The sequence below is a fragment of the Sphingobium sp. AP49 genome (assembly GCF_000281715.2).
Lineage (GTDB): Bacteria > Pseudomonadota > Alphaproteobacteria > Sphingomonadales > Sphingomonadaceae > Sphingobium.
On the sequence record NZ_CP124576.1, the window covers coordinates 7,501 to 64,420 of the forward strand.

Here is a 56,920-nt window from a genome sequence, read left to right on the forward strand (position 1 = left end):
CAGATCGCCGATCGAGACGAGGCCGATCAACGCACCATCCGCCACCACAGGTAGATGACGGATGCGCCGCTTGGTCATCAACGACAGGGCATGAATCACCGGCATTTGGTCGTCGATGGTGATCGCCGGCTGGGTCATCACATCGGCGACCGTGTGGTTCAAGGCCTCCGCCCCTTGCTGGGCCAGACGATAGACGACATCGCGTTCGGAGAAGATGCCGACCACCCGGCCGCCATCGACCACCGGCACACAACCGATTCGCCGATCCGCCAGCAGGGTCACCACCGACAACACGCTGTCGGTCGACTGCACCTGGACGACGTCGCGCCCCTTGCCCTGCAAGATTGCCGCGATGGTCATGGCCGCTCTCCTTTTATGGACTTACTGTCTCTGCCCTTGATGATCCCACTTTCGCGGCGCAAAGAAAAGGGCGGAGAGCATGAGAATGACAGAGAAAAAGGGCCTGGACGATCCCCGGATCGCGGCTATCGCCTGGTCGCGATTCCGCCGGATCATGCTCTGGATGGCCCTGGTCGGTGCGCTATGCGTCGGCGCGGCCTTGCTGTTCTTGCGGCTATGGACCGGGCCGATGCCGATCCACATGATCATCGCCACCATATTGGGGGTCTGGTTGACCTTCATGCTGGGAACGGGCTTGATGGCGCTCGTCTTCCTCTCCGCCGGAACGGGGCATGACGACCAGGTGATGGACCGGCTGAAGGACGAGGTGCCGCTTGACGACTGATTCCCATCGCGAAGTGATATTGCGGGTTGTGCCGCGCCCGGCCGACATCAACAGCAACGGCCATATCTTCGGTGGCTGGGTGCTGAGCCAGATGGACATTGCCGGCGGCATCGTGGCCGGACGAATCGCCCAGGGTGCGGTCGCGACGGTAGCGATCGAAAGCATGAAGTTCATCTCGCCGATCCTGATGGGCGATCTGGTATCGGTCTATGCGCAGGAGGAAAAGCGCGGCCGCACATCGGTCGCGATCCGCATAGACGTGGTCGCGACTCGCGGCGGCGGCGCGGAAACGGTCGCGCTGACCAGCGGCGTCTTCACCTTCGTCGCGCTGGACGAGACCCACCGGCCACGGCCCATTCCCGCCAACTGAGAAATTCAGCGCAGCTTCTGGTCATAGCTATAGCTGATCTCGCCATTGGCGGGGATGATGGCCCGCCAGACCCAGCTATTGCCGCGGCGTTCCATGTCGGTCGGGCGCGGCATGATGTCATGAGGAATCAGGATTTCCGCCGTCGCGTCGAACGGGCGCGCATTGGACAAAGTCAGCGTCCAGCGCCGGGCCTTTTGCGACTCGCCGCTACGGATCGCCATGATGCGGACATCGGCGCTCTGGGCGATGTCATAATCGACCCGCTCCCCTTCGGTCTTGTCCCCGATATCGGCTTCACCCGCGAGCAGGCGCTGGCCATGAAACTCCTCGAACAGGGCGACCCGGCCAGAGGGCATGGCGAGGCCAAGCCCGTCCGCCTTGCGATTCTGCAAGCGCAGGCGCAGCGTCATCGGCCGCGACCGGCTATTGCCGTCGCGATAATCGACCGTCGCGGCATAGAGGCGTTCGACCAGCACATCCGGCTGGCGCAGCAGGGCGATCTGCTTCTGCCCCTTGGCCGCGACGTCCACCAGAACCGGCACGCGATAAAGTTTGAGGTCACCGACATCCTCTGGCGGCGGGGGAGGCGGCGGTGGGGGCGGGGCGGCCACCATCGGCGCAGGGACGCGGCGTGCGGTCAGTATGATTTCCTGGGCAGAATCCATCATCGCCTCGGCCTGCGGCATTTCCACCGGGAACAGTTCCCACTGCGGATGCGTGCTGGTGATGTCCATCGGCCAGCAGCGCAGCGAAAGCGGACCGCCGGTCGGGCGGGGTTGCGTCTTACGCCCCTGCTTGTTGGGCTGGCCGGCGATGACGCTAAGCCGAGCATCGGCAAAGCCGGTGACGCCGCCATTGGCCACGGTCAGCCAGGCCATGAGGTCGAGATGGCGACCATCCCCCTGCATGTCGGCGACATAATTGGCGGCCCAGTCGAATCCCTCGGCGAGATAGATGAGTTGCAGCGTGATGCGGGTCGGCCGGGCGCTGGTGGCGATAACCGACAGGGTCGGACGCGGCGACAGGTCGGTCGGCACGCGCGGATAGAGCATGCGTTCGGGCAAGCCACTGCACCCCAGCGCCTCATAGCCTTGCGCCGTCTGGACGATGACGCCGCCCATCGGCCCGGCGCTGATGATCGCATCCTGCTGGCTGACCTTGCCGGTCTTGCGGTCGGTACGGCGCAAGGTGACGCTGCGCTTGAGATAGGCGTCGACCAGGCCAGCGGGCGAGAGCAGCCGGGCATCGCGATTCTTCTCGCGCACGCCCTGCGGCATGCCCGAGAGGACGGCTGTTTCGGGCATCAGCCCTTCGGCGACCCCTTCGAACCGGACAACCGATTCGCCTTGTGGCAGATTTATGGTGCGGGTTTCATTGATCAGCGCATAGCCGCCGGGCCATCGGGGATCGATCGCCCCCTTGGCGCGACCGGGCTGGCGATAGACGGTGACCGAAACCGAATCGGCCTTGGCCGACACGATCGTCCCGGCCCAAGCCGGCGCGATGCCGTGGCACATCAGAAGGAAGACAAGGACGCGCAGCAGCACGGAGCCCGCCCGGTCAGTAGCGCGAATCGAAGGTGACGCTGAGATCGACCGAGCCATTGGCCGGCACCGGCACGCTCCATTCCATCCGGTCGGCGGAGACGCGCTTGCCTTCCAGGCTTTGCGCAGTGACGCGGGTGTCGCCCCACAGCCCCTGCTGGGCAAGGTCAATCGTCACCGCTTCGGGGCGGGCATTGGTCAGCGTGTAGCGCATCCGTGTTTCCCAACGCTGCCCCCCCTTCTTCGTGCGTTGCTCGACGGTCGGGCGCACCTTGACGTCGAACGCCTCTCCGGTGCGTAGTGCCATGGAGGAGCCCATCGGCGTATGGTCTATGCTGTTCTCGCCGATGAACTGCGGATCGCCGCGCGCGTCGCGCATATAGACGCGAATCGTGCCGGCAGGCAGTTGGTCGCCCAGGCCGCCCTGCTTCGACGTCGAGAATTTGAGTACGCTCGACGCGCTCATCGGCTCGGGGGAACTGCCCATCCAGGGATTGAGATATTCGTAGGTGGCACGCGCCGGCGCGCCTTTCACGTCGAGGAAGCTGACCTGCTTCTGCTGGGCATTGGCGATCGTCGTGCGATCGGCCAGCGGATAGAGATAATAGTCGCCCAGTCGCTCGCGCGGGCCGCTTTCGGTGCCGGCCTGGTCGATCGCACCACTTGACGATTGCCACCAGTTACGCCGTCCGCCGCCATTGGCCGGATTGCCGGCAACCAGGATCGTCTTCGCATTGGTGAAGGTCGTACCGGTGTTGTTGGTGAGCGTGACCCAGCCCTGCATGTCCATCGCCCCCTTGGCGGCGTCGAACAGCGCGACATAGTCGGCGGTCCAGCCGAGATTGGGCGTCAGATAGGACAGTCGGGCCGGCACCGTGCCGCCACGCGCCGCCTCGATCGTCACCGACAGGGTAGGCCGCGCGCGCAGATTGGGGGGTACCTGGTCGAAGATCACCCGTACCGGCAGGCCATCGTCGCGTAGCACCTCGATCCGCGCGCCGATCTGCATGACGATGCCGCCATTGGCCGCGAGGATCTTCGCACGTTCGCGGGTCTCGGCACCGGTCGCGGGGTTGGTGCGCACCAGCGTCACCTCCTGCCCCACCGCCTTGTCCATCAGCTTGTCGGGCGACAGCAGGTCATAATCGAAATTCTGCTCGACGATCGAGAAGCCGGGACCGGAAAGATTGACCGTTTCGGGCCGGATGCGAGCGGACACATCGGGAAATTCGATGCGGTTGCGGCCGGTATTGACGCTCAATTGCCGGTCATCCTGCACCAGCGACTGGCCACCATTATAGATGGTGACGGCAACATCGCCCTGGGCGGTGGCACCGGTGGGATCGATGGCGTTGCTCTGGGAAAAGGCGACGGCCGGCATCAGCAGGGCCAGGCCGGACAACAGGCGGACAGTCTTCATCAGGTCTGCACTCCCCTTATGGTGAGACCTTCTGCCCCAAGCGGCTATATTTGCAAATAAAAAGGGCGGCACCCACGGCGCCGCCCTTTTCATTTGGTTGATGCGAAACCGCGCTTATTCGGCGGCTTCGGTCGCCGGACGGGCACGGCGGGTGCGCTTGCGGGGCGCTTCCTCGGCCGCTTCGGCTTCGCTGTCATTGTCGGCCCGGGCGATCGAGGGGGGCAGGATGCTGACATCCAGTCCTTCGTTCGCATCGGCGACGGCATCAGCCTTGCGCGGGCGGCCACGGCGCGGCTTGGGCGCTTCGGCGGCAGCCTCAGCTACCGCTTCGACCGGCTGGGCCGGCTCGGCAGCGACGGGCTGCTGCTCGGCGACTTCCTCGGCAGCCGGGCGATCACGGCGGTTACGGTCGCGACGATTGCGGTCGCCCCGATCATTACGATCCCCGCGATCCTGACGCTCACCACGGTCCTGACGCTCGCCGCGCGGTTCGCGACGGTCATAATCGCGCTCGGCCCGTTCTGGCTGCTCGGTACGGCCCTCTTCAGCGCCATCATCATGGCCCTCGAAGTCCTCGCCCTCGTCGTCGAAATTCTCATCATTCCGGCGGAAGCGCTGCTGCTGCTCTTCCTGGCGCGAACGATTGTCGGCCAGTACGCGGAAATAATGATCGGCGAACTGCAGATAATATTCAGCGTTCACACGGTCGCCGGCCATCTGGGCATCGCGCGCCATATTCTTGTATTTCTCAAGAAGCTGGGCTGCATTGCCGCGGGCGCGGTTGTCGATACGGTTGCCATTATCGCCGCCGCCGCGATTACCACCATTGGGACGTCCGTTGTTGTTATTGTTCCGGCCGCGATTGCGGCGACCGGCCTGCCGGTTGTTGATCAAGACATGATCCTTGCGTTCGCTGTGACTCTATCCACTGAAAACACTGTTCAGTTGCCATCCCCAAGCACGGCCCGCTCATCAGGCCGGATACGGCTCCGCAGGACATGGGCCATTTCAGACTCATGCCATCAGCTGCCAGAGGCGCTTGCGCAGCAGCGCCGTCTTGACTTTCAGGAGCAGGAAAACGCCTTATCTATCAACAGCCTGTCATAGCCGTGACACAAGAATGGCGCCATTCCTGCTGATGATGTAGTGGCTTTCACGCCATAAACCAAGCAATTTTCGCTGTGACCGCACGAAATCCAGCTTTGTTTTCAACCCGGCGTCGCGACGAGACAGCGATCATGGCCGGCAAGGTCGCGACGCAGCGATACGCGGAGTCCCTGCGCGCGCAGCAGTGCGGACACGCTTTTCCCCTGATCATAGCCGATCTCGATCGCGGCCATGCCGCCTGGTCCGATCAGCGCGGGCAGTTGCGGCGCGATACGACGATAATCGTCCAGTCCTTCGGCCCCGGCGAACAGCGCACTGGCGGGATCATGCAGCACGTCGCCGGCCAGCGGCGCATCGATCGCAATATAGGGCGGGTTGATCAGCAGCAGGTCGAATGGCCCGGTCACGCCTGCGGCCCAATCACCCAGCTGGAAATGCACACGATCCTGCATACCCAGCCGTTCGGCATTGCCCTGCGCCACCGCGAGCGCGGCGGCCGACGCATCGATACCCAGCCCGCGCGCATCGGGCCATTGGTCGAGCGCGGCGAGCAGCAGCGCGCCCGATCCGGTGCCAAGGTCCAGCATGGTCGCTGGCGCGCGATCGCGGAAATGATCGACCGCCGCCTCGATCAGCGTCTCGCTGTCCGGGCGCGGGATCAGCACGTCGGGGGTGACGGCCAGGCTGATCGTCCAGAAATCGCGGCTGCCCAGGATATGGGCGATCGGCGCGCCGGCCAGCCGCCGCTGCACATGGACAGCGAAAGTGACAGGTACAGACAGATCGCACTGGCGCAGCAACAGGTCGTTGCGGCCGATGCCCAGCGCATGGGCCATCAGCAATTCTGCGTCGAGCCGGGGGGTGTCGCTGATCGCGGCTAAGCTGACAGTGGCGTCGCGCAGCGCATCGGCGACGCTCACGCCACCCCGTCCAGCTGGGCGAGGCGCGCGGCCTCATCCTCGGCCACCAGTGCGTCGATCACTTCGACAAGACCCGGCCCTTCGAGGATTTCGGGCAGGCGGTGCATGGTCAGGTTGATGCGATGGTCGGTCACACGCCCCTGCGGGAAATTATAGGTGCGGATGCGTTCGGACCGGTCGCCCGACCCGACCATCGCCTTGCGCGCGCCGGCCTGTTCGCTCTGGGTCCGCTCGCGTTCCGCCTCATAGATGCGAGCACGCAGCACCTGCATCGCCTTGGCCTTGTTCTTGTGCTGCGAACGCTCATCCTGCTGCGTCACGACGATGCCGGTCGGCAAATGGGTGATGCGCACGGCGGAATCGGTGGTGTTGACGTGCTGGCCACCGGCACCAGAGGCGCGATAAATGTCGATCTTGAGGTCGCCGTCGGCGATCTGCACGTCGACCTCCTCTGGCTCGGGCAGGATCGCCACGGTCGCCGCGGACGTGTGGATGCGACCGCCGCTTTCGGTTACCGGCACGCGCTGGACGCGGTGGACGCCGCTTTCGAACTTCAGCTTGGCAAAGACGCCGGTGCCGTTGATGCTGGCCACCACTTCCTTGAAGCCGCCCTGTTCCGAGGCATTGGCGGAGAGCATCTCCATCTTCCAGCCCTGGGTATCGGCATAACGCTGATACATGCGGAACAGGTCGCCAGCGAACAGCGCGGCCTCGTCGCCGCCGGTGCCGGCGCGGATTTCCAGCATCGCCGGGCGTGCATCGGCGGAGTCCTTGGGCAACAGTTGCAGGGCCAGGGCGCGCTCGGCGTCTGGCAACTGCCCCTTGAGCAGCTGCATTTCCTCCTGCGCCATCTCGCGCATCAGCGGATCGGCATCGCTGTCCTCGCCACCCGCCATCTGTTCGAGCGCGCGCAGCTCCTGGCGCAGCCGGCGCACTTCATGCGCGGCCTTGGCCACCGGCTCGATCTCGGCATATTCCTTGGACAGCTTCACGAACGCATCGGGCGCGAGGTCGGCGCGCGTCATCGACGCCTGCACCTCGTCCCGGCGCGCCTCGATCTGCGCGATACGTTCGGCGGAGATGTGCATCAGAGCGCCGTCACCGTGCCAATCAGAGCGTCGAGCGCGACCGCCTGTTGCTCGCCGGTGCCAAGATTACGGACCGCCGCTTCACCGCGTGTCAATTCGTCATCGCCCAGGATGATCGCCCAGGCGGCCCCCGACGCGTTGGCGCGCTGCATCCGCTTCTTCATGTTGCCGCGATAGCCCATGTCGCAGGCAATGCCGGCGCGGCGCAGATCGGCGATGATGCCGGTCGCCTTCGCCTCGGCCGCCTCGCCCATCGGAATCAGCACGATCTGCGGCTTGTCGATCGCCGGCTGGTCGATCAGCATCGCCAGCCGCTCGATCCCCGCCGCCCAGCCGACCGCCGGGGTGGACGGACCGCCGAGATTTTCAATGAGCCCGTCATAACGGCCGCCGCCCAGCACCGTGCCCTGCGCGCCCAGCCGGTCGGTGATGAACTCGAACGCGGTGTGGCGATAATAATCGAGCCCGCGCACCAGCCGCGAATTACGCTCCCAGGCGACACCGGCAGCGTCGAGCCCGCTGGTCACCTTGTCGAAGAAGCTGCGCGCCTCATCGGTCAGATAGGCGTCGATGTCCGGCGCGCTATCAGCGATCGGGCGGTCGCGCGGATCCTTGCTGTCGAGGATGCGCAGTGGGTTCTTCGCCAGCCGGTCGATGCTTTCTTCCGACAGCTCGCCACGATGCGCCTCGAAATGGGCGATCAGCGCGGCGCGCCAGGCTTCGCGGCTTTCCGCGTCGCCCAGCGTGTTGAGGTTGAGGGTCACGCCTTCCGACACGCCCAATTCGCGCAGCAGCTGGTCGGCCAGCACCAGCAGTTCGACGTCGGCCGCCGGCTCACCCGCGCCCAGGATTTCGGCGTCAAGCTGGTGGAACTGGCGGAACCGGCCCTTTTGCGGGCGCTCATAGCGGAACAACGGACCATGGGTCGCGACCTTCAGCGGCGCATATTGCTGCCAACCCTCGGTAATATAGGCGCGCGAAATGCCGGCGGTGAATTCGGGGCGCAGGGTGATGCTGTCACCGCCGCGATCCTCGAACGTGTACATTTCCTTCGACACGACGTCGGTGCTTTCGCCCAGCGATCGGGCGAAAACGGCGGTCGATTCAAAGACGGGCACTTCCACCCGCTGGAAACCATAAAGTTTGCGCACCCGGTCAAAGGTGGCGACGACATGGGCGAAGCGTTCCTGAAACGCCTCCGCCGTGCCGCCCAACATGTCCTGTGTTCCGCGCACCGGGCGCGGCGTTTCGATCTTCGCCATGGGGCAGCGCCTTTAACGATAATCGCGGTCCAAGGAAACGCGCTTTTTATGGCGGCATAAGGGGTGGACGCGGGCGATTCGCCCCGCCATGCTTGGGACAGACGGGCCGTCCGGCCCCCGTTCCTTTTCTGGAGACCGTCATGATCCGCAGCCTTGCTGCCGCCCTTTGCCTTTCGACCGCGATCGCCAGCCCGTTGCTGGCGCAGGACGTCATTCGTTCCAAGCCGACCGCCCTGCCCGTCGACAGCGCCAAGCCGATGCCCAAGGATGTCCCCTATCCGGGCGGCACGATCCGCCTTGACGTTGATGCCACCGACACCGTGCAGCGCATCTTCCGCGTGAAGGAAACCATTCCGGTCGCGTCGAGCGGCCCGATGACCCTGCTGATGCCCGAATGGCTGCCGGGCAACCACGCCGCGCGCGGCCCGATCGAGAAGCTGACCGGCCTCACCTTCACCGCCGACGGCAAGCCGATCAGTTGGAAGCGCAATCCGCTAAACGTCTATGCGTTCGAGATCGACGTGCCGGCCGGCACCAAGCAGGTGGTCGCATCCTTCCAGTTCCTATCGGCGACCGCGACCAACCAGGGCCGCGTCGTCGTGACGCCCAAGATGCAGAATATCCAGTGGGAAGATGTCTCGCTCTACCCGGCCGGCTATTATACCCGCCAGATCCCGGTGCAGGCCAATGTCACCTATCCCGCCGGCTGGCAGGCGGCGACCGCGCTGCGTGGCAAGCGTAGCGGCGACACCATCGCCTATGACGTGATCGACTATGAGGCGCTGCAGGATTCGCCGGTCTTTGCCGGCACCCATTTCAAGGCCGTCGATCTGGGCCACAACGTCACGCTGAACATCGTCGCCGACGATGCCGACGAACTGGTGTTCAACACCGACCAGATCGCCAGGCACAAGAAGCTGGTCGCCGAAGCGGGCGCCGCATTCGGCACCTATCATTTCGACCATTATGATTTCCTGCTGTCGATCACCGACGAAATGGGCGGCATTGGCCTCGAGCATCACCGCTCGTCCGAGAACCAGGTCGAGCCGGGCTATTTCAAGAAGTGGGATTCGGGCGAGGCGCTGCTCGACCGCAATCTGCTGCCGCATGAGTTCACCCATAGCTGGGACGGCAAGTTCCGCCGCCCCGACCTGCTGTGGACGCCCAATTTCGACGTGCCGATGCAGGATAATCTGCTGTGGGTCTATGAAGGCCAGACCCAGTTCTGGGGCTATGTGCTGGGCGCGCGGTCGGGCATGTTCACCAAGCAGGAGACGCTGGACGCCTATGCCCATATCGCGGGCAAGCTGGACACCACGCGCGGCCGCGAATGGCGCCCGATGGAAGACACCACCCACGACCCGATCATTTCGGCCCGCCGCCCCAAAGGCTGGGCCAATTGGCAGCGGTCGGAGGATTATTATAATGAAGGCCTGATGATCTGGCTGGAGGTCGACGGCATCCTGCGCCAGCAGACCAAGGGTGCCAAGGGCATCGACGATTTCGCCAAGGCCTTTTTCGGCATCAAGCCGGGCGACTGGGGTCAGGTCGTCTATAATCGTCAGGACGTTATCGATACGCTGAACGGCGTCGCCCCCTATGACTGGGCCAGCCTGTTCCAGAAATATGTCGACAGCCCCACCAAGGAAACGCCCAAGGGCGGCTTCACCCTGGGCGGTTACAAGCTGGTCTATACCGACACGCCGGGCGCCATCACCAAGGCGGCCGAGGGCGCCCAGAAGATGGTCGACCAGAGTTTTGGCACGGGCCTGATCGTCAAGAATGACGGCGAGATTTCGGCCGTGATCTGGAACAGCGCAGCGTTCAAGGCCGGGCTTGCGGTAGGATCGAAGATTATTGCGGTGAACGGCAATGAATATTCGGGCGACGCATTCAAGACGGCGCTGACCGAGGCTAAGGACCCCAAGAAGCCGGTCCAGCTTATCCTAAAGCAGGACAAATATTATCGCACTGTGACCCTCGCTTATTCGGATGGCCTGCGCTATCCGCACCTCGAAAAGACCGGTACCGGCGAAGGCAGCCTCGACAAGCTGCTCCAGCCGCGCACCTGAAGATTTCCAAGCAACCGCATGTAAAAGGCGAAGATGCATGAATATTGACCTGATCCCCGTCGGCGACGATCCGCCAAACAGCCTGAACGTCATCATCGAGGTGCCGGTTGGCGGCGAACCCGTGAAGTACGAGTTCGACAAGGCGTCGGGCGCGCTGTTCGTCGATCGCATCCTGCATACGCCGATGCGCTATCCGGCTAATTACGGCTTCGTGCCGCACACGCTGTCGCCCGATGGCGATCCGCTCGACGCGCTGGTCATCGCCCGCTCGCCCTTCGTTCCCGGCTCGGTCGTGCGCGCGCGCCCGATCGCCGTGCTGAACCTGGAAGACGAAGCCGGCGGCGACGAGAAGCTGGTCTGCGTGCCCGACAACAAGACCTTCCCTTACTACAGCAATGTGGACGAGAAGGACGACCTGCCCGGCATCGTGATGGAGCAGATCGAGCATTTCTTCACCCACTATAAGGATCTGGAAAAGACCAAGTGGGTGCGCATCGGTACCTGGGGCGGCGCAGAAGACGCCCGCAAGATCACGCTGGAAGCGATCGAGCGCTATCAGGCCGAGAAGAAGAAGGGCTGAGCCCTTTTCGGCATAGACCTTGATCGCTTCAGGCCAAAGGTCTGAAGCGTGAATCATGGTCTAGAAAACAGGCCAATTGAAAAGGGCTGCGCGGTGATCATCCGCGCGGCCCTTTTTCTATGGGTCAGATGACTCGATCGGCCTCCAGGGCGAGGGCCAGCGGATCGCGGCCGCGCGGGGTGCGGGCGTGGAGCCGGGCATCGGCCTCCACCAGCCGTGCGACGCCCATGTCGAGCTGCGCTTGCGGCAGGGTGAAGGGCAGGCGCAGGAAGCGTTCGAACGCGCCATTGACGCCGAAACGCGGACCGGCGGCGATGCGCACGCCATGATTGCCCGCCAGCGCCGCGAGCGCACTGGCCTCTGCCCGGGGCAGTTCGGCCCAAAGCGACAGGCCGCCGGCGGGCGATTCCACCCGCCAGTGCGGCAGATGCCGTTCCAACTGCGCCAGCAGATGGTCGCGCCGGTCGCGCAGCATCGCCGCGCGCGGCCCCAGCCCCTCGTCCGCATCGATCAACTGGGCCACGGCCAATTGCTCGACCACGGGGCTGGCCATGTCCATCGTCGTGCGGATGCGGCCGAGCGCCGCCACGGTCTGCGGATCGGCGCGAATCCAGCCGACGCGCAGGCCACCCCAGAAGATCTTGCTGGCCGACCCCAAAGTGATGACATGGCGGCCGGACGGATCATGGCAGGCAACCGGCGGCGGCGGCGCGCCATCCAACCCCATCGCCACCATCGTCTCGTCGACCACCAGCGGGGTGTGGGTGCGCATCGCCACCGAAACCAGCGCGCGGCGCGTCGCCGGGTCCATGCTGCGGCCGGTGGGGTTGTGGAAATCGGCGATGATATAAGCGAAGCGCGGCGCGGTCTGGCGGAAGGCCGCGTCCATCGCATCGATATCCCAGCCATGGACCGGCAGGCCGACCGGCACCGGCACGACATTGGCCCGCTGCAGCGCCTGGATCGCATTATGATAGGTGGGATGGTCGATCACCGCCCGGTCGCCCGGCCCGGCCAGCCATTGCAACAGCAGCGAGAAACCCTGCTGCGCGCCATTGGTGATCATGATCTGGTCGGGATCGGTCGGGCAACCGCGCCGTTCATAATGGGCGGCGATCGCCCGGCGCAGCACCGGCAGGCCGAGCGGATCATAACCCAGATCGCCCAGATAGGCCGGCAGCGCCTCGACCGCATGGGCATAGGCCAGGCCCACGCCGGGCGCGGCCGGCAACGCGGCATGGGTCCAGTTGAGCAGATTGTCGCCGGTCACCCCATCGATATCGGGCGTCGGGGTCTCGACCCGGCCGGGCGGCAGGCGGGTGACGCTGCCCGACCCCTGCCGGCTTTCCAGATAGCCCTCGTCGCGCAGCCGGTCGAAAGCGGCGGCGATGGTCGTGCGGCTGAGCCCCAGCGCAGCGGCCAGTTCCCGCTCGCCCGGCAACCGGACATTGAGGCCGATCCGTCCGTCCAGCACCAGCATCCGCAGCGCCTGCGCCAATTGGCGATAGGCCGGCTCGGCGCTGTCCTGGGCGCGCCAGGCGCCCAGCAACCGCAGCAGCGAGGGGGGCCGAAGGAAGGAAGTGGACATGGCGATCAATCCAATCAGAGAGATTTGAAGGCCACTTACGCGCCATTGGTCCTTTTGTAAAAGGCCAATTTGGCTAGGTCTGATGCCCATGATGATGACCCGCCGCCTCTTCCAGCTCTTCTGGGGCCTTGTGCTCTACGGCTTTGCCATGGCGCTGATGCTGCGCGCCAATCTGGGGCTCGATCCCTGGGACGTGCTGCACCAGGGACTGGCGCCGAAGCTGGGGCTGAGCTTCGGCATGACGGTGAACCTGGTCGGCGCGATCGTGCTGCTGCTCTGGTGGCCGCTGCGGCAGCGGCCGGGGATCGGCACGGTCTGCAACATAGTGGTGATCGGCACGGCGGTGGATATCAGCCTCCATTATCTACCGACACCCGAAGGCTATGCGATGCGTGCCGCCTGGCTGGGCGCGGGCATCTTGCTGAATGGCATTGCCGGTGGCGCCTATATCGGTGCCGGCCTTGGCCCGGGGCCGCGCGACGGGTTGATGACCGGCCTGTGCCGCCGCAATGGCTGGCCGGTCAAATGGGTGCGCACCGGCATCGAGATCGCGGTGCTGGCGATCGGCTGGATGATGGGCGGCACGGTGGGCATCGGCACCATCGTCTATGCCGCGACGATCGGCTGGATCGTCCACCATGCCCTGCCCTTCTTCACGATCACAGCGCCCGAGCACCCGGCGATCGCTGGCTAGAGTTGCCCCCTGACCGGCCGACAGGAACCCGTCGGCCGGTCCCTTTCCGCATTGAAAATGCGTCGCACCTTTCTTGACCGGACCGGGCAGTCGGGCATGATCCCGCCTCCGCCATTCCCGACGATCAAGGAGTCCCCGCCGATGCGCGCCTTCCTCGCCGCTGCCCTTGCCCTGCCGTTCGCCGTCGCCGCATCCGCCGCGCCGCCGGAGCAGGCGCTCGCTCCCCTCGCCTTCGAACAGATCGCACCCGCCGGCACCAAGATGCCGCGCTTCAAGGTCGATGCCGCGTGGCCGGCTATGCCTAATGACCTGCTGCTGGGGCAGGTCAGCGGCGTTGCGGTCGGTCCGGACGATTCGGTCTGGGTCGTGCATCGCCCGCACAGCCTGACCGCGACCGACACGGGCCTGGCCGAATCGCCCGCCACCGCCGTCTGCTGCAAGCCGGCCCCGCCGGTGGTGCGCTTCACCCAGGATGGCCGCTATCTGGGCGGCTGGGGCGGCGCCGACAGCGCCCCCACGGTCGATGGCGTCAACCAATGGCCCGCCAGCCTGCACGGCATCTTCGTCGACAAGGCCGGCAGCGTCTGGTTCGGCGGCAATGGCAAGGGCGACCATGTCGTCATGAACTATACGCCTGAGGGGAAATATATCCGCAGCTTCGGCCGGCGCGACAAGACCGGCGGCAATGACGCGACCGACCAGCTGGGCAACCCCTCCGACGTCAATCACAGCGATGGCATGGTGCTGATTTCCGACGGCTATGTGAACCGCCGCGTGATCGGCTTCGACGACAGGAGCAACGCCTATAAGGGCCGCTGGGGCGCCTATGGCAAGCCGCCGAGCGGACCGGTGCTGCAAGGCACGTTCGACCAGAGCCATGCCGTCGATCCCAGCCGGGTCGCCGATCCCAAGGCAGCCATCTTCAACAGCATCGTCCATTGCGTAGTGCCGACGAAGGACGGCCATCTCTATGTCTGCGACCGCAACAACAATCGCGCGCAGCTGTTCAAGCGCGAGAAGGATGGCGGCCTGACCTTCGTGCGCGACCTGGCGATCGCGCCGGAAACCGGCGGCACCCACACCGTCACCGATATCGCCTTCTCGCCCGATCCCGACCAGACCTATCTCTATGTCGCCGACATGATGAACGGCCGCATCTGGGTTCTGGAGCGCAAGACCCACACAATCCTTGGCGCCTTCGGCCGGATCGGGCGTCAGGCCGGGCAATTCACCTGGCTGCACAGCATTGATACCGACAGCGCCGGCAATATCTATGCGACCGAGGTGAATACCGGCCGCCGCGTGCAGAAGCTGGTCTTCACCGGCATCAAATGAAGGGAATCCCTGTAACGTGGCGACCGAACTTTACGACCTGACCGTCCCCGCTTTCCTGCGCGGCTTGCGCACTCTGTCCACCCTGCTCGACAAAGGCGCCGCCTTTGCCGCCGAACAGGGCATCGATCCCGCCACGCTGACGGATGCCCGCCTGATCGAGGATATGCGCCCGCTGACCGCGCAGGTGCAGCTCGCCACCGACAGCGCCAAGGGCGCGGTCATCCGCATCGGCGAACTGGAACCCTTCCCCCTGCCCGACATGGAAGAGACGTTCGCCGACCTGCAGGATCGCATTGCACGGACCATCGCATTCCTCGAGTCGGTGCCGCGCGACAGGATCGATGGGCGCGAGGAGGCGACCGTCATCCTCAAGACGCCGCGCGGCGAATTTCCCTTCACCGGGCGCAGCCATGTGCTGACCTTCTCGCTGCCCAATTTCTATTTCCACCTGACGACCGCCTATGCCCTGCTGCGCCAGGCCGGCGTACCGCTGGGCAAGCTCGACTATCTGGGCGGGCTTTAACCCGCGATCAACCGGACATAGGCACTGGAGACCCAGCCGCTGGTGCAGGGGCCGGCATAGGCCTGCTTGCGATCGACCGGTTCATGCACGCCGCAATCGGTCGACGGCGGCCCCTCGGTCACCGGTGGCGGGATCACCACGCCCAGCCATTTCTGGTCGATGCTGCGGGTGCAGACATGGATCCGCGCCCCTTCCGCCAGCTGCGCCAGCGCCTTCGCCTCGGCAAAGGGGGCGGAGCGGACGCTGAGTCCCTGCGCGCCGACGCGGGTCGCCTGTCCCATCGCGCCGCAGGCGTCGAGCCGAGGCCCGTCCTCGCCGATCGTCACCGGTCGGGCGAGGGTCGCTTCCATCCGGGTTTCGGGTATCGTTTCGCGCGGCGCGCCGGCGAGCGAGCTGTTGGGCAATTCATCGGCCACTTCGCTGCTGCGCGAGCAGGCGGAAAGCAGCAGCAGGGCAAGGATCGGGACAACACGCATGAGCGCCTGATAAACCGCCCTAAAGCCGGGTGGAAGACGCCATGTTTCGCTTTAGTTTCATGCCACCATTCCCTATATGCTGGGTATGAGCGACGAACAGCAGAACAGCCCCAACAGCAATGAATATGGCGCCGACAGCATCAAGGTGCTGAAAGGCCTCGACGCCGTGCGCAAGCGGCCCGGCATGTATATCGGCGATACCGACGACGGGTCGGGCCTGCACCATATGGTGTTCGAGGTCAGCGACAATGCGATCGACGAAGCGCTGGCCGGCCATTGCGACAAGATCGTCATCACGCTCAATCCCGACAACAGCGTCAGCGTCGAGGATAATGGCCGCGGTATCCCCACCGGCATCCACAAAGAAGAAGGTGTGTCGGCGGCCGAGGTCATCATGACCCAGCTGCACGCGGGCGGTAAGTTCGAGAATACCAGCGACGACAATGCCTATAAGGTGTCGGGCGGCCTGCACGGCGTGGGCGTGTCCGTGGTGAACGCCCTGTCCGAATGGCTGGACCTCAACATCTGGCGCGATGGCAAGGAGCATTGGATGCGCTTCGCCTATGGCGACGCCACCGCGCCGCTCAAGGTGATCGGCGATGCGCCCACCAAAGAGGACGGGACTTTCAAGAAGGGCACGCGCGTAACCTTCCTCGCCAGCCTGGAAAAAGCGCCCGGTGACGGCGCGACGTTCAAGAATCATACCGAATATGATTTCGAGAAGCTGGAGCATCGCTATCGCGAGCTGGCCTTCCTCAACAGTGGCGTGCGCCTGTTCCTGGTCGATGCGCGCCATGAGGAGAAGAAGGAAGTCGAGCTATTCTATGAAGGCGGCATTGCGGCCTTCGTCAAATATCTGGACCGCAACAAGAATGCGCTGATGCCCGATCCAATCGCGATTTCGGGTACCCGCGACGACGTGACCATCGACGTCGCGCTGGAGTGGAATGATTCTTATTACGAGAATGTCCTCTGCTTCACCAACAACATCCCGCAGCGCGACGGCGGCACCCATCTTGCCGCCTTCCGCGCCGCGCTGACCCGTACCCTCAACAATTATGCCGAAAAGACCGGCCTGTTGAAGAAGGAGAAGGTCAGCCTGACCGGCGAGGATATGCGCGAAGGCCTGACCGCGATCGTCTCGGTCAAGCTGCCCGATCCCAAATTCTCGTCGCAGACCAAGGACAAGCTGGTCAGCTCCGAAGTGCGCCAGCCGCTTGAAAGCCTGATGGCCGACAAGATGGCCGAGTGGCTGGAGGAAAATCCCGGCCACGGCAAGATGATCGTCCAGAAGGTGATCGATGCCGCCGCCGCCCGCGAGGCAGCCAAGCGCGCGCGCGAACTGACCCGCCGCAAGGGCGCGATGGACATTGCCAGCCTGCCCGGCAAGCTGGCCGACTGCCAGGAACGCGACCCCGCCAAGTCCGAACTTTTCCTGGTCGAGGGTGACTCGGCCGGTGGCTCGGCCAAGCAGGGCCGCAACCGCCACAACCAGGCGATCCTGCCCTTGAAGGGCAAGATCCTGAACGTCGAGCGCGCCCGGTTCGACAAGATGCTCTCGTCCAAGGAAGTCGGCACCCTCATCCAGGCGATGGGCACCAGCATCCGTGACGATTTCAACCTGGAAAAGCTGCGCTACCACAAGATCGTCATCATGACCGACGCCGACGTCGACGGCGCGCATATCCGCACGCTGCTGCTGACCTTCTTCTATCGCCAGATGCCGCAGATCATTGAGGCAGGCCATCTCTACATCGCCCAGCCGCCGCTCTACAAGGCGAGCCGTGGCCGGTCGGAGGTCTATCTCAAGAACGAGGCCGCACTGGAACAATATCTGGTCGACAATGGCGTCGACACGATGGCGCTGGAAACGACCGGCGGCGCCCGCACCGGCGCCGACCTGCGCAGCCTGATCGAACATGCTCGCCGCATGCGCGCGGTGATGCGCTATGTGCCGCGCCGTTATGATCCCGCGATCATCGAAGCGCTGGGCCTGACCGGCGCGCTCGACCCCGAGCTGACCGAAGCACAACAGGCGGAGAAGCTGGCAGCCGCCGTGGCCTGGATGGACGGCCATGATGCCGAGGGCAAGTGGACCGGCCGCATCGCCGAAGGCGGCGGTTTCCATTTCGAGCGGCTGTGGCGCGGCGTGACCGACCATCATGTCATCGAACATGGCTTCCTGGGCTCGGCCGAAGCGCGCAAGCTGCACGGCACCGCCAGCGAAGAGGCGGAAAGCTATGCCAGGGGTAGCCGCCTGGTCTCGGCCAAATCCGTTGCGGCGCAGGATGAACTGGGCGAGGATGAACTGCCTGCCGTCGCGGCCAAGGGCGTCAACATCTCGCGCCCCAGCGAGCTGCTCGACGCGATCCTGACCGCCGGCCGCAAGGGCCTGTCGATCCAGCGCTACAAGGGGCTGGGCGAAATGAACGCGGAACAGCTGTGGGAAACCACGCTGGACCCGGACAATCGCTCGATGCTGCGCGTCGAGGTGGAACAGGCCGATATCGCCGACGAAATCTTCACCAAGCTGATGGGCGACGTGGTCGAACCGCGCCGCGAATTCATCCAGGACAACGCGCTGAACGTCGCCAACCTGGACGTTTGATAAGGATGACTGTGCCAGCCCGCACCCCCACCCGGCCACCCCATCAGGATAATGTCTTGGGCGGCCGGGTGGGGGTGCGGGCTGGTGCGGCTCCGTGCACCGTCAGACGCACCCAAAACCTATGACCGATCTGCCGCGCTGCAGCTGGGTAGGGCCGGACCCGCTCTACCAGGCCTATCATGACGCGGAATGGGGCGTGCCCCAGCATGATTCGCGCATGCTGTGGGAAATGCTGATGCTGGAAGGGTTCCAGGCGGGACTCAGCTGGATCACCATATTGCGCAAGCGCGAAGGGTTTCGCGCCGCCTTTGCCGGCTTCGATCCGGACAAGGTTGCCACCTTCGATACCGATGATGTCGAGCGGCTGATGGCCGATCCCGGCATCGTCCGTGCCCGCGCCAAGATCCAGGCGACGATCAAGGGCGCGCAAATCTATGGCGCGATGCGCGACGCCGGCGAGGATTTCGCCGCCTATGTCTGGTCCTTCGCACCCGACGGGCCGATCGTCGGCGACGGCACGACCTTCCCGACCCAGACCGCCCAGTCGGAGGTGATCTCCAAGGATCTCAAGAAGCGCGGCTTCAAGTTCGTCGGCCCGACCATCGTCTATGCCTGGATGCAGGCGATCGGCATGGTCGACGATCATGCGAGCCATTGTTTCCGGCGGGCCGGCGCGTGAAAGTGACGGCGATGGTGACAGGGCTCTTGGCCCTTGCCGCCTGCTCGGGCGATCCGGTGCCGCCGAACAGGGTCGACAATCACGCCGACAATGCGATCGCCAACGCGACCCCGGTGCTTAACCAGGCGATCGTCGCCAATGAGGGTGTCGCGCCCGAAACAGCTGCGGCCCCGATCGCCGCCGCGCAACCGGCGCCCGCCTCTGTTTCCCGTGAAACACCGCCTCCCCCACCACCGCAGGAGGATTATCGCGCGATCGGCACCGAGCCTTTCTGGGCCGTGATCGTCAAGGGATCGGTCGCGACGCTGCAGCGGCCCGATCATCCCCCACTGCGTTATCATGTCAGCCGCACCGATGATCCCCGCGCTGTCCGCTTCCTGGGCGAAGGCTTTACCATGACCGTCACCGAAGGACCGTGCAGCGACGGGATGAGCGACGCGATCTGGTCCGACCGGGTGCAGGTCTCCTTCGGCGAGGGGACGCTCAAGGGCTGTGGCGGCACCAAGGACGGCGGCGAATAGGCGGGATCGCGGCCATTGCTCGTTCTGCTCCATGAACAGGGAGGATTTGACGATGAGCGACCAGCCAAAAGCCGATGTTGCGCGGCGCAACTTTCTCCTGACCGCGGGAATCGCGCTCGCTGCAACCGGCACAACTGTATCGGCGCAACTTTCCGTGGAGCCGCCGGTGCCGCCAAGTGGCCTCAAGAAGAAGCTGGGTATGGTGCTGTTCGAGGGGTTCGAGCTGCTCGACGTGTTCGGCCCGCTGGAAATGTTCGGCATGCTGAAAGACCGGGTCGAGATCGTCATGATCGCCGACAAGGCCGGACCGGTGCGTAGCGGCGCCGGGCCGCAGACGATCGCCGACCATGGCTTTGCCGATGCGCCGAAACTCGACATCGTGATGATCCCCGGCGGCCTCGGCACCCGGCGGGAAGTGAACAACCCCGATTTCCTCGCCGCCGTCCGCACATTGGCCCAGGATACGCCGCAGGTGGCGACGATCTGCACGGGTTCGGGCCTGCTGGCGAAGACCGGGCTGATCGACGGGGTGAAGGCGACCAGCAACAAGATGGCCTGGGCCTGGGCGACGGCGCAGGGGGCGAAGGTCGCGTGGATCCCGCATGCGCGTTGGGTGGAGGACGGCAAGTTCATCTCCTCCTCCGGTATTTCGGCGGGAACGGACATGGCGCTGGGCCTGATCGCGAAGCTCTATGGCAAGGAGATGGCGCGCTGGGCCGCCAACCGGACGGAGTATCGCTGGCAGGAGGATGCCAGTGACGACCCCTTTGCCAAGCTGAACGGGTTGCCGGGGTAAACCCAAAACCTCCCCCCTTCCGTCATGCCAGCGAAGGCTGGCATCTCTCTTTCTTGGCATCAGTGGAAGAAAGAAGTGGGATCCCAGCCTTCGCTGGGATGACGGCGGTAGAGGGTGACGGCGAATGCCCCCCTAATCCGCGCGCATGGCTTCGGCCACCAGCGCCTCAGCCTCGATCAGCAGCGCGTCCTCCGCATCGCGCTGCGCCACCTGTTCACGGCCGATCAGGATCAGCAGCGGCACGGCGAGCGGGCTGACCCGGTCGAGCGGCACATGCAGCATGGTCGACGCCGCCCGGTCGATCAGGTCGCCGAGCCGCCCGACATCGGTCATCCGTGCCCGCGCATCGGCCCAGGCGGCCTTCAGCAGCAGATGGTCGGGCTGATATTTGCGCAGCACATCATAGATGAGGTCGGTGGAAAAGGTCACCTGCCGCCCGGTCTTGCGCTTGCCGGGATGCTGGCGCTCGATCAGGCCGGAGATCACGGCGACATCGCGAAAGGCGCGCTTGAGCAAGCTCGACTGCTCGACCCAGTCGACAAATTCATGATCGAGGATATCGGCGGAAAACAGGCTCTGCGGATCGGTCACGGGCTTGAGGCCATAGACGGCGAGCGCATAATCGTTCGACACGAAGCCCAGCGGCATCAGCCCCTGCGCGTCCATCCGCCGGGTCAGCAACATGCCGAGCGACTGGTGTGCGTTCCAGCCCTCGAAACTGTAGCAGACCATATAATGGCGCCCCTCATGCGGGAAGCTTTCGACCAGCAGCTGCCCCGGCTGCGGCAGTGCGGAGCGGGCGCGCTGCACCTCCAGCCATTCGCGCACATCGTCGGGGAAACGGTGCCAGGCGTCGGGTTCGGCCAGGAAATGGCGCACCCGGTCGGCCAGCCGCGTCGACATCGCCATGCGGGTGCCGCCCCAACTGGGGATGCGCGCACTCTTGCTCGTCGCGCGGACCACCAGATCGCTGGTGTCCATCCGCACCACCTCCAGCGCCATGCCGGAGAAGAAGAAGCTGTCCCCCGGCCGCAGGGTGGCGGCAAAGCTCTCCTCCACCGTGCCGAGCTTGCGCCCATTGGCAAAGCGCACCGCCAGCGCGGGCTGGTCCACGATGATGCCGGCATTCATCCGGTGCTGCTGGATGAATTTCGGGTGCGACACCCGCCATGTGCCGTCGCCCTCCCGCACCAGCCGCTTGAACCGGTCATAGGCGCGCAGCGCATAGCCGCCGCCCTCGATGAAATGCAGCACATGGGCAAAGCCCTCGTCCGTCAGCGCGCTATAGGGAGTGGCGGAGCGGATTTCGGCCAGCAATTCCTCCTCGCGGAACGGCCCGGCGCAGGCGATCGCCATCACATGCTGGGCCAGCACATCGAGCGCACCGGGACGGAAATAATCGGCGTCCCGCTCCCCCGCCTCGACCGCGTCCAGTGCCGCGCGCGCCTCCAGATATTCGAAGCGATTGCCGGGGATCAATATCGCCTCCGACGCCATGTCGAGCCGGTGATTGGCGCGGCCGATGCGCTGGAGCAGGCGCGAACTGCCCTTGGGCGCGCCCATCTGGATCACGCAGTCGACATTGCCCCAGTCGACGCCGAGGTCGAGCGAAGCGGTCGCGACCAGCGCGCGCAGTTTCCCCGCCGCCATCGCCGATTCGACCTTGCGCCGCGCCTCGATCGACAGGCTGCCATGATGGATGGCGATCGGCAGGTTCGCGTCATTGACCGACCATAATTCCTGGAAGATGAGTTCGGCCAGACCGCGCGTGTTGCAGAAGACGAGCGTGGTCTGCCGCGCGGCGATCTCCGCCATCACCTGGCTCGCGGCATATTTGCCCGAATGGCCCGACCAGGGCACCCGCCCCTCCGGGATCAGGATGGTGACGTCGGGCTCGGCCCCGGCCTCCCCCAGCACCGGCGTCACCGCATCGATATCGCCATCGGGCGCCAGCCAGGCGCGATAGGCATCGACATCGGCCACCGTCGCCGACAGCGCCACCCGGCGCAGGTCCGGGTTGATCGCCTGCAACCGCGCCATGGAGAGATTAAGCAGATCACCGCGCTTCTGCGTGGCAAAGGCATGGACCTCATCGACGATGACGGTGCGCAAATGCTCGAACAGCAGCGCCGCGTCGGGATAGCTCAACAGCAGCGACAGGGATTCGGGCGTGGTCAGTAATATCTGCGGCGGCCGCACCCGCTGCCGCGCCTTGCGGTCGGACGGGGTGTCGCCGGTGCGCGTCTCCACCCGGATCGGCAGCCCCATCTCCTCGATCGGCGTCAGCAGGTTGCGCCGCACATCGACCGCGAGCGCCTTCAAGGGCGAGACATAGAGGGTGTGCAGCCCGTCGGCGGGGTTCGCAATCAGGTCGGCGAGCGTCGGCAGGAAGCCCGCCAGCGTCTTGCCCGCCCCGGTCGGCGCCACCAGCAGCGCATGCTCTCCCCGCTGCGCCGCCGCCAGCATATCCACCTGATGCCGTCGCACCCGCCAGCCGCGCGCGGCGAACCAGTCGGTGAGGATGGAAGGAAGCGCGGGTGGCATCGAGGTAGATGTAGGGGGTGCGGGGGATGGGGGGAAGTGGTGGGGGCTATGAGGCTTTATCGCTTTGCGCCGATCCCATTTATCCCATTAAATTCTGTTGGTAATTGGAAGCGGACGACCAAGTTGCTCGCTCACGCTCATGACCAGCCCTGAAACAAAACCGTCATTCATTTAGGCCACCAAAAATGACGGATTTTATCAAATTCAGTATGCCAGTGATGACCTCCGGTCGATATTCTATTTAGCGCCCCCACCCAACATATCGGCCATAAAATTTATCTAATTACATTGAATTGATTTGACTCCCAGGTACAACAGCAGAGGGCGATTTGGGGGATAAAATGCGTTGGTCGATGGCTTGGAAGAGCTTAAGCGCTAGTGGAGTGATTACCGGAATTCTACTGGGCGTCCTAGGCGATGGCATAATCGTTAGGGCGACAGCCGGAGCATTGGCAGGCGGTGCAGTTTTAGGCGCCTTACTTCTTCCAGGTATACGTCGCCTCTCGATATTAAAGGGCAGCCCACTCGAAGCGACTTTCGTCAGCTCTGACGGAGAGGTCCGCAATGTTTGGTTATTGGGAAAAACGAGATACCAGGCCCAAGGGAAGCATTATCCAGACGAAAGGGTCCTGCTCAAATGGGCCGAAACCTACCGGCACGGAATAACTCAAGCCTCTGATAAGAATGGTCGGATTCTAGGCTATCTGTCGGTCTGGCCGGTTACAGAATCCTGCTTTGAAGCAATCAGAAGCGGTGCTTTGCTAGAAGATGATATAACCGACGAACATATTGCTCTCGCACAGGACCGCCCCCACTCATTTTGGTATATCGCTGATATTTTCAGGGGAGAGAGGGTTCGGGGCATACATGGATCGGTGCTGGAATACGTAATCAATTTTTTGGTTGCTTCCTTTTTTGCAAACCACAGCAAAACAGGTGCACTTCCGAATGATGGGTCAATTGAGATGATCGCTTTCGCAGCCACCTCTCAAGGTAAAAACCTTTTAAAGGCGTTTGGTTTTGGCCTCGCTCAAGGGTCAACGAAGGCAACCGGCAGTCTTCCGGTTTATTATCTTTGCCTCTCAACCAAGGGGCGCAACAGCGCTCTCCAGGCCGCGCTGAACAATATGATAAAATTGCGGCGCAAAGTCAGCATACTGGACTGAGTGTAGTTCCTACTTTTGCCGGGCAGGAGCAGGCAACTGAGCAGACTCAGCCGACATGCCAAATGGCGACTCGTTCAGCCCACGAATCTAAATCTGACAGTTCGCAATTGATCAGCTTTTCTAGAAACAATCATACTCCGCGACGAAAGATTATATCACTCTCGACTGGCCCCCTGCCCCGCTCCTGCGTTACACTCCCGCCATCCATGAGCGGCACAGCAGAGGCCGCCAGATGCAGGAGAATGACATGACCGGCGAAACCCCGCCCCCCGTCACCGAAGCCGACCTGACCGGCGCCGAGCCGCCCCATAATCGCCGCCGCCCCAAGGCGCCGATCCTGGAGATTGACGGCCGCAAGCTGAAGCCCGCGACCCTGATGATGGGCCATGGCTATGACCCGACCCTGTCGGAAGGATCGCTGAAACCCCCGATCTTCCTCACCTCCACCTTCGCCTTCGAGAGCGCGGCCGCGGGCAAGCGCCATTTCGAGGGGGTGACCGGCATCCGGCCCGGCGGCGCCGAGGGGCTGGTCTATTCGCGCTTCAACGGCCCCAATCAGGAAATTGCCGAGGATCGGCTGTCGGTGTGGGAGGAAGCGGAGGACGCCTTGCTCTTTTCCAGCGGCATGTCGGCGATCGCCACCACCCTGCTCGCCTTGGTGCAGCCGGGCGACGTCATCGTCCATTCGGCGCCGCTTTATGCCGCGACCGAATCGCTGATCGGCCGCATCCTCGGCCGCTTCGGGGTGCAATGGCTCGATTTCCCCGCCGGCGCGACCGAGGACGAGATTGGCGCGGTGATCGAGAAGGCCAAGGGGCTAGGCCGGGTCGCGATGCTCTATCTGGAAAGCCCGGCCAACCCGACCAATGTGCTGGTCGATCTGGAGGCGGTGGTCGCGCGGCGCGATGCGCTGTTCGCGGGCGAAGATCATGTCCCGCCGATCGCGATCGACAATACCTTCCTGGGGCCGCTGTGGCACCGGCCGATCAACCATGGCGCCGACCTCGTCATCTACAGCCTGACCAAATATGCCGGCGGGCATAGCGATCTGGTCGCGGGCGGCGTGCTCGGCTCCAATGCCCTCATCAACAGCATCCGCCTAATGCGCAACACGATCGGGACGATTCTCGACCCGCACAGCGCCTGGATGCTGCTGCGCAGCCTAGAGACGCTGGAATTGCGGATGAGCCGTGCGGGCGAGAATGCGCAGAAGGTCTGCACCTGGCTGAAGGACCAGCCGCAGGTGGAGAAGGTCGTCTATCTCGGCTTCCCGGAGACTGAGCGGCAGGCCGATATCTATCGCCGCCATTGCACCGGCGCCGGCTCCACCTTCTCGCTCTATCTGAAGGGTGGCGAGGCGGAGGCCTTTGCCTTTCTCGACGCGCTCAAGATCGCCAAGCTGGCGGTGAGTCTCGGCGGCACCGAGACGCTGGCCAGCCACCCCGCCGCGATGACCCATTTGTCGGTGCCGGCCGAGCGCAAGAAGGCGCTGGCGATCGGCGACAATATGGTGCGCATCTCAATCGGCTGCGAGGATGCCGACGATCTGATCGCCGACTTCGCCCAGGCGCTGAAGGCTATCGAAGGAAAGGGCGGATAATGGCCCATCTGCGCCCGGTCATCCTGATCGCCCAGCCCCATCTGGCGCCGCTGCTGACCATTTTGGCGATGCAATATGACGTCATGGGGCTATGGGAGGAGGCCGGGCGCGCCCGCCTTGGCGAGGCGGAGATAGTGGTGACGGCCGGCGAGTTCCGGCTCGATCCCGCCATGCTGGCAGCGATGGGCCGGCTGCGGCTGATCGCCTGCTTCACCGTCGGCTATGACGGGGTCGACCTCGACTGGGCGCGAGCGAACGGCATCGCCGTCAGCCATGCCGGCGACGCCAATGCGGAGGATGTCGCCGACCATGCGATCGGCCTGATCCTGGCTCATCGGCGCCAGATCGTCAGCGGCGACCGGGCCTTGCGCGCGGGCGAATGGCTGCCCGGCGGCAAGACCATCACTCGGTCGATCGCCGGCGCCCGGCTGGGCATTGTCGGCATGGGCAGCATCGGCATCGCCATCGCGGCGCGCGCCGATGCCCTGCGCATGGCGACCCGCTGGTGGGGGCCGCGCGACAAGCCCGGCCTCGCCTGGCCGCGCAGCGAGAGCCTGGCGGTACTGGCAAGCGAGAGCGACATATTGGTGATCGCGGCGCGGGCGACCGACGACAATCGCGGCATGATGTCCGCCGCGATCATCGATGCGCTTGGCCCGGACAGCCTGCTCGTCAATGTCGCGCGCGGGCAATTGGTGGACGAGGATGCGCTGATCGATGCCCTGCGCGCCGGCCGGCTGGGCGGCGCGGCGCTCGACGTCTATGCGCAGGAACCGACCGATCCGGCACGCTGGGCCGATGTGCCGAACTGCATCCTGACCCCGCACACCGGCGGCGCGACCGATGCGGCGGTGGCGCAGATGGCGCAGATGCTGCTCGCCAATATCCGCGCCTTTGTGGCGGAGGAACCACTGCCCAATCCGGTCCTCTGAACCAAGCCGCATGTCCAAACGTTGAGCGCCGACATGGCCGATCGGGCCGGACGGGAGAGCGATGCGAATGGCCACAGGGGCGAAGCGATGGGTGGTGCGTGGGCTGGTCGGCCTGGTCCTGCTCTGTGCGATCCTGCTGCTGGCGCTCGCCGCCTTTCCCTGGGGATGGATGAAAGGGCCGATCGAGCGCCGCCTGTCCGACCGTATCGGCAAGCCGGTGACGATCGGCGCGATGGCGCGGGAGGACAGCCTGTCCTTCCACCCCCTCGTTACCCTGCGCGACCTGCGCGTGCCGCAACCCGGCTGGATCAGGCCCGCCCTGCCCGACTTGGCCCAAATCGGCGAGATCCGCGCCGGCTTTTCGGTCTGGGGCCTGCTGACCGGCGGGCCGGTGCTGGAGCGGCTGGAGGCGCACCGCGCCCGGCTCCATTTCTATCGCGACGCGCAGGGCCGCGAGAACTGGAGCGGCGAGCGCAGCAAGGGTAGCGACAGGCGCGGCGGCCATCCGGCGCTGCACAGCCTGGTCGTTACCGACAGCCGCATCGCCTATCGCGACGACAAGCGCGGGCGATCGGTAGATGCCGCGCTGATGGTCGATTCGCGCGGCCTGCGCCTGTCGGGCAACGGCGATGTGCGCGGCCATCCCGTGACCGTCACCGCGACTGGCGGCCCGATCCTCGACAACCGGCCGGGCCAGCGCTGGCCGTTCGATGCGGCGATCAGTGGCGAGGCGGTCGGCTTCACCCTCAAGGGCACGATGGATGGACCGCTCGACATCGGCCATCTGCGCGGCGAGGCGACCGCCCATGGCACCGACCTCGCTTTGCTCGACGCGATCATCGAGGCCGGCCTGCCCGGCACCCAACCGGTCAGGCTGACCGCGCGGGTGGTACGCGACCGGCCGGACTGGATCGTCGAGGGATTGAAAGGCACGATCGGCCGGTCCGACATTGCCGGCCATGCCACCATCCGCAAGCGCGATGGCCGCACCCGGATCGACGGCGCGCTGAGCGCCGATCGCTTCGATTTCGACGATCTGTCGAGCAACGCCGGCAAGGCGAAAGCGGCGGCCAAGCGCGCGCAGCTTGGGCCGCGCCTGATCCCCGATACGGCCATCGACCTCGCCACCGTCGATCATACCGACGGCAAATTGGACCTCAAGGTCCGGCAATTGCTGTGGCCCGGCCCCAGCCCCTTCCGTTCCCTGACCGGCTCAGTCAGCCTGGAGCGCAGCCGACTGTCGGTCGAACCGCTGACGCTGGGCCTGACCCGTGGCACGCTGTCGGGGCGGATCGGCGTCAACCAGCGTGACGGCGGCCCCCTGCTCGATATCGCAATGGCATTGCAGGGCGCGCGCCTGCTCGATTTCTTCCCCGACGCGCAGATCGACGGCGCGCTGGATGGCCGGGTCGCGGTCAAGGGGCGTGGCCGGACGATCCGTCAGGCCATCGGCACGTCGACCGGCATCATCGCATTGGTCGCGCGCGATGGCCGCATTCCGGACCGGACCGCCGCTTTGATGGGGCAGGATGTCGGCCGCGGCCTGACCTTGTCGAAGCGCAAGGAGGCCGTCCTGCGCTGCATCATCACCCGGCTCGACATCCGCGACGGCTTTGCCCGGCCCAGCCCGGTGCTGATCGACACCTCACGCGCCCAGACAAGCGCCGTTGGCACGATCCGCCTGTCGGACGAGCGCCTGGCGCTGGCACTGAGCGGCATCCCCAAGCAGGACAGCCTGTTGCGGCTGAAGGGCAGCGTGCCGGTCGGCGGCACGATCAAGGCGCCCGATATTCAGCTGCCCAAAGAAGCCCGTTCGGCCAAGGGCATAATCAAGATGATCGGCAATGCGATCGGCGGCGAGAAACAGCCGACGGTGGGCGACGCCGATTGCGATGCGCTGGCCCGCACCGCGATGCGTTAGCGTTTCAGTTCCAGTCCACCCGCGTCCAGCCGCGCTCCGCCGCCAGCTTGGCGAGCGGCGGATGCGGGTTGGAAGCGAAGGCCTCGTCGGCGAACTCCAGCATCGGCGCATCCGATACATGGTCAGAATAGGCGCGGATATGCGCCTGGCTGCGGTCGATCGCCTCGGCCGCCATCCACGCCTTGATCATCCGCAGCTTGCCGGTGTCGTAGCAATTCTCGCCGGAAATCTTGGCGCGCACATAGGGCAGATCCTGCCCGACATGGTCGGTCGCGATCACCACGTCAAAGCCCAGCCGCCGCGCGATCGCCTCGACATAGAGGCGGTAGGAGGCAGTGGCGAGCACCAGCCGATAACCGGCGGCGCGGTCCCGCGCGATCTGTTCCAGCGCGCCGGCCCGGACATTCTTGGCCATCACCTTGTCGGCATAGCTTTCGATATGCGGCATCAGCTTCGTCCGGTCGGCCCGGCCGCCGATCATCAGCCACTGGTTGGTTTCCTTGAGCGTCTGCCGGCTGATGAGCTTCACCACATAGGCCAGCATGACGAAGGGAATGAGCGGCAGGAACACCAGCCGCCAGGGCGCCATATGCGCCGCTACATGGATCAGGAATCCGGTGTAGGTGCCGGAAAAGGTGACCGTGCGGTCCATGTCGTAAATCGCCAGCCGATATGTCATGCCGTGTCCGAAACTTTTGCCCTTGCCCGTCGTTCTGTCTGGCGGATGGGCCGTTTCGGCTTGCCGCGCAACCGATAATGGACCACTAATCCCTCCGCATGAACAAAGCCGCTGATCTCGTTGAGGAAAGCCGTGACGGCGGCGGCACAGTCATACGCCTTACCGGCAACTGGTCGATCGCCTGTCTGCACGATTTGCCCAACCGCCTCGACACCATTGTCGGACCGATAGACTGCATCGATGTGACCGATGTCGAACATATGGACACGATCGGCGCCTGGACCATCCACCGCACCGCCAAGCGCCTGGGCGCGGACGTGCAGGGCGGCAGTTCCGATTGCCAGAGACTGATCGGCGCCGTCGGCCGGATCGACGAACCGGTCGACATCCACCCGGTTCATATCTCTCCGCTCAACCGCGTCCTGGGCCAGATCGGTGAGGCGGTGATCAATTCGGTCAACACCCTGATCGGACTGCTCGGCTTCTTCGGCAGCACGCTGGTCACGACCTGGGGGCTGATCCGCCATCCCAGCCGCTTCCGCATCAATGCCGTGGTACAGCGATTCGAGGTAGTCGGCGTCTCGGCGCTCGGCATCATCGGCCTGATGAGCTTCCTGATCGGCATCGTGATCGCCCAGCAGGGCGCGGTACAGCTGCGCCAGTTCGGCATGGAGATGCTGACCATCAACCTGGTCGGCCGCCTCACCTTCCGCGAACTGGGTGTGCTGATGACCGCGATCATGGTCGCCGGCCGCTCCGGTTCCGCCTTCGCCGCGCAATTGGGCACGATGAAGCTGACCGAGGAGGTCGACGCGATGCGCACCATCGGCGTGTCGCCGATGGAAGCGCTGGTGCTGCCCCGCACCCTGGCGGTGGTGGTAATGATGCCGCTGCTCGGCTTCTATTCCTCGATCGTCGCGGTCATCGGTGGCGGCTTCCTGTGCGCCGTATCGCTCGACATTCCGCCGATCACCTTTGTTCAGCGGCTGCGTGAGGTGGTGCCGATCACCGATCTTTATGTCGGCCTCATCAAGGCGCCGGTGTTTGGCCTGATCATCGCCATCAGCGGCTGTTTCCAGGGCATGCAGGTCAAGGCCAATGCCGAGGAAGTCGGTCTGCGCACGACCGCTGCGGTGGTGCAGGCCATTTTCCTGGTGATCGTACTCGACGCCTTCTTCGCCGTGTTCTTCACCTGGGTGGGTTGGAACTGATGAGCGCGCAGGAACGCAGCACCGAGGAAGAGCGGATCGAACAGGCGGTCCAGTCCGATGACATCGCCATTGCCGTGCGCGGACTAAAGAACAGTTTCGGCGACCAGGTCGTGCACGAGAATCTCGACCTTGATGTGCGCAAGGGCGAGATATTGGGCGTGGTCGGCGGATCGGGCACCGGCAAGTCGGTGCTGATGCGCTCTATCATCGGCCTGCAGATGCCCGACGCAGGCGAGGTCCATGTCTTCGGTGAATCGATGATCGGTCGGCTGGATGACGAGGCGCTGGCGATCCGCAAGCGCTGGGGCGTGCTGTTTCAGGGCGGAGCGCTCTTCTCGACCCTGACCGTGGCCGAGAATGTCGAAGTGCCGATCCGTGAATATTATCCCAATATAGGCCCGGTGCTGCGCGACGAGATTGCCGCCTACAAGATCCGCATGACCGGCCTGCCGCCTGAGGCCGGCCCTAAATATCCGGCCGAACTGTCGGGCGGCATGAAGAAGCGCGCCGGCCTGGCCCGCGCGCTGGCGCTGGACCCGGACCTGCTGTTCCTCGACGAACCGACCGCCGGGCTCGACCCGATCGGTGCGGCCGCGTTCGACGACCAGACGCGCAAGCTGCAGGAAACGCTGGGCCTCACCGTCTTCCTCATTACACATGATCTCGACACCCTTTATTCGATCTGCGACCGTGTCGCGGTGCTGGCGGACAAGAAGGTGATCGCCGTCGGGACGATCGACGAATTGCTGGCGCTCGATCACCCCTGGATCCAGGAATATTTCAACGGTCCGCGGGGCCGCGCCGCCACGGCGGCCGTCACGCGCGAACGCGGCAAGGCCGCTGCCGACAAACAAGCGGACGGAAGGCAATAGGATATGGAAACCCGGTCCAATCATGTGCTGGTCGGCGCGGTCACGCTGCTGTTGCTGGCTGCGATCATGGCGGCAGCCTTCTGGTTCTCGCGCCTGTCCAACGGCGAGAACAAGGAATATGACATCTTCTTCAAACAGTCGGTCAACGGGCTCGCCAAGGGATCCAGTGTCAACTATTCGGGCGTGCCGTCGGGCCAGGTGGAGAAGATCGAACTGTGGAAGCGCGATCCCAGCTTCGTGAAGGTGCGCATTTCGGTGAAGGATGGCACGCCGGTACTGCAGGGGACGACCGCGACCATTGCCGGCGTCGGCTTCACCGGCGTCAGCGAGGTCGTGCTGGATGGTGCAGTGAAAGGCGCCCCGCCGATCATCTGCCCAGCGGACAATAGCCAGTCCGCCTGTCCTGACGGCGTTCCGGTCATTCCGACCAAGCCCGGTGCGCTGGGCGAACTGCTCAACAATGCGCCGCAACTGCTGGAACGGCTGTCGACATTGACGGAACGGCTGACCGAATTGCTGAACGACAAGAATCAGCAGTCGATCGCCGGCATCCTCGCCAATGTCGAGCGCGTGTCCGGCGCCTTGGCCGACCGTAGCCCCGAAATCGCCGCGACGCTGGCAGAGGCGCGGATCGCCGTGCAGCGCACCGGCATCGCCGCGCAACAGATCGGTGAGCTGGCCGCAACCACCAACGGCCTGCTGAACGATGAGGGTCGCCCGCTAATGGCGGACCTGCGCAAAAGCGTTCAGTCGGCCAGTCGCAGCATCGATACGCTCGACAAGACCATCGCCGAAGCGCAGCCGGGTGTGCATGCCTTCAGCAACCAGACCATGCCGGAAGTGAATCGCCTGGTTCGCGATCTGCGCGAAATGTCGCGCGCCTTCCGCGGCGTGGCGGAGAAACTCGACCAGCAGGGCGCGGGTTCGATCGTCGGATCGCCCCAGCTGCCCGACTATAAGCCATGAAAGGGCGCGCGATGATGTTCCTCAAGAAACGGGCTGGCGCGCCGATCGCGCTTGTCGCAGCCATGCTGCTGGCCGGTTGCGTCTCGATCGGCAGCAAGCCGCCCCAGCAGCTGCTGACCCTCGATGCCGCGCACAAGGTCCCCACCGGCGCGCAGAGCAATGCCGGCGGCGGCCGCTCCATCATCATCACCGATCCGGAGGCTGCCCGCATCATCGATACGGTGCGCGTCCCGGTGCAGACGTCGCCGACCTCGGTCGCCTATGTGACCAAGGTGCAATGGGCGGAAACGCCGCGTCATCTGTTCCGCCGCCTGCTGGCTGAAACCGTGTCCGCAACGACGGACCGGATCGTGCTCGATCCCGGCCAGTTTTCCGGTGATGGCGGCCAACGGCTAAGCGGCGAGCTGATCGCCTTCGGCATCGATGGCGCCAGCAACAGCGCAGTCGTAACCTTCGACGCGGCGCTGATGACCCCGGCCGGCGTCGCCATCGCGCGCCAGCGCTTCACCGCCAGCGCCCCGGTCGGCGGCAAGATCGACGCCAATAGCGTGGGCGCGCCGCTCAACAGTGCCGCCAATAAGGTGGCGACCGACGTCGCCGCCTGGGTCGCCGCCCAAAAAGACTGATCGGCCGGCCGGCCCGGGATACGCTCCCCGACCGGCCCCCTACCCTTATCCCTCCAGGCTCTTGCTCGCCTGCTCGGTCACGTCCTTGGACAGGCCCGGTTCCTGCAGGATACGCTGCAATTCCGCGCGCATCAGCGCGGCACGGCTGGCGTCGAACCGCTTCCACCGGCCGAGCGGGGGCACCAGCCGCGCGGCGGTCTGCGGATTGAGCTTGTCGAGCGCGATGATGCAGTCGGCAACCAGGCGATAGCCCTTGCCCGACTGGTGGTGGAACGCCCACTGGTTGCCCGCAAAGGCGCCGTAGAGCGAGCGCACCCGGTTCGGGTTATTGAGGGTGAAGGCCTTGTGCTGTCCCAGTTCCTCGACCAGCGCCACCGTTTCGGGATGGAAGGCGAAGGCTTGGGTCTGGAACCATTTGTCCAAGGTCAGCGCATCGTCGCTATAACGATTATAGAAAATGTCGAGCGCCGCTTCCCGCTCGGGACTCGTGCCGCTTGCCAGCGTCGCCAGCGCCGACTGGCGCTCGGTCATGTTATCGGCGTCGCTGAACTGGCCAAAGGCAATGGTCGGGCCATCCGTCGCGCCTGACGCGACCAGATAGACGAGCGCGACATTGCGCAGCTTGCGTGCGCCCTTGGCCGCCGGTGAGACCGCGAAGGCGTTGGCCTTGGTCTTGGCGTGGATATCACGCCATAGCGGTTCCAGCTCGGCGCCCAGCCGCGTCTGCAGCGCATCGCGGGCGACATGGATCGCGTCTGGGTCCACCAGCTTCATCTGGTCGCCCAGATAGGCTTCGCTCGGCAGGCGGATCGCCTCGGCAACGAAGGCCGGGTCCAGCGACGGATCGGTGATGGTATTGCGCACCGCATCCACCACCGCCGCTGCGTCGACGGCCTGTCCCGCCACCTGGCCGACCAGCACATTGACCATCAGCTGCTGCATCGCCTCATAGCGGGCGAAGGGATCGTCATCATGCGCCGACAGGAAGGCGAGGTCGGCCTGGCTGCGATTCGCCTCGACGATCACCGGCGCGGAAAAGCCGCGATTGATCGACAGGATCGGCAGGCTGGCAAAATTGTCGAACGTGAAACGCTGCTGCGCCTGCGTCAGCATCAGCAACTGGTCGCCATGATGGCTGCCGGTCGCCGGATCATAGAGGGCAACGCGCAGCGGGATCGCCATCGGCAGCTTGTTCTGCTGGCCGGGCGTCGGCGGCACGCTCTGTTCCAGCAGCAGCTCGGCCTTCCGGCTGACCGGATCATGGCTCAGCAGCGCCCGGACATGGGGGGTGCCGGCCTGCTCATACCAGCGACGGAACTGGCCAAGGTCGATCTCGCCGCCATCCTCCATGGCGCGGACGAAGTCCTCGCAGGTCGCCGCCTCGCCATCATGCCGGTCGAAATAGAGGTCGGTACCGGCGCGGAACCGCTCCGCGCCCAGCATCAGCGCCATCATGCGGATCAGCTCGGCGCCCTTGTTATAGATGGTCGCCGTATAGAAGTTACTGATTTCCATGTAGGATTCGGGGCGCACCGGATGCGCCAGCGGTCCTGAATCCTCCTGGAACTGGGCCGCGCGCAGGATTCGGACATCCTCGATCCGCTTGACCGCATGGCTACCCATGTCGGCCGAGAAATTCTGGTCCCGGAAGACCGTGAAACCTTCCTTGAGGCTCAGCTGGAACCAATCGCGACAGGTGACGCGATTGCCCGACCAGTTGTGGAAATATTCATGCGCCACCACGCCTTCGACGCCATCATAGTCGATGTCGGTCGCGGTCTCGGGATCGGCAAGAATATAGCGCGAATTGAAGATGTTGAGGCCCTTGTTCTCCATCGCGCCGAAATTGAAGTCGGCCACCGCGACGATATTGAACACGTCCAGATCATATTCGCGGCCGTAGACGCGCTCGTCCCAGGCCATGCTGTTCTTGAGCGCCTGCATCGCATGCTCCGTGCGCGGTAGGTCAGCCTCGCGCACCCAGATGCCCAGCGCCACCTCTCGCCCGCTCATCGTCACGAAGCGATCGGCATTGCAGGCGAGGTCACCGGCGACCAGCGCGAACAGATAACAGGGCTTGGGGAAGGGATCATTCCACTGTGCCCAATGGCGGCCGTCAGCCAGATCCCCCTGCCCCGCTGGATCGCCATTGGCGAGCAGGATCGGATAACGCGCCTTATCAGCAGTCAGTTTCACACTGTAACGCGACAATATGTCGGGCCGGTCGGGGAAGAAGGTGATGCGGCGGAACCCCTCCGCCTCGCACTGGGTGCACAGCAGCCCGCCGCTGGCATAAAGGCCCATCAGCTTGCTGTTGCCCTCCGGCGCCAGCTCGACCAGCACCTCCACCTTGTGCGCTGCGCCGACGAGCGGGACCACCAGCGCCCCGGCCTCCAACGTCCACTCATCCTCTTGGAGGCTACGGCCATCGACCTTTACCTCCAGCGGGACAAGGCCATCGCCGTCCAGTCGCAGCGGACGGTCATGATCGCCGTTGCGCACCACCGACAGATCCGACCAGATCCGCGTCAGCGCGGCATCCAGATCGAAATCGAGGGCAATGTCGGGCACCAGCCAGTCAGGCACGCGATAGTCGGCGCGGCGGATGACGGGGGAGCGGCGGCTTGGGTGGATTGGATATCGGCCATGGCGCCAGATTAGGCAGAGCATGGAGAAAAGGCCAGTGGGTCAAATGCCAGAACCACTGTCCAGAAAGGAACAGATCAATCCCTCCCGTTCGTTTCGCGCGCGATCGAGAAACGCGCGCAACGCAAGCCGCTTCTCGACTTCGCTCGACGCGAACGGAGGGGCGCTTAAGGCGCTGTCAGATCCGCTCGCCCGACAATCGCTGGCAGAGCATGTCGAGCTGATCGAGGGTTGAATAGCGCAGCGCCAGCATGCCCGCCCCGTCGCCGCTGTCGGCGATCTCGACCTTCAGCCCAAGAATATCGGCCAGATGCTGTTCCAGCGCCGCAATATCCGCATCCTTGCCGCCGGGAGTTGCGCCGCGCGACTTGGGCTCGGAATCCTCGCCCTTCTTCGCCTTGCGCACCAGTTGCTCGGTCTCGCGGACCGAAAGCCCCTTTTGCTCGACCATCAGCGCCATCGATTCGCAGCCCGGCACGCCGATCAGCGCACGGGCATGACCCATGCTGATCCGCCCATGCGACACCGCTTCCTGCACCGGATCGGGCAGGTCGAGCAGACGCATCAAATTGGCGATATGGCTGCGCGACTTGCCGACAATGCGGCCCAGCGCTTCCTGGCTGTGATGAAATTCGCCGATCAGCTTGCGATAAGCCTCGGCCTCTTCGATCGGGTTGAGATCCTCGCGCTGGATATTTTCAACCAGCGCGATTTCCAGCGTTTCCTGCTCGTCGAAATCGCGCACGATCGCGGGGATGCGATGCAGCTGCGCCTTCTGCGCGGCGCGCCAGCGGCGTTCGCCCGCGACGATCTGGAAACCGCCCCCATGCGGGCGCACGATGATCGGCTGAATCACGCCCCGCTTGGCAATGCTGTCCGCCAGTTCCTGCAGCGCGTCCTGATCGAAATGACGGCGCGGCTGCTCGGGATGCGGCTGGATCAGCGCAACCTCGATATTCTGCACAGATTTGCTCGATGGCGTCGCGCTGCTCGCTGCTGCTGCGACGGGTTCCTCCCGGCTGACATCGCCCAGCAGAGCGGACAAGCCCCGACCGAGACCGTGCGGACGCTTCACCGGCTTGTGCTTTTCACCAATCTCGTCGCTCAAGCCGCAGCCTCCTGTCGGGGAAGACGCGCGATCAGTTCGCGCGCCAGACGCATATAGGCTTCCGACCCCGAGCAACGGAAATCATAGATGAGTGCCGGTACGCCATGGCTTGGCGCTTCGGACAAACGGACATTGCGCGGAATGACGGTCGAAAAGACCAGGTCACCCAGACAGGCACGGACATCGTCCGCGACCTGGTCGGTCAAGCGGTTGCGCCGATCATACATTGTCAGGGCGACACCCATGATCGAAAGCCGAGGATTGAAACGCCCGCGAATCCGCTCAACCGTCTGGAGCAGTTGCGACAGACCTTCCAGCGCGAAAAATTCACATTGCAACGGCACCAGCAGCGACTGTGCTGCCACCATCGCATTGATCGTCAGCAGCCCCAGAGAGGGCGGACAATCAATCAGGCAAATATCCCAGCGACCCGGCTGCGCTTCGGCAAGCACCCGCTCCAGCCTATGGGTCCGCTCCTCATATTCGATCAGTTCGATTTCCGCACCCGACAGGTCCTGGGTCGCCGGCACGAGATCCAGCTTGGGCACGCGCGTGGTTATAACCGCATCGTCCAGCGCGCAATTGCCGACCAGCAGGTCATAGCTTGACTGGGCACGATCGGCATGACCAACCCCCAGGCCGGTCGAGGCGTTACCCTGGGGATCGAGATCGACCAGCAACACGCGCAGGCCGGTGGCGGCGAGGCCGGTAGCCAGATTGATGGCCGTGGTGGTCTTACCCACTCCGCCTTTCTGGTTGGCGATGGCGATACAAATCATCCTCGACCCTTCTTTTTGACGGGTTTGACGGATCGCGCGACGATGATGGCGCTGTCGGCGTCGGTCACGCTGCGTTCCACATGAAACGCACCTTGCCATGCCGGACGCACGGCCTCCAGTTCATTTTGCGCATTTCGTCCCTTCGGCAGCACCCAAATCGTCTTTTCATCGGCAAGATGCTGGGCGGACTGCAGCAATTTCGGCAGCGGGGCATAGGCACGGGCGCTGATGACGGCGGAGTTCGCTGGCGGCGCGACTTCGACCCGACCGCCAAAGACAGAGGCGTTGGCCAGTCCGAGGTCGGCAATCACATCGTTGAGGAAATCGATCCGCTTGCGACGCGATTCAACCATGATCAGTGGTCGATCAGACATGCTGGCAACCACGATCCCGGGCAAGCCCGCACCCGAGCCCAAGTCCATCCATGGCCCTTCCCCAGCGTCCCGGGCGTGCAACAGCAACTGGGCCGAATCGACGATATGCCGCGCCCAGACATGGGGACGGGTCGATTCGGCGATCAGATTCTGAGCATCCATGGCGGACAGCAAAAGTGACACATAGCGCTCCAACCGATCCCATGTTTCACGTGGAACATCAAAATGCGCATCGAGCCAGGCCCGCGCTTCGTCTTCGGTCATGCTGCCTTCCGCCGCACATGGACTAGAATGGCGGCCAGTGCCGCCGGGGTGATACCGCGGATACGGCCCGCAGCGGCCAGCGTATCGGGGCGTGCGCCGTCCAGCCGCTCGATCATTTCGGTCGACAGACCGCCGACGCTGGCAAAGTCGAAGTCGACCGGAATAGCCACCCGCTCATCCCGGCGCAGCGCTGCGATCTCCGCATCCTGCCGTTCCAGATAGGGCGCATAATGGGCATCTTCCAATATCTCGGCGCGCAGGTCGGCCGACGCCTTCGCCAGGGCAGGCGCCAGCGTCACCAGCAAGTCGGCTTGCACCTCGGGGAAGCGCGCCCATTCAAACAGGCTGCGTCGCGCGCCATCCTGCCGGACCGCCGCCCCAGCCCGTGCCATCTCGGTTGCGGTGAAGGGCCGGGCCAGCTCAGCCTCGATCGCAGCGCGCGCGACGGCACGCGTGGCGAAACGCACCGCACGCGCCGGGCCAATGATGCCATGAGCAAGGCCGATCTCGCCCAGCCGCGTCTCCGCATTATCGGCCCGCAGCCGCAGCCGATATTCGGCGCGCGCGGTCAGCATCCGATAGGGTTCGGTCACGCCCTGCAACACCAGGTCGTCGATCATCACGCCGATATAGCTACTCGCCCGGTCGAGGATCATCGGTTCTTCGCCACGCGCGCGCGCCGCCGCATTGGTGCCAGCAACCAGCCCCTGGGCCGCCGCTTCCTCATAGCCGGTCGTACCATTGATCTGCCCCGCACAGAACAGGCCGGGCAGTGCCCGCACTTCCAGGCTGGCATCCAGCGCGCGCGGATCGATATGATCATATTCGACCGCATAGCCGGGCACGACGATCTCGGCCTGCTCCAGCCCGCGCATCGACCGTATCATGGCCAGCTGCACATCGGCCGGCAGCGAGGTGCTGATACCATTGGGATAGACCAGCGCATCATCCAGCCCTTCGGGCTCCAGGAAGATCTGATGGCCGTCGCGATCCCCGAAGCGGATCACCTTGTCCTCGATCGACGGGCAATAGCGCGGCCCCCGCCCCTCGATCGCGCCGCTGAACAAGGGCGATCGCCCCAGCCCTTCACGGATGATCGCATGGGTCCGTTCATTAGTGCGGGTGATGGCACAGGCCAGTTGCGGCAGCGGCCGATGATCAGACAGCGGCGACATGGTCCAGCCTTCGCCATCCGACGCCTGCTCCTCCAGCACCGCCCAGTCGATGGTTCGGCCGTCAATGCGCGGCGGCGTGCCCGTCTTCAGGCGCCCGATCGGCAGGCCCCTCTCGCGCAGCTGCACGCCCAGCGCCGTTGCCGCCCGCTCGCCGGTGCGGCCACCGACATCCACATCCTCGCCCCGGAACAGCTTGCCACCCAGGAAGGTGCCCGTCGCCAGCACTACCGATGGCGCCTCCAGCGTCCGGCCATCCGCCAGCGACAGGCCCGCCACCATATCCTCGCGGACGATCAGCCCCACGGCCTCGCCCTCAATGATCTCAAGTCCGGCCTGAGCATCGAGCATCTGGTGGATCGCAGCCTTGTAGCGCTTACGGTCGGCCTGCACGCGCGGCCCCTGAACCGCCGCCCCCTTGCTGCTGTTGAGCATCCGATAATGGATCGCCCCGGCATCGGCGGCGCGGCCGATCAACCCGTCCAGCGCATCGACCTCGCGCACCAAATGGCCCTTGCCCAGACCACCGATTGCCGGGTTGCAGGACATGGCGCCCACGGTTGCCCGCTCGAAGGTCAGCAGCGCCACCACCGCACCCTTGCGCGCTGCCGCAGCGGCGGCTTCGCAGCCGGCATGGCCACCACCGACCACGATCACATCATAGCTTGTTCGCATGCCGGCCCCATATCAGATTCAGGGGCCTTCGGTCAAAAGCGTTCCACGTGGAACATCGTCACTTGCCGATGCAGAATCCAGAGAAGAGGCGATCAAGCATATCCTCGGTCCCGGCCTGCCCGGTCAGCGTATCGATCGCCCGCCGCCCCAGACGCAATTCTTCCGCCAGCACCAGCAGGTCGCGTGCGGCGGTCGCTGCGACGAGATGGTCATGCAGCTGCCGCACCCCATCGCGCTGCCGCGCATGCAGGGCATAATCGCCTTCCCCCGGCAGCAAGGTCGCTGCACGATCGAGCAGCTGGTCCACCAGCTCATCCATCCCCTCACCCGTCCGCGCCGACAAACGTAGACCTGGCCGGTCGGCTGCGCAGAGCGCGACATCACTTTGCGCCGCGACCAACAGCGCATCGTCGCGCGGCGCCGCCGCCGGCTCACCCAGCCAAAGGATGATGTCCGCCGCCTCCAGCGCCGCGCGCGCGCGGTCAATGCCGATCGCCTCGATCGCGTCGCCAGTCTCGTCGCGCAGACCAGCGGTGTCGGTGAAGAGGAAGGCCGTGCCACCGATCGCGGCCGGCACCTCGATCCGATCGCGGGTGGTGCCGGCAATGTTGGACACGATCGCCGCCTCGCGCCCGACCAGGCGATTGAGCAGGGTCGACTTGCCGGCATTGGGTGGGCCGGCCAGCACGACGCGAATGCCGTCGCGCAGCCGCTCGGCGGAAGGCGCCGACAGCAATGCGCTGACATCCTCCGCCAAGACTGTCACCCCCTGCCCAATCCGCATCTCGATATCGGCATCGGGCACATCATCCTCATCCGAGAAATCGAGCGCCGCCTCGGCCATCGCCGACAGGTCGAGCAGCCGCATCCGCCAGCCATCGATCCGCTGCGAGAAATGACCTTCCACCATCGCCAGTGCCGCCCGTCGCTGCTGCTGCGTCTCCGCCGCCAGCAGATCGGCCAGCCCCTCGACCGCGTTCAGGTCCATACGACCATGGGCGAAGGCGCGGCGGGTGAACTCACCAGGCGTTGCGCGGCGCAACTGTGGCATCGCGGCCAGCGCCGCCTCCACCGCCGCGATCACCGCGCGACCGCCATGACAATGCAGCTCGGCCATGTCCTCACCGGTCACGGTGCCCGGTCCCGGCAGCCACAGCAACAATGCGCGATCGAGCGGCGTGCCATCACGCGGATCGGTCAGCAGCGCCAGGCTAGCCATGCGAGGGGTGGGCAGTCGCCCGGCCAACGCCTGCAGCGCCGCGCCCGCCATCGGGCCGCTGACGCGCACGACGCCAATCCCCGCCGGCGGCGCGCCGCTCGACAGGGCGAAGATCGTCTCGCTCACTTAATCCTTCTTGTCGCCATTCTTGCCCGCCATGCCAGCCAGGCCAATGTCCATCATCTGCTTGAACAGCCGCACGCCCGCATCGCCCATTGGCGAAAAGCTCTTGAACAGCGTCTCCATCTGCTCGACACTGCCAATGCCGTCCATGCCGTCGAGCATCGTCTTGATATATTTGTCATGGATGGGGCTGACATCGGGCAGCCCCAGAAAGGCGCGCGCCTCGGCCGGGGTGCAATCCACGTCGACGGTCACTTTCATCTGCTGCCCTTCCCTGTGGCGCCCTAGCTGTAGCGGGTGTCCGCCGATGCTTTCATCTCATGCCGCAAACAGGCGGGCGATGGCAAATTTTTTGGGCGCGACAGCGGCTTGCGCCCCTCGCCCAACGCGCCAATATGCGCATCGACCTATCGACTCCCCAAGCGGAAGGATATCCCATGGCAGACTATGTTCCGATCAAGACGCTGGAAGGCGACGGCCAGTTCGACGCCTATGTCGCCACGCCCGACAGTCCTGCCAAGGCGGCGATCATCGTCATCCAGGAGATCTTCGGCGTCAATGAAGGCATCCGCCGCAAATGCGACAGCTGGGCCAAAGCCGGCTATCTGGCGATCGCGCCCGACCTCTTCTGGCGCATCGATCCGCATATCGAGCTGGACGCCGATGTCCCGCAGCAGATGCAGCAGGCGCTAGACTATATCCCCCGCTTCAACCAGGATCAGGGCGTCCGCGATATCGAGGCGAGCATCCGCACCGCGCGCCGCATGCTGGGTGATCAGGCCAAGGTCGGCGTCGTCGGCTATTGCCTGGGCGGCCGCATGGCTTTCATGACCGCCTGCCGTACCGATGGCGATGCCTTCGTTTGTTATTATGGTGTGGGCATCGACGGATTGCTGGGCGAGCAACATGCCATCGGCAAGCCGACCATGCTGCACATCCCGACCAATGACGGCTTCGTCCCCGCCGATGCACAGGCCAGGATGCATGACGGGCTGAAGGACAACCGCCACGTCACCCTGCATGACTATCAGGGGCTGGATCATGGCTTCGCCGCCGAGATGGGCGATCGCCGCGACGAGGCAGCGGCCCAGCTCGCCGATCGCCGCACCGCCGACTTCTTTGCGCAGGCGCTAGCCTGATGCCGGGCGAGGCATGGCGGATGATCGTCCGGACTCATGGTGGCCCCGAGGCGATCGAGCGGGAGCGCTTCGATCCCGGCTCGCCCGGTGAAGGTGAGGTGCTGATCGCGCAGGATGCAGTCGGCCTCAACTTCATCGACACCTATTACCGCACCGGCCTTTACCCCGCCCCCCTGCCCCTGACCCTGGGATCGGAAGGTGCGGGCCATATCGTCGCGGTCGGTCCCGGCGTCTCCGGGCTGGCCGTCGGCGACAAGGTCGGCTGCGCGGCGGGCCTGGGCGCCTATGCGACCCACCGCATCGTTCCGGCCGACCGCGTCGTACGCATACCTGATGCGGTCAACACCCACGATGCTGCCGCAATGATGCTCAAGGGGATGACCGCCTGCTATCTGGCCGAGGACATGATCGACCTGCTGCCCGGCGACGTGGCATTGGTCCATGCCGCCGCCGGCGGCGTAGGATCGGTGCTTGTGCCCTGGCTGCGCGACAAGGGCGTGGTCGTGATCGCCCATAGCGGATCACCGGAAAAGGCGGCCAGGGTCGATGCCGACCATAGCCTGTCCGGCCCGCTCGATGATCTGGCGGCGCAAGTGCGAGAGCTTACCGCCGGCAAGGGCGTTGCCGTCGCCTATGACGGCGTCGGCAAGGATAGCTGGAGCGCCTCGCTCGCCAGCCTGCGCCGGCGCGGCCTGCTGGTCAGCTATGGCAATGCGTCGGGCGCCGTCCCGCCGATCAGCCTGCTCGACCTCAGCCGCAACGGTTCGCTTTACGTCAGCCGCCCGACCCTGTTCGACTATGTCGCCACCGCAGAGGATCTGGCCCATACGGCCCAACGGCTGTTCGACCGCATGGCGCGCGGCGTCATATCGGCGCAGATCGGCCAGAGTTTCACCCTGGCCGATGCTGCCGAAGCACATCGAGCGCTGGAAGGGCGGCAGACGACCGGCAGCACCATCCTACTGCCCTGATCTACCGAAAAATAGCCGCATGGAGGGCGGCATCGAGCAACACCGCCCTCCATTTTGCACAGCGGCGCGGAACATATGCTTCCCTCTTGATAGCTATTTGCAGTATCTCCGCCATAAGCGGCAAGATGAAGGATAATATGACTCGTTCCCTGGCAAAGCTGGTCCTGCTGCCTTGGTGGACGATACAATTGGCCACAGGCGCAAAGTCCTTTTTGGACAATCCACTGATCGGATCGTCTCGACTGAATGCGCTGGGCCTGCATGTCGGCCGCGTGCGCATGGCCCAATGGATGACGGCCCGTCGACGTACGCGGCTGGCCGCCCATCTCGATCCGGTCGATCGCGATCGGTTCGATCGCGATGGCTTCGTCGAAATTCGCGACTTCCTGCCCGCAGCCGATTTCTCCGCGTTGCAAGCGCAGGTCGCCGCCTTCCATGGCGCATCGCGTGAGATGGTTCAGGGCCATACGATCACACGGCGCTTCGCGATCGACGCACAGGCCCGGCGCGCCATTCCATCGCTGGACAGCTTCCTGCGTCACCCGCGCTGGCGCGCGCTCGCCCGCTATATCGCGAGCTTCGACGTAGAACCGCTATTGTACATCCAAACCATCCTTACGCATCGACTGGATGGCCCGCCCGATCCGCAGATCAACTTGCATGCCGACACCTTCTACCCCGCAATGAAAGCGTGGCTGTTCCTGGAAGATGTCCCGGCCCATGGCGGCCCCTTTACCTATGTACCGGGTTCCCATCGGCTGACGCCGGAGCGCGAGGCATGGGAGAAGCAACGCAGCCTGACGGTCCGCGATGAAGAATGTCGTATGTCGGCGCGCGGGTCGCTGCGCATAGAGGCAGCCGAACTGGCAAAACTCGGCCTGCCCCCGCCACGCAGCTTCGCTGTTCCTGCCAATACGCTGATCGTGGCCGACACCTTCGGCTTCCATGCGCGCGGGGAGGCCAGCGCGCGCTCGACCCGGGTCGAGCTATGGGCCTATGGCCGCCGCAACCCTTTTCGACCCTTTACCGGCTTTGACCTGTGGAGCATCCCGGGGGTAGTCGAACGCCGTATCGGCCTCCGCTGGGGCCTGCGTGATCGGGTCGCGCGCTGGATCGGCCAACCCTGGACCTCCGCCGGCATGAAAAGGCCCGCCGACGACTGAACGTAGGCGGGCCTTGGTTTTTACGGGGAAAGCGCGTCAGAAGAGCGTCAACAGACCCACCTGATGGTCGACCAGCCCGTCATAGATCATCTTAACCGCAACATAGATGATCACGGCCAATCCCAGATAGGCAACCCAGCGGAAGCGCTCGATATATTTGGCGATGATATTCGCCGCGACGCCCATCAACGCAACCGACAGAACCAGCCCGATGATCAGGATGCCCGGATGATCGCGCGCCGCGCCCGCCACAGCCAGGACATTGTCCAGGCTCATGCTGACATCGGCGATCGCCACCGACCAGGCGGCTGCAGCGAAGCTCTTGGAGGGACGCAGGCCCGAAATATCGTCGTCGCTGCTGTCATGGGGCGTATGTGCGCCGCGATTGGGCCGCAGTTCGCGCCACATCTTCCAGCTGACCCACAGCAACAGCAGGCCGCCCGCCAGGATCAGACCGACAATCTGCATCAACTGGCTCACCACCAGGGCAAAGCCGATACGCAGCACCAGCGCGGCGATGATGCCGATCAGGATAACCTGCTGGCGCTGCTTGGGCGGCAGGCCGGCGGCCAGCGCACCGACAACAATCGCATTGTCGCCGGCCAGCAAGATATCGATCATCAGCACCTGACCAAAGGCCGCCAGGGCGCTCGGTGACGTGATATTGCTGAAATCGTTGACGATATGCTGCCAGATATCGGCCGGGGAACCGAGCCCCTGAGCGGCCGAAGCAGCGGTGGCGATGAGGTCGAACATGACGGCCTAACGTCCCTATGAGTGAAAATGAAGAAAGCCGGACCATATACATGGCCCGGCTCTCACCGCAAAATATATGGCTGGGCCGCCGTCATAACGAACGACCGCAACAGCCCTTACTGGTTCATCGAATCGAAGAAGTCCTCGTTGGTCTTGGAATCCTTCATCTTGTCGAGCAGGAATTCCATCGCGTCGATGGTGCCCATCTGCATCAGGATGCGGCGCAGCACCCACATCTTGGAAAGCTTGGCCTTGTCGACCAGCAGCTCTTCCTTGCGGGTGCCCGACTTGCCGACGTCCAGCGCCGGGAAGATACGCTTGTCCGCCACCTTGCGGTCCAACACGATTTCCGAGTTGCCGGTACCCTTGAACTCTTCGAAGATGACTTCGTCCATGCGGCTGCCGGTATCGATCAGCGCGGTCGCGATGATGGAGAGCGAGCCACCCTCCTCGATATTGCGGGCAGCACCGAAGAAGCGCTTGGGGCGCTGCAGCGCGTTCGCGTCGACACCGCCGGTCAGCACCTTGCCCGACGAGGGGACGACAGTGTTGTAGGCACGGCCCAGGCGGGTGATCGAATCGAGCAGGATGACGACATCCTTCTTGTGCTCGACCAGGCGCTTGGCCTTCTCGATCACCATCTCGGCGACCTGAACGTGGCGCTGTGCGGGTTCGTCGAAGGTGGAGGAGACGACCTCGCCCTTCACGCTGCGCTGCATGTCGGTGACTTCTTCCGGCCGCTCGTCGATCAGCAGCACGATCAGGAAGACTTCGGGATGATTGTCGGTGATGGCCTTGGCGATATTCTGCAGCATCACCGTCTTGCCGACGCGCGGCGGCGCGACAATCAGCGTGCGCTGGCCCTTGCCCTGGGGCGAGACGATGTCGATGACGCGCGCCGACTTGTCCTTGACCGTCGGGTCCAGCGTGTCGAGCGACAGCTTCTGTTCGGGATAGAGCGGTGTCAGATTGTCGAAATTGACGCGGTGACGAACGACATCGGGATCATCGAAATTGACCGACAGCAGCTTGGTCAGCGCGAAATAGCGCTCGCCATCCTTGGGCGCGCGAATTTCACCTTCCACCGTATCGCCGGTACGCAGGCCAAAGCGGCGGACCTGGTTGGGCGATACATAGATATCGTCCGGGCCGGCGAGGAAGTTCGCCTCGGGGCTGCGCAGGAAGCCGAAGCCATCCGGCAACACCTCGATCGTGCCCTCGCCCATGATCTGCGCCCCATTCTCCGCCTCGGCCTTGAGGATCGCGAACATCAGATCCTGCTTGCGCAGCGTCGATGCGCCTTCGACACCCAGATCCTCCGCCATAGTGACGAGGTCGGCGGGCGGCATTTTCTTCAGGTCCTTGAGGTGCATTGCGAATCGGTCCGATGGTGTGAGGGGTTGATTGGCCAGGAGATAAAGGGAGAATTTGCCCGGTTTATATCTCGGGAAAGCCTCGCGCCGGACGGGCGAGGTGGATTGTCTGGCGTTTAGCGAGCCGCTGCCCCCCAAGTCAAGGCAGGACATTCCCCTAGCTCGCCAAAATTGGAGGTGTGGGCGCCTCAATTCGACGGACAGTGCCTCAGCTACGGCGATAGACCGGATATGACCGTTCGTGATATAAGGCGACATAAAATGTCGGAAGGATGAGGAGATGGGACACATCCATAGCATGCTGGCCGTCGCCGTTGGCGCGCTGGCCGGTTTTCCGCTTGCCGCCCAAGACACCTCGCCGCTCGATTCAACAATCCCGCCCGCCGTCGTACGCACCGGTCCATCCAATGATGATCGCGTGACGATCCCTATCGTGATCGATGGGAAAGGGCCGTGGAACTTCGTTATCGACACCGGCGCCCAGCGTACCGTCATCGCCCGTGATCTTGCTGATCGGCTCGCCCTGCCCAGCCGAAAAACGGTCACCGTCCTCAGCATGACCGGCCGCGCCGACGTACCTACCGTCGCGGTACCGCGCCTGGGTTTCGGCAGCAGCATCGTCGACGATATCGAGGCTCCGGTTCTGGACGGCGACCATCTGGGCGCACCCGGTCTGCTGGGACTCGACAGCCTGCATGCCAAGCGCCTGCTGCTCAATTTCCGTACCGGTCGGATGGAAATCAGCGAAAGCCGCAAACGGATATCGCGCGATCCGGACACGATCATCGTTGAGGCGCGACGGCAGCGCGGCCAGTTGATCCTGCTCGATTCCGACGTCAACGGGATGAAGGTCAACATCGTTCTCGATACCGGCACGGATTTCAGCGTCGGCAATCTCGCGCTGCGGGACAAGCTGATCCGCAAGAAGCGCGCGCCCGAACTGTTTCAGGCCAGCCTGACCAGCGTGACCGGTGGTGTGCTGACTGGCGAAGTCGGACGGATCAAGGCCGTCCGCATGGGCAGGGTCCAGTTGACCCAGGTGCCAGTGCTATTCGCCGACGCGAGTCCCTTTGCCGAACTGGGGCTCAGCGACAAGCCGGCGCTGCTGCTGGGGATCAGCGCCCTGCGTATCTTCGATCGGGTAGCGATCGATTTCGGCCGGGGCAAGGTCGACTTCCTGATGCCCGATGCCAGTGCGGTCGATCCCGTCCGGCTGGCCATCAATGCGCCACCCCAGGGCCACTGACCCCGGATCAAAGCTCAGGGGTTATTCGGGCGCTGTCCAGTGGGTTGCGGCGGCGGCTGACGCTGGCGATTGCGACCCAGCACGTTGTCGATCCACTGCTGGTCGAGCCGCGGCGGGGCCGGACGGTCGGCCGGATCGGGTTCGGCCGTCTCGTCGCCATCGCTCGCCTCACTCCCTGCGGGACGGGGGCGATCAATCGGCAGGCCATTCTCATCGACCATCATGCCGCCGGCCATGCCCTCGGTCCCGTTGTCGGGCTGGCCATAATAGGCCTCCTCATCCGGCTCCAGCTGCCATTCGGGCAGGGTCACCTGGGTCTCGAACTGTTCCACGGGGCGCTTGGCAACCGCGACCTTCATATAGTCGGCAAAGGCGCGGGCGGGTGCACGACCACCATAGAGCGCCGGCACCGCTTTCGCGTCGTCCCGGCCAACCCAGACTCCAGTGGTAATGCCGCTGGAAAAGCCCAGGAACCATCCATCCTTGCCACTATTCGTGGTACCGGTCTTGCCGGCAACCGGCCGGCCAATCTGCGCAGCCTTGCCGGTTCCGGTGCTGACCGCAGTCTGCATCAGGTCGGTCATGCCAGCCGCGACCCAGGGCGCCACCAGCACGCGGCTGGTATCGTCCCTATGCTCGTAGAGCAGCCGGCCATCGGCCGTCGTAACCTTGGTGATGCCATAGGGCGTCACCGCTACCCCCTTGCGCGCAATCGAGGCGAAGGCGCGGGTCATGTCGATCAGCCGCACATCGGATGTGCCCAGCACCATCGAAGGATGGGTGTTGATCGGCGTGGTGATGCCGAAACGGCGGGCCATGTCGGCTACTGTCGGGAAACCGACCTCGACGCCCAGCTTCGCCGCGACCGTGTTGATCGAATAGGCAAAGGCGGTACGGATATCGATATCGCCAGCAAAGCGGCCGTTGCTGTTACGCGGGCTCCAGCCATTGATGGTCACCGGCTCGTCGGTCACCCCGGTATCCGGGGTATAGCCGGCCTCCAGCGCCGCCATATAGACGAAGATCTTCCAGGCGGAACCGGGCTGACGCACAGCAGTGGTCGCACGGTTATAGTTGGACGTCACATAGTCGAGACCGCCGACCATCGCCCGCACTGCGCCGTCGCGATCCAGACTGACCAAAGCGCCCTGCATGCCGTTCGACACGTTCGCCTGCACGGCCCCGGTCGCGGCCTTCTGCATGCCAAGGTCAATGGTCGTATAGACCTCGAGCGGCTCGTTGGGCTCATCGATCAGGGTGTCGAGCTGCGGCAATGCCCAGTCCGTGAAATAGCGCACGCTGTTTTGCGGCGGCTCCGGCGCCATCTGGACGCCCGCCAGATTGGCATTGGCGTGCTCGGCGGCGCTGATCGCCCCATTTTCCTGCATAAGGTCGAGTACCACGCCCGCGCGGCCGACTGCAGCTTCGGCATCGGCCGTCGGTGAATAGCTGGACGGCGCCTTGACCAGACCGGCGATAATCGCCGCCTCGGGCAGGTCCAGGCTGTTGGCCGGATGGCCGAAGAATTTCCGGCTGGCCGCATCTATGCCATAGGCACCCCCGCCGAAATAGACCTTGTTGAGATAGAGTTCGAGGATCTGCTGCTTGGAGAATTTGCGTTCCAGCGCCATCGCCAGCACCATCTCGCGGACCTTGCGGCCCCAACTATAGCTGTTGTTGAGGAAGATGTTGCGCGCCACCTGCTGCGTAATCGTCGATGCACCCTGCATGCGGCGGCCGCGCCCGCGATTTTCCAGCGCAACCCAGGCAGCGCGGGTCATGCCGATCGGGTCGACGCCGGGATGATGGTAGAAGCGCTTGTCCTCGGTCGATACCATCGCATCGACCATGACCGGTGGAATTTCACTATAGCTCAGCCACCGTCCGAAACTCGGCCCCAGGGACACGATCACCGATCCATCAGCGGCATGAACCCGGATCATCTGGCCGTTGGGCGACGATTTGAGCGAATTATAGTCGGGCAGCGACTGCATCGCCACGATCACCGCGACGACGATCGCGACCAGACCCGCCAGCGCGCCGACCAGACCGATCTTCAGGCCGCGCACCAGCCACCGTTTCGCCTTGCCCGGCGCCTGCTTGCTCTTGTCTGATCGTGCCATGTGCCGCCCCGGATACGCGCTATTACCGGCCCGGACCAGCGCAAATCAGGCACCCGTCCGGAAACTCCCCGGTCTGTAAGGATGATGCGGCTTTACCCGCGATGAATGGCTGTTACGCGTCGTCGCGCGACTTGAAATCCAGCGATGCACTGTTCATGCAGTAGCGCAGTCCGTTGACGCCGGGACCATCGGGGAAAACGTGACCCAGATGCCCCTCGCACTTGGCGCAGCGCACTTCGGTCCGGATCATGCCATGGGTGGAATCGCGGATTTCCTCGACCGCATCGATATCGACCGGCGCGGTGAAACTGGGCCAGCCCGACCCGCTGTCATATTTTTCTTCGGCATCGAACAGTTCAGCGCCGCAACCGGCGCAATAATAGACGCCATCTGCCTTGTTACTGTTATATTTGCCGGTGAAGGCCCGTTCCGTGCCCGCTTCGCGCAGCACATGATATTGTTCGGGGGAAAGGCGCGCACGCCATTCGGCTTCGCTCAGGTCCAGCTTTTCCATGGCGGCAATATGGCGTCAGCCGGTCGCCGGATCAAGCCCGCTCCCGCGCCGCCTGTCGGGCAATCGCCAACAGCTCGTGGCGGACCAGCAGGTCCCCCAACCCCTTGCCGCTGCGGCTCGACCGTTCGGCCTGGGACAGGCGCTGGATAACGCGGGCGATGCCGGCCGCGTCCCAAAGCCGCACCTGCCGCGTCACCAACCCCTTTTCCTTCCAGAACACCGCCTTGCCCGCCGCTTCAACGGCAGCATCCAGCCGGCCACTACCGTCGAAATCGGCGCGAATATTGGCAATCAGCATGGCCCGGGTCAGCAGCGGCCGGATCACCGACGCCATCGCCGCGCCAATTTCGGCCAGGCCATTCAATTCCTTGTGCATGGCCCTGAGGTCACCGCCCAGCACCGCGTTCACCAGCGGCGCGGCGTCAGAATCCGGATTGTCAGCCGACAACGCATCCAGTGCCTCGGCCGTTGCCTCGCACGGGTGATCGGGCGCCGCATCCAGATAGAGCACCAGCTTCTCGATCTCGATACCCATCAGCGCGCGGTCACCATTGGCCAGGTCAACGATCCGCCGCGCCAATTCCTGTGACAGCCGCAATCCGCCTTCACGCGCCATGGCCATCGCGATCTGTTCCGCCTCTCGCGCGTCGGGCTGATAGGAGATGAACGCCATCGTCGCCTTGTGATCGAGCGCCAGCTTGACCAGCTTCGACGTTGCCTTGAGCGCCCCGGTGATCGCGATCACCGGATTACCTGCCGCCTCCGTCTCCAGCAGCGCGGTCACCGCTGGCAGGGATTCATCGCCCATGCCGTTGATCCGGATCCAACGCTTGTCGCCGAACATCGAAAAGGACGCCGCTTCATCCGCCAACCGCGCCGGATCCTCGCGAAGCGTCGCCAGATCCAGGTCGACCCGCTCGGCGCCGGCGCCCATCGCCCGCTCCAGCCGCTTGGCCAACACCATGCTGCCGGCCTCGTCCGGACCATAGAGCAAGAAGAATCGAATGTCGGCGGGCGGCGCATCCAGCGCCTTTTCAATCTGCCCGCGATTGGTCTTCACTGGCCGCCCGGTGCCGGGGCCTGCGCCGCCGCCTTCCGCGTGGCATAGAGGGCCAGCCGGTTGACGATCTGGTCTGCAACGATCTGCGACAATCGTTCCAGCGCGGTGTCTTCAGCCGCAATGGTCGCATATTCACTCGACGTCACATCGATGCCCGCGTCGGAACCAGCGGTATCATCCAGCACCTGCGCCCCGGTCGCCTCGTCGATCAGCTGGTAGCGCGCGCGCAACGTCCGCCGTTCGCGGGTGATCGCGGCGTCAGACCGCAACCCGAAACCACTGATCTGGTCGTCCAGCTTCACCACCAGCTTGTAGCTGGGACCATTGCCGTTGCTGAGATTGCTCAGCCGGTCATTGAGCGCATTGCGCATCAGCCAACCGCTCTTGCCCTCAATATCCAGCACCTCGACATGGCCCAGGCCCTGCGCCACCGCGCCATGGCTGCCGCCGCCATAGACCGGACGCAGACCACAGCCGCTGAGGGCAACGAGAGCGATGAGGGGAAGTAGGCGCTTCATGGGGATGATCCTTATCCCGTCGCCCCGCCCTTGTCGAACCAAAGGTCAGGGCGACGGGTACAGCTCAAATAACCAGGTTCACCAGGCGATCGGGCACCACGATCACCTTCTTGGGGGTAGCGCCATCCAGCGTGCGAACGACGTTCGGCGCGGCCAGCGCCAGCTTTTCCAGCTCATCCTTGGCCGTGCCCTTGGGCACGGTGATGGTGTCGCGCAGCTTGCCCATCACCTGGCAGGCGATGGTCACTTCGTCCTCGACCAGCAGTGCCGGATCGACCGCCGGCCAGGCGGCTTCGGCGATCAGGCCCGGCTGCGCCATCTCGGCCCAGCCTTCTTCGGCCAGATGCGGGGTCATCGGCGCGACCAGCAAAGCCAGCGCGCGGATCGCCGCAGTGCGGCTGGCCGACGGCTTGGCCTTCTCGATCGCGTTGACCAGTTCATAGATTTTGGCGACGGCCTTGTTGAAGCCCAGCGCCTCGATATCCTTGGCAACGCCGTCGATCGTCTGGTGCAGCTTGCGGTCCAGCGCCTTGTCCTGGCCTTCCGCCGCCGCATCGGCTTCGCCGAACAGGCGCCAGACGCGGTTGACGAAGCGCCAGCTACCCTCAATGCCCGCCTCGGTCCAGGGCAGGTCGCGCTCGGGCGGGCTGTCCGACAGCATGAACCAGCGCACGGCGTCGGCGCCATACTGCTCAATGATGTCATCGGGATCGACGACATTCTTCTTCGACTTGGACATCTTCTCGACGCGGCCAACCGTGATCGGCTGGCCGCTCTCGATATGGACATAATCGTCGCCGGATTTCTTGATTTCCTGTGGCGACAGCCAACTGCCGTCACCGGCCTTGTAGGTCTCGTGCGTCACCATGCCCTGGGTGAACAGGCCGGTGAAGGGCTCGGCAAAGCCCAGCTGGCCCATATGCTGCAGCGCGCGGGTCCAGAAACGGGCGTAGAGAAGATGCAGGATCGCATGTTCCACGCCGCCAATATATTGGCCGACCGGCAGCCACTGCTCGACGGTCGCACGATCGAACGGCTTGTCGTCGGGCTGGCTGGCGAAGCGGATGAAATACCAGCTCGAATCCGCAAAGGTGTCGAGCGTGTCGGTCTCGCGCCGCGCCGGCTTGCCGCAGGACGGGCAATCGACATGCTTCCAGCTCGGGTGGCGGTCCAGCGGATTGCCGGGAATGTCGAAACTGACATCCTCGGGCAGCGTCACCGGCAGCTGGTCCTTGGGCACGCCCACCACGCCACATGTCTCGCAATGGATGACCGGGATCGGGGTGCCCCAGTAACGCTGGCGCGACACCCCCCAGTCGCGCAGACGGAACACGGTCTTGCCCGCGCCCCAGCCTTCGCCCTCGGCACGGGCGATGACGGCGGCCTTGGCTGCTTCGACGCCCATGCCATCCAGGAAGCGCGAGTTCACCAGATTGCCGGGGCCGGTATAGGCTTCATTGTGGATCGGCTTGTCGGCTTCGCCGTCCAGCGCGACGACGCGCTCGACCGGCAGCATATATTTGCGGGCGAAGTCGAGGTCGCGCTGGTCATGTGCCGGCACGCCCATGACGGCGCCGGTGCCATAGTCCATCAGCACGAAATTGGCGATGAAGACGGGCAGGTGCCAATCGGGATCGAACGGATGCGCAACCGTCAGGCCGGTATCGAAGCCCAGCTTTTCCGCGGTTTCCAGCTCGGCGGCGGTGGTGCCGCCTTCCTTGCACTTCTCGATGAAGGCAACCGCGTCGGGATGGCTCGCGGCCACCGCCTGCGCGACGGGATGGTCGGCGGCCATCGCGACGAAGCTGGCGCCGAAAATGGTGTCGGGCCGGGTCGAATAGACCTCGATCGCGCTATCGAAGGGCGCGACCGGCTTGAAGCTGAACTGCAGGCCAACCGACTTGCCGATCCAGTTTTCCTGCATGGTCCGCACCTTGTCGGGCCACTGGTCGAGCGTCTTCAGCCCATCCAGCAGGTCGTCGGCAAACTGGGTGATCTTGAGGAACCACTGATTGAGCTTGCGCTTCTCCACCAGCGCGCCCGAGCGCCATCCGCGCCCATCGATCACCTGCTCATTGGCCAGCACGGTCATGTCGACCGGATCCCAATTGACCTGGCTTTCCTTGCGATAGACCAGGCCCGCCTCCAGCATGTCCAGGAACAGCGCCTGTTCATGGCCATAATAGTCCGGCTCGCAGGTGGCGAGTTCGCGGCTCCAGTCGATCGCAAAGCCCAGCTTCTTGAGCTGCGCGCGCATGTTGGCGATGTTGGACCGGGTCCAGTCGCCCGGATGCACCTTCTTTTCCATCGCCGCATTTTCGGCCGGCATGCCGAACGCATCCCAGCCCATCGGGTGCAGCACTTCATGGCCGGTCATCCGGCGGAAGCGCGCGAGCACGTCGCCCATCGAGTAATTGCGGACATGGCCGATATGGATGCGCCCCGACGGATAGGGGAACATCTCCAGCACGTAGCTGCGCGGCTTCGTCGAGGCATCGTCCGCCTTGAAGCTCTGCTTCTCGTCCCAGACGGCCTGCCAGCGGGCGTCGGCCTCCAGCGGGTTGAAGCGCCTTTGCATGTCATGTCCTTACAAATGCGAGCGGGCTGGGCTTTACCAAGCCCAGCCCCGATGGTCTTGAAATTAGGGACGGGCCGATACCCGTCCCAAACGAATGCCTTAGCCGGCGATCGCCATACGGCGCAGGTCGCGGGCGCGGGTCAGAATGATTTCTTCCAGCTTCTGCACGGTTGCCGCCTGGACCGGGGAATCGACCCACTGGCCGTTCTGGTTCACCTGACGGCTCGCCACCACGCGCAGCGCGTCAGCACGCAGATCCTGATCCAGGATCGATACGGTCACCTTCATCCGTTCGCCCGGGCTGTTCGGATTGGCATACCAGTCCGTGACGATGACGCCGCCGTTGGAATCCGTCTGTACCATCGGCATGAAGGACAGCGTATCCAGCGTAGCACGCCACAGATAGGCGTTGACGCCGATGGTCGTCACCTTCGATGCAGCCAGATCGGTCTTGGGCCGCTCCTTGGCACCGCCGCCACAGGCGGCAAGCGGCAGGAGCGCGGCCAGAATAAGGCCGGCGGAAACGGGGGCAGGAAGGCGGCGGACCATAGGGGGCATGTCCTAGCTTGAAAGACGAAAAACGCCCCGCTTCTATAGTGGACACGCGCCATTGGGCAAGGGGGCCGCTGGCGCGCGCCTGGACTGACGGGTCTCAGGCCGACCTTCCGCCGAATCAGTGCCTGTGTGGTCTGTGCAACAGCTCAGACAAAAAGAGGCAAGGCCCCCTAGCCAATGGCGCTTTTTGGTGTCTAATGCGTCTTGAATAATAGTCGGTGGGGAAGAGATTCGAGTCATGGGTACGAACAGGGCATATCTGGCATTGGCGGGGACGGCGATTGCCGTAACCGGCTTCATGCTGTCGCCCGCGTTTGGTGCCGCGACGGATCTCGTTCGTGTCCGCTCGGAAATGCCGGTATCGCTCGGCGCGCTGGGTAGCATCTCGTCCTTCACCCCTACGACCAAGGATCCGCGTCTCGCCGCAGCCTATGCGAAGATCGCAGCATCGGCAGGTCGTCAGAATTTCCGTTTCACGCCGACCAGCGGTTCGCTTAGCGGCCAGCGCTCGATCACCGTCATGGTGCGTGCGGCTGATCTCGATCGCATGGCGACCAACCGGACGGTTGCCCCCGTCAATATTGCGCCGGTCAGCTTCAGCCTGAGCGGCGATCATGGCTGGCGCAAGTTCGCCCTGCCCGAAAACACGGGGCGCAAGGCGCTGGATCCGGTTCCGGTCGAAACCATGGTCGATGCGAAGAATTTCGCGCTGGAAGAGGGCAAGAAGGATCGCTTCAGCACCAAGGTCTTGCTCGAAAGCCGTCGCGAAGCGGCACCGACGGTTCGCAATCCCAGCGCCGACAAGGATTATTCGCTGGATCTGGCCAGTTCCTATTCGCTCACGCGCAACCTGAATGTTACGGCGGGCATCCGCTACAACAACAGCGTGGCTGGCCGCCTGACCCCGATGACCGACGAGCGCCAGGACAACCAGGCCGTCTATCTGGGCACCATCTTCAAATTCTGATCGCCTGAAAGGGCATGGATGAGCATGATCGGCATCGCCTGATGCCGATCACTGCGACGTGTCAGCAGTAACTGCCACCGCCCTTGGCGCAGAGCATGACAGGTTCCGTCTCGATCAGGCGCAGCGATCGCACCATGTCGGCGGTTCCCTGCTTATATTTCAGGAAATGTGGTGTCCTGAGATGCGCCTGATAGGCCGCGTCGCTGGCATAGACTTCCAGCAGGCGGATGCTGGCCGGCTGGCCGGCGATCGCCACCGCCGACAGCGACAGCACCCCCGGCTCCCGCGCAACCGAGGCGGCAATCTCCTCGCGCAGATAGGTCTTATATTCCTCGATCTGCGCGGGATCGATTTCCACCTCGGCGATCCGCACGATCGGCTTGTCCGGCACGGTCAGCGCCCTGGCCTGCCGCCCCGCGCCGACGGCCAGCATGAAGGCGGCCAGCGTCAACGCGCCCATGGCCGGCTTAACCCTGCGCATCATCGAACAGCTTGCGGGCAATGCCGAGCGCGGTCATCGCCGGCGGCCAGCCGGCATAAAAGGCCAGATGGGTGATGGTGGCGATGATCTCCTCGCGGGTCAGCCCGTTGTCCAGCGCCCGCTGCAGATGAAAGGGCAGCTCATTGCCACGATAAAGCGAAATGAGGCTGGTGATGGTGATCAGGCTACGGTCGCGCGGCGACAATGCCGGATCGGCCCAGACATCGCCAAACAGGGTCTTGTCGGTGATTTCAGCCAGATGAGGCGCCAG

The 56,920-nt window shown here is 64.4% G+C and carries 52 protein-coding genes (2 of these 52 running past the window's edge); 24 read left to right on the forward strand and 28 right to left on the reverse strand.

All coding sequences use genetic code 11. The features are described 5' to 3' along the window. Positions 1-360, reverse strand: partial view of a CBS domain-containing protein gene (locus PMI04_RS00035; protein ID WP_007703878.1) — the 5' portion only. Its footprint begins 69 nt before the window's first position; only the first 360 of its 429 coding nucleotides appear in the window; it begins with the start codon at positions 358-360; the stop codon falls past the left edge of the window. Between the two features lie 85 nt (positions 361-445). Here PMI04_RS00035 and PMI04_RS00040 point away from each other — a divergent pair, with 85 nt between their 5' ends. Next, complete coding sequence (locus PMI04_RS00040; RefSeq protein ID WP_007703880.1) at positions 446-745, forward strand: hypothetical protein; 300 nt, start codon at positions 446-448, stop codon at positions 743-745. Next, positions 735-1,115, forward strand: coding sequence for an acyl-CoA thioesterase (locus PMI04_RS00045; protein ID WP_007703883.1), 381 nt, complete (start codon positions 735-737; stop codon positions 1,113-1,115). Before PMI04_RS00040 ends, PMI04_RS00045 begins: the two co-directional genes overlap by 11 nt. 5 nt (positions 1,116-1,120) lie before the next feature. Here PMI04_RS00045 and PMI04_RS00050 read toward each other — a convergent pair whose 3' ends face one another. The 6 genes from PMI04_RS00050 to hisS all read right to left on the reverse strand — a co-directional run bounded on the left by PMI04_RS00050 (position 1,121) and on the right by hisS (position 8,456). Further along, the gene (locus tag PMI04_RS00050) at positions 1,121-2,662 is read right to left on the reverse strand and encodes a hypothetical protein (RefSeq protein ID WP_007703886.1); all 1,542 of its coding nucleotides are present in this window, start codon (positions 2,660-2,662) and stop codon (positions 1,121-1,123) included. Positions 2,663-2,675: 13 nt separating this feature from the next. After that, positions 2,676-4,079, reverse strand: coding sequence for a DUF4139 domain-containing protein (locus PMI04_RS00055; RefSeq protein ID WP_007703888.1), 1,404 nt, complete (start codon positions 4,077-4,079; stop codon positions 2,676-2,678). A gap of 114 nt (positions 4,080-4,193) precedes the next feature. Then, positions 4,194-4,973 (reverse strand): DUF4167 domain-containing protein, encoded by a 780-nt coding sequence (locus PMI04_RS00060; protein ID WP_007703890.1) that lies wholly within the window; start codon positions 4,971-4,973, stop codon positions 4,194-4,196. A 314-nt stretch (positions 4,974-5,287) separates the two neighbouring features. Then, entirely contained in the window at positions 5,288-6,106 is an 819-nt protein-coding gene (gene prmC / locus PMI04_RS00065) for a peptide chain release factor N(5)-glutamine methyltransferase (protein ID WP_007703893.1), read from the reverse strand. Continuing rightward, a complete protein-coding gene (gene prfA, locus PMI04_RS00070) occupies positions 6,103-7,197 on the reverse strand; it encodes a peptide chain release factor 1 (protein WP_193378277.1) in 1,095 nt (364 codons plus the stop codon). The genes prmC and prfA overlap by 4 nt, the downstream gene beginning before the upstream one ends. After that, positions 7,194-8,456: a histidine--tRNA ligase gene (hisS, locus tag PMI04_RS00075; protein WP_007703898.1), complete on the reverse strand. Its 1,263-nt coding sequence runs from the start codon at positions 8,454-8,456 to the stop codon at positions 7,194-7,196. Before hisS ends, prfA begins: the two co-directional genes overlap by 4 nt. 140 nt (positions 8,457-8,596) lie before the next feature. On the opposite strand from hisS, the gene PMI04_RS00080 reads away from it, so the two are divergent. Both PMI04_RS00080 and ppa read left to right on the forward strand, forming a co-directional pair. After that, positions 8,597-10,528: a M61 family metallopeptidase gene (locus tag PMI04_RS00080; RefSeq protein WP_007703901.1), complete on the forward strand. Its 1,932-nt coding sequence runs from the start codon at positions 8,597-8,599 to the stop codon at positions 10,526-10,528. 37 nt (positions 10,529-10,565) lie between these two features. After that, positions 10,566-11,108 carry an inorganic diphosphatase gene (ppa, locus tag PMI04_RS00085; protein ID WP_007703904.1) on the forward strand — a complete coding sequence of 181 codons (543 nt, stop codon included), beginning with the start codon at positions 10,566-10,568 and terminating at the stop codon, positions 11,106-11,108. Positions 11,109-11,232: 124 nt separating this feature from the next. Here ppa and PMI04_RS00090 read toward each other — a convergent pair whose 3' ends face one another. Beyond that, on the reverse strand, positions 11,233-12,696 hold the full coding sequence (locus PMI04_RS00090) for a PLP-dependent aminotransferase family protein (RefSeq protein ID WP_007703906.1): 1,464 nt from the start codon (positions 12,694-12,696) through the stop codon (positions 11,233-11,235). Between the two features lie 88 nt (positions 12,697-12,784). Between PMI04_RS00090 and PMI04_RS00095 the strand changes: the two genes are divergently transcribed. From PMI04_RS00095 to PMI04_RS00105, 3 genes are all read left to right on the forward strand, one after another. Next, a complete protein-coding gene (locus tag PMI04_RS00095; protein ID WP_007703908.1) occupies positions 12,785-13,390 on the forward strand; it encodes a membrane protein in 606 nt (201 codons plus the stop codon). Positions 13,391-13,531: 141 nt separating this feature from the next. Then, positions 13,532-14,725 carry a hypothetical protein gene (locus PMI04_RS00100; RefSeq protein ID WP_007703910.1) on the forward strand — a complete coding sequence of 398 codons (1,194 nt, stop codon included), beginning with the start codon at positions 13,532-13,534 and terminating at the stop codon, positions 14,723-14,725. 16 nt (positions 14,726-14,741) lie between these two features. After that, complete coding sequence (locus PMI04_RS00105) at positions 14,742-15,248, forward strand: DUF1993 domain-containing protein (RefSeq protein WP_007703912.1); 507 nt, start codon at positions 14,742-14,744, stop codon at positions 15,246-15,248. Here PMI04_RS00105 and PMI04_RS00110 read toward each other — a convergent pair. Next, entirely contained in the window at positions 15,245-15,724 is a 480-nt protein-coding gene (locus PMI04_RS00110; RefSeq protein ID WP_007703915.1) for a hypothetical protein, read from the reverse strand. The two genes, PMI04_RS00105 and PMI04_RS00110, sit on opposite strands and share 4 nt — an antisense overlap. Positions 15,725-15,809: 85 nt before the next feature. On the opposite strand from PMI04_RS00110, the gene gyrB reads away from it, so the two are divergent. The 4 genes from gyrB to PMI04_RS00130 all read left to right on the forward strand — a co-directional run bounded on the left by gyrB (position 15,810) and on the right by PMI04_RS00130 (position 20,328). Further along, on the forward strand, positions 15,810-18,332 hold the full coding sequence (gyrB, locus tag PMI04_RS00115; RefSeq protein ID WP_037485071.1) for a DNA topoisomerase (ATP-hydrolyzing) subunit B: 2,523 nt from the start codon (positions 15,810-15,812) through the stop codon (positions 18,330-18,332). Between the two features lie 121 nt (positions 18,333-18,453). Beyond that, positions 18,454-19,011 (forward strand): DNA-3-methyladenine glycosylase I, encoded by a 558-nt coding sequence (locus tag PMI04_RS00120; RefSeq protein WP_007703940.1) that lies wholly within the window; start codon positions 18,454-18,456, stop codon positions 19,009-19,011. An 11-nt stretch (positions 19,012-19,022) separates the two neighbouring features. Continuing rightward, complete coding sequence (locus tag PMI04_RS00125) at positions 19,023-19,532, forward strand: hypothetical protein (RefSeq protein WP_007703943.1); 510 nt, start codon at positions 19,023-19,025, stop codon at positions 19,530-19,532. Between the two features lie 52 nt (positions 19,533-19,584). Further along, positions 19,585-20,328 (forward strand): DJ-1/PfpI family protein, encoded by a 744-nt coding sequence (locus PMI04_RS00130; RefSeq protein ID WP_007703946.1) that lies wholly within the window; start codon positions 19,585-19,587, stop codon positions 20,326-20,328. Between the two features lie 132 nt (positions 20,329-20,460). Here PMI04_RS00130 and PMI04_RS00135 read toward each other — a convergent pair whose 3' ends face one another. Beyond that, complete coding sequence (locus PMI04_RS00135; protein WP_037485076.1) at positions 20,461-22,872, reverse strand: ligase-associated DNA damage response DEXH box helicase; 2,412 nt, start codon at positions 22,870-22,872, stop codon at positions 20,461-20,463. Positions 22,873-23,213: 341 nt separating this feature from the next. Here PMI04_RS00135 and PMI04_RS00140 point away from each other — a divergent pair, with 341 nt between their 5' ends. The 4 genes from PMI04_RS00140 to PMI04_RS00155 all read left to right on the forward strand — a co-directional run bounded on the left by PMI04_RS00140 (position 23,214) and on the right by PMI04_RS00155 (position 28,491). Further along, positions 23,214-24,038: a hypothetical protein gene (locus tag PMI04_RS00140; RefSeq protein WP_007703952.1), complete on the forward strand. Its 825-nt coding sequence runs from the start codon at positions 23,214-23,216 to the stop codon at positions 24,036-24,038. Positions 24,039-24,285: 247 nt separating this feature from the next. Then, on the forward strand, positions 24,286-25,638 hold the full coding sequence (locus PMI04_RS00145) for a cystathionine gamma-synthase family protein (RefSeq protein ID WP_007703954.1): 1,353 nt from the start codon (positions 24,286-24,288) through the stop codon (positions 25,636-25,638). After that, positions 25,638-26,570, forward strand: a complete 933-nt coding sequence (locus PMI04_RS00150) for a 2-hydroxyacid dehydrogenase (RefSeq protein WP_007703957.1) — start codon at positions 25,638-25,640, stop codon at positions 26,568-26,570. Before PMI04_RS00145 ends, PMI04_RS00150 begins: the two co-directional genes overlap by 1 nt. 67 nt (positions 26,571-26,637) lie before the next feature. Next, positions 26,638-28,491, forward strand: a complete 1,854-nt coding sequence (locus PMI04_RS00155) for an AsmA-like C-terminal region-containing protein (RefSeq protein ID WP_007703964.1) — start codon at positions 26,638-26,640, stop codon at positions 28,489-28,491. 4 nt (positions 28,492-28,495) lie between these two features. On the opposite strand, the gene PMI04_RS00160 is transcribed toward PMI04_RS00155, so the two are convergent. Continuing rightward, entirely contained in the window at positions 28,496-29,170 is a 675-nt protein-coding gene (locus PMI04_RS00160) for an HAD family hydrolase (protein ID WP_007703968.1), read from the reverse strand. A gap of 98 nt (positions 29,171-29,268) precedes the next feature. Between PMI04_RS00160 and PMI04_RS00165 the strand changes: the two genes are divergently transcribed. Genes PMI04_RS00165 through PMI04_RS00180 form a run of 4 tightly spaced genes read left to right on the forward strand, consistent with a single transcriptional unit; the run spans position 29,269 to position 32,845 of the window. Then, positions 29,269-30,381 carry an ABC transporter permease gene (locus PMI04_RS00165; protein WP_007703970.1) on the forward strand — a complete coding sequence of 371 codons (1,113 nt, stop codon included), beginning with the start codon at positions 29,269-29,271 and terminating at the stop codon, positions 30,379-30,381. Continuing rightward, positions 30,381-31,253, forward strand: coding sequence for an ABC transporter ATP-binding protein (locus PMI04_RS00170; protein ID WP_007703972.1), 873 nt, complete (start codon positions 30,381-30,383; stop codon positions 31,251-31,253). Before PMI04_RS00165 ends, PMI04_RS00170 begins: the two co-directional genes overlap by 1 nt. A 3-nt stretch (positions 31,254-31,256) precedes the next feature. Then, on the forward strand, positions 31,257-32,219 hold the full coding sequence (locus tag PMI04_RS00175) for an MlaD family protein (RefSeq protein WP_007703977.1): 963 nt from the start codon (positions 31,257-31,259) through the stop codon (positions 32,217-32,219). 14 nt (positions 32,220-32,233) lie between these two features. Then, positions 32,234-32,845, forward strand: coding sequence for an ABC-type transport auxiliary lipoprotein family protein (locus PMI04_RS00180; protein WP_037485103.1), 612 nt, complete (start codon positions 32,234-32,236; stop codon positions 32,843-32,845). Positions 32,846-32,890: 45 nt separating this feature from the next. Here the strand turns inward: PMI04_RS00180 and pepN are convergent, their stop codons facing one another. From pepN to PMI04_RS00215, 7 genes are all read right to left on the reverse strand, one after another. Continuing rightward, a complete protein-coding gene (gene pepN / locus PMI04_RS00185) occupies positions 32,891-35,515 on the reverse strand; it encodes an aminopeptidase N (RefSeq protein WP_283184829.1) in 2,625 nt (874 codons plus the stop codon). A gap of 154 nt (positions 35,516-35,669) precedes the next feature. Next, positions 35,670-36,599, reverse strand: coding sequence for a ParB/RepB/Spo0J family partition protein (locus PMI04_RS00190; protein WP_007703984.1), 930 nt, complete (start codon positions 36,597-36,599; stop codon positions 35,670-35,672). After that, complete coding sequence (locus tag PMI04_RS00195) at positions 36,596-37,378, reverse strand: ParA family protein (RefSeq protein WP_007703985.1); 783 nt, start codon at positions 37,376-37,378, stop codon at positions 36,596-36,598. Before PMI04_RS00195 ends, PMI04_RS00190 begins: the two co-directional genes overlap by 4 nt. Further along, on the reverse strand, positions 37,375-38,016 hold the full coding sequence (gene rsmG, locus PMI04_RS00200; protein WP_007703986.1) for a 16S rRNA (guanine(527)-N(7))-methyltransferase RsmG: 642 nt from the start codon (positions 38,014-38,016) through the stop codon (positions 37,375-37,377). The genes PMI04_RS00195 and rsmG overlap by 4 nt, the downstream gene beginning before the upstream one ends. Continuing rightward, positions 38,013-39,863: a tRNA uridine-5-carboxymethylaminomethyl(34) synthesis enzyme MnmG gene (gene mnmG / locus PMI04_RS00205; RefSeq protein WP_007703993.1), complete on the reverse strand. Its 1,851-nt coding sequence runs from the start codon at positions 39,861-39,863 to the stop codon at positions 38,013-38,015. The genes rsmG and mnmG overlap by 4 nt, the downstream gene beginning before the upstream one ends. 58 nt (positions 39,864-39,921) lie before the next feature. After that, positions 39,922-41,208 (reverse strand): tRNA uridine-5-carboxymethylaminomethyl(34) synthesis GTPase MnmE, encoded by a 1,287-nt coding sequence (mnmE, locus tag PMI04_RS00210; RefSeq protein ID WP_007703996.1) that lies wholly within the window; start codon positions 41,206-41,208, stop codon positions 39,922-39,924. Continuing rightward, positions 41,209-41,466: a DUF6489 family protein gene (locus PMI04_RS00215; protein ID WP_007703998.1), complete on the reverse strand. Its 258-nt coding sequence runs from the start codon at positions 41,464-41,466 to the stop codon at positions 41,209-41,211. It lies immediately after the preceding gene. Positions 41,467-41,642: 176 nt separating this feature from the next. Between PMI04_RS00215 and PMI04_RS00220 the strand changes: the two genes are divergently transcribed. The 3 genes from PMI04_RS00220 to PMI04_RS00230 all read left to right on the forward strand — a co-directional run bounded on the left by PMI04_RS00220 (position 41,643) and on the right by PMI04_RS00230 (position 44,478). Continuing rightward, a complete protein-coding gene (locus PMI04_RS00220) occupies positions 41,643-42,344 on the forward strand; it encodes a dienelactone hydrolase family protein (protein WP_007704001.1) in 702 nt (233 codons plus the stop codon). After that, positions 42,344-43,315: a quinone oxidoreductase gene (locus PMI04_RS00225; protein WP_193378276.1), complete on the forward strand. Its 972-nt coding sequence runs from the start codon at positions 42,344-42,346 to the stop codon at positions 43,313-43,315. Before PMI04_RS00220 ends, PMI04_RS00225 begins: the two co-directional genes overlap by 1 nt. A 137-nt stretch (positions 43,316-43,452) precedes the next feature. After that, the gene (locus PMI04_RS00230) at positions 43,453-44,478 is read left to right on the forward strand and encodes a phytanoyl-CoA dioxygenase family protein (protein ID WP_007704009.1); all 1,026 of its coding nucleotides are present in this window, start codon (positions 43,453-43,455) and stop codon (positions 44,476-44,478) included. 36 nt (positions 44,479-44,514) lie between these two features. Here the strand turns inward: PMI04_RS00230 and PMI04_RS00235 are convergent, their stop codons facing one another. Both PMI04_RS00235 and rho read right to left on the reverse strand, forming a co-directional pair. Continuing rightward, positions 44,515-45,234, reverse strand: coding sequence for a YjbE family putative metal transport protein (locus PMI04_RS00235; RefSeq protein ID WP_007704011.1), 720 nt, complete (start codon positions 45,232-45,234; stop codon positions 44,515-44,517). 116 nt (positions 45,235-45,350) lie between these two features. Beyond that, complete coding sequence (gene rho / locus PMI04_RS00240) at positions 45,351-46,607, reverse strand: transcription termination factor Rho (RefSeq protein WP_007704013.1); 1,257 nt, start codon at positions 46,605-46,607, stop codon at positions 45,351-45,353. A 280-nt stretch (positions 46,608-46,887) separates the two neighbouring features. Between rho and PMI04_RS00245 the strand changes: the two genes are divergently transcribed. Beyond that, complete coding sequence (locus PMI04_RS00245) at positions 46,888-47,853, forward strand: retroviral-like aspartic protease family protein (protein ID WP_007704015.1); 966 nt, start codon at positions 46,888-46,890, stop codon at positions 47,851-47,853. Between the two features lie 14 nt (positions 47,854-47,867). On the opposite strand, the gene PMI04_RS00250 is transcribed toward PMI04_RS00245, so the two are convergent. The 6 genes from PMI04_RS00250 to PMI04_RS00275 form a co-directional block, all read right to left on the reverse strand. Further along, entirely contained in the window at positions 47,868-49,976 is a 2,109-nt protein-coding gene (locus tag PMI04_RS00250) for a PBP1A family penicillin-binding protein (protein WP_007704017.1), read from the reverse strand. Positions 49,977-50,088: 112 nt separating this feature from the next. Next, on the reverse strand, positions 50,089-50,490 hold the full coding sequence (msrB, locus tag PMI04_RS00255; protein WP_007704021.1) for a peptide-methionine (R)-S-oxide reductase MsrB: 402 nt from the start codon (positions 50,488-50,490) through the stop codon (positions 50,089-50,091). A gap of 31 nt (positions 50,491-50,521) precedes the next feature. Then, entirely contained in the window at positions 50,522-51,550 is a 1,029-nt protein-coding gene (gene holA / locus PMI04_RS00260; RefSeq protein ID WP_007704024.1) for a DNA polymerase III subunit delta, read from the reverse strand. After that, the gene (gene lptE, locus PMI04_RS00265) at positions 51,547-52,068 is read right to left on the reverse strand and encodes an LPS assembly lipoprotein LptE (protein ID WP_007704026.1); all 522 of its coding nucleotides are present in this window, start codon (positions 52,066-52,068) and stop codon (positions 51,547-51,549) included. The genes holA and lptE overlap by 4 nt, the downstream gene beginning before the upstream one ends. 64 nt (positions 52,069-52,132) lie before the next feature. Next, positions 52,133-54,646 carry a leucine--tRNA ligase gene (leuS, locus tag PMI04_RS00270; RefSeq protein WP_007704028.1) on the reverse strand — a complete coding sequence of 838 codons (2,514 nt, stop codon included), beginning with the start codon at positions 54,644-54,646 and terminating at the stop codon, positions 52,133-52,135. Between the two features lie 99 nt (positions 54,647-54,745). Next, complete coding sequence (locus PMI04_RS00275) at positions 54,746-55,195, reverse strand: DUF3576 domain-containing protein (protein WP_007704030.1); 450 nt, start codon at positions 55,193-55,195, stop codon at positions 54,746-54,748. A 244-nt stretch (positions 55,196-55,439) separates the two neighbouring features. Here PMI04_RS00275 and PMI04_RS00280 point away from each other — a divergent pair, with 244 nt between their 5' ends. Continuing rightward, complete coding sequence (locus PMI04_RS00280; RefSeq protein ID WP_007704032.1) at positions 55,440-56,168, forward strand: hypothetical protein; 729 nt, start codon at positions 55,440-55,442, stop codon at positions 56,166-56,168. Between the two features lie 61 nt (positions 56,169-56,229). Here PMI04_RS00280 and PMI04_RS00285 read toward each other — a convergent pair whose 3' ends face one another. Both PMI04_RS00285 and PMI04_RS00290 read right to left on the reverse strand, forming a co-directional pair. Continuing rightward, on the reverse strand, positions 56,230-56,652 hold the full coding sequence (locus PMI04_RS00285) for a putative quinol monooxygenase (protein ID WP_238535858.1): 423 nt from the start codon (positions 56,650-56,652) through the stop codon (positions 56,230-56,232). After that, positions 56,636-56,920 carry the 3' portion of a carboxymuconolactone decarboxylase family protein gene (locus PMI04_RS00290; RefSeq protein WP_007704034.1) on the reverse strand. It continues 39 nt past the right edge of the window, so only the last 285 of its 324 coding nucleotides appear in the window; its start codon lies off the right edge, out of view; it ends in the stop codon at positions 56,636-56,638. The genes PMI04_RS00285 and PMI04_RS00290 overlap by 17 nt, the downstream gene beginning before the upstream one ends.

Excerpts from the sequence above, each read along its gene's own strand:
- PMI04_RS00040 (WP_007703880.1), top strand. The coding sequence starts at position 446 with ATGACAGAGAAAAAGGGCCTGGACGATCCCCGGATCGCGGCTATCGCC.
- PMI04_RS00055 (WP_007703888.1), bottom strand. The coding sequence starts at position 4,079 with ATGAAGACTGTCCGCCTGTTGTCCGGCCTGGCCCTGCTGATGCCGGCC.
- hisS (WP_007703898.1), bottom strand. The coding sequence starts at position 8,456 with ATGGCGAAGATCGAAACGCCGCGCCCGGTGCGCGGAACACAGGACATG.
- PMI04_RS00080 (WP_007703901.1), top strand. The coding sequence starts at position 8,597 with ATGATCCGCAGCCTTGCTGCCGCCCTTTGCCTTTCGACCGCGATCGCC.
- ppa (WP_007703904.1), top strand. The coding sequence starts at position 10,566 with ATGAATATTGACCTGATCCCCGTCGGCGACGATCCGCCAAACAGCCTG.
- PMI04_RS00090 (WP_007703906.1), bottom strand. The coding sequence starts at position 12,696 with ATGTCCACTTCCTTCCTTCGGCCCCCCTCGCTGCTGCGGTTGCTGGGC.
- PMI04_RS00095 (WP_007703908.1), top strand. The coding sequence starts at position 12,785 with ATGATGATGACCCGCCGCCTCTTCCAGCTCTTCTGGGGCCTTGTGCTC.
- PMI04_RS00100 (WP_007703910.1), top strand. The coding sequence starts at position 13,532 with ATGCGCGCCTTCCTCGCCGCTGCCCTTGCCCTGCCGTTCGCCGTCGCC.
- PMI04_RS00110 (WP_007703915.1), bottom strand. The coding sequence starts at position 15,724 with ATGCGTGTTGTCCCGATCCTTGCCCTGCTGCTGCTTTCCGCCTGCTCG.
- gyrB (WP_037485071.1), top strand. The coding sequence starts at position 15,810 with ATGAGCGACGAACAGCAGAACAGCCCCAACAGCAATGAATATGGCGCC.
- PMI04_RS00120 (WP_007703940.1), top strand. The coding sequence starts at position 18,454 with ATGACCGATCTGCCGCGCTGCAGCTGGGTAGGGCCGGACCCGCTCTAC.
- PMI04_RS00125 (WP_007703943.1), top strand. The coding sequence starts at position 19,023 with ATGGTGACAGGGCTCTTGGCCCTTGCCGCCTGCTCGGGCGATCCGGTG.
- PMI04_RS00130 (WP_007703946.1), top strand. The coding sequence starts at position 19,585 with ATGAGCGACCAGCCAAAAGCCGATGTTGCGCGGCGCAACTTTCTCCTG.
- PMI04_RS00135 (WP_037485076.1), bottom strand. The coding sequence starts at position 22,872 with ATGCCACCCGCGCTTCCTTCCATCCTCACCGACTGGTTCGCCGCGCGC.
- PMI04_RS00140 (WP_007703952.1), top strand. The coding sequence starts at position 23,214 with ATGCGTTGGTCGATGGCTTGGAAGAGCTTAAGCGCTAGTGGAGTGATT.
- PMI04_RS00145 (WP_007703954.1), top strand. The coding sequence starts at position 24,286 with ATGACCGGCGAAACCCCGCCCCCCGTCACCGAAGCCGACCTGACCGGC.
- PMI04_RS00150 (WP_007703957.1), top strand. The coding sequence starts at position 25,638 with ATGGCCCATCTGCGCCCGGTCATCCTGATCGCCCAGCCCCATCTGGCG.
- PMI04_RS00155 (WP_007703964.1), top strand. The coding sequence starts at position 26,638 with ATGGCCACAGGGGCGAAGCGATGGGTGGTGCGTGGGCTGGTCGGCCTG.
- PMI04_RS00160 (WP_007703968.1), bottom strand. The coding sequence starts at position 29,170 with ATGACATATCGGCTGGCGATTTACGACATGGACCGCACGGTCACCTTT.
- PMI04_RS00165 (WP_007703970.1), top strand. The coding sequence starts at position 29,269 with ATGAACAAAGCCGCTGATCTCGTTGAGGAAAGCCGTGACGGCGGCGGC.
- PMI04_RS00170 (WP_007703972.1), top strand. The coding sequence starts at position 30,381 with ATGAGCGCGCAGGAACGCAGCACCGAGGAAGAGCGGATCGAACAGGCG.
- PMI04_RS00175 (WP_007703977.1), top strand. The coding sequence starts at position 31,257 with ATGGAAACCCGGTCCAATCATGTGCTGGTCGGCGCGGTCACGCTGCTG.
- PMI04_RS00180 (WP_037485103.1), top strand. The coding sequence starts at position 32,234 with ATGTTCCTCAAGAAACGGGCTGGCGCGCCGATCGCGCTTGTCGCAGCC.
- pepN (WP_283184829.1), bottom strand. The coding sequence starts at position 35,515 with ATGCTCTGCCTAATCTGGCGCCATGGCCGATATCCAATCCACCCAAGC.
- PMI04_RS00195 (WP_007703985.1), bottom strand. The coding sequence starts at position 37,378 with ATGATTTGTATCGCCATCGCCAACCAGAAAGGCGGAGTGGGTAAGACC.
- rsmG (WP_007703986.1), bottom strand. The coding sequence starts at position 38,016 with ATGACCGAAGACGAAGCGCGGGCCTGGCTCGATGCGCATTTTGATGTT.
- mnmG (WP_007703993.1), bottom strand. The coding sequence starts at position 39,863 with ATGCGAACAAGCTATGATGTGATCGTGGTCGGTGGTGGCCATGCCGGC.
- PMI04_RS00215 (WP_007703998.1), bottom strand. The coding sequence starts at position 41,466 with ATGAAAGTGACCGTCGACGTGGATTGCACCCCGGCCGAGGCGCGCGCC.
- PMI04_RS00220 (WP_007704001.1), top strand. The coding sequence starts at position 41,643 with ATGGCAGACTATGTTCCGATCAAGACGCTGGAAGGCGACGGCCAGTTC.
- PMI04_RS00225 (WP_193378276.1), top strand. The coding sequence starts at position 42,344 with ATGCCGGGCGAGGCATGGCGGATGATCGTCCGGACTCATGGTGGCCCC.
- PMI04_RS00230 (WP_007704009.1), top strand. The coding sequence starts at position 43,453 with ATGACTCGTTCCCTGGCAAAGCTGGTCCTGCTGCCTTGGTGGACGATA.
- PMI04_RS00235 (WP_007704011.1), bottom strand. The coding sequence starts at position 45,234 with ATGTTCGACCTCATCGCCACCGCTGCTTCGGCCGCTCAGGGGCTCGGT.
- rho (WP_007704013.1), bottom strand. The coding sequence starts at position 46,607 with ATGCACCTCAAGGACCTGAAGAAAATGCCGCCCGCCGACCTCGTCACT.
- PMI04_RS00245 (WP_007704015.1), top strand. The coding sequence starts at position 46,888 with ATGGGACACATCCATAGCATGCTGGCCGTCGCCGTTGGCGCGCTGGCC.
- PMI04_RS00250 (WP_007704017.1), bottom strand. The coding sequence starts at position 49,976 with ATGGCACGATCAGACAAGAGCAAGCAGGCGCCGGGCAAGGCGAAACGG.
- msrB (WP_007704021.1), bottom strand. The coding sequence starts at position 50,490 with ATGGAAAAGCTGGACCTGAGCGAAGCCGAATGGCGTGCGCGCCTTTCC.
- lptE (WP_007704026.1), bottom strand. The coding sequence starts at position 52,068 with ATGAAGCGCCTACTTCCCCTCATCGCTCTCGTTGCCCTCAGCGGCTGT.
- leuS (WP_007704028.1), bottom strand. The coding sequence starts at position 54,646 with ATGCAAAGGCGCTTCAACCCGCTGGAGGCCGACGCCCGCTGGCAGGCC.
- PMI04_RS00275 (WP_007704030.1), bottom strand. The coding sequence starts at position 55,195 with ATGGTCCGCCGCCTTCCTGCCCCCGTTTCCGCCGGCCTTATTCTGGCC.
- PMI04_RS00280 (WP_007704032.1), top strand. The coding sequence starts at position 55,440 with ATGGGTACGAACAGGGCATATCTGGCATTGGCGGGGACGGCGATTGCC.
- PMI04_RS00285 (WP_238535858.1), bottom strand. The coding sequence starts at position 56,652 with ATGATGCGCAGGGTTAAGCCGGCCATGGGCGCGTTGACGCTGGCCGCC.